Source organism: Pseudomonas pharyngis, assembly GCF_021602345.1.
GTDB classification, from domain to species: domain Bacteria; phylum Pseudomonadota; class Gammaproteobacteria; order Pseudomonadales; family Pseudomonadaceae; genus Aquipseudomonas; species Aquipseudomonas pharyngis.
In genome coordinates this window covers 53,599-111,269 of record NZ_BQID01000016.1, presented here as the reverse complement: position 1 = coordinate 111,269, position 57,671 = coordinate 53,599, and the positions used below count along the sequence as shown (strand labels likewise).

Annotated in this window: 51 protein-coding genes, 1 tRNA gene and 1 pseudogene (1 of these 53 running past the window's edge); 29 read left to right on the top strand and 24 right to left on the bottom strand. The window is 60.8% G+C overall.

What is annotated here, in order from left to right; genetic code table 11:
* From ybgC to nadA, 11 genes are all read left to right on the top strand, one after another.
* Window positions 1-440 carry the 3' portion of a tol-pal system-associated acyl-CoA thioesterase gene (gene ybgC / locus L6D74_RS25630; RefSeq protein ID WP_007951203.1) on the top strand. Its footprint begins 28 nt before the window's first position, so only the last 440 of its 468 coding nucleotides appear in the window; its start codon lies beyond the left edge, outside the window; it ends in the stop codon at window positions 438-440.
* Window positions 430-1,125, top strand: a complete 696-nt coding sequence (gene tolQ / locus L6D74_RS25625; protein WP_039766018.1) for a protein TolQ — start codon at window positions 430-432, stop codon at window positions 1,123-1,125. Before ybgC ends, tolQ begins: the two co-directional genes overlap by 11 nt.
* Window positions 1,126-1,148: 23 nt before the next feature.
* Window positions 1,149-1,601: a protein TolR gene (gene tolR, locus L6D74_RS25620; protein ID WP_162130475.1), complete on the top strand. Its 453-nt coding sequence runs from the start codon at window positions 1,149-1,151 to the stop codon at window positions 1,599-1,601.
* On the top strand, window positions 1,601-2,680 hold the full coding sequence (gene tolA / locus L6D74_RS25615) for a cell envelope integrity protein TolA (RefSeq protein WP_064383749.1): 1,080 nt from the start codon (window positions 1,601-1,603) through the stop codon (window positions 2,678-2,680). The genes tolR and tolA overlap by 1 nt, the downstream gene beginning before the upstream one ends.
* Before the next feature lie 17 nt (window positions 2,681-2,697).
* Window positions 2,698-3,978 (top strand): Tol-Pal system beta propeller repeat protein TolB, encoded by a 1,281-nt coding sequence (gene tolB / locus L6D74_RS25610; RefSeq protein ID WP_166742344.1) that lies wholly within the window; start codon window positions 2,698-2,700, stop codon window positions 3,976-3,978.
* Window positions 3,979-4,030: 52 nt separating this feature from the next.
* Entirely contained in the window at window positions 4,031-4,528 is a 498-nt protein-coding gene (gene pal / locus L6D74_RS25605; RefSeq protein WP_003178634.1) for a peptidoglycan-associated lipoprotein Pal, read from the top strand.
* 6 nt (window positions 4,529-4,534) lie between these two features.
* Window positions 4,535-5,374 (top strand): tol-pal system protein YbgF, encoded by an 840-nt coding sequence (gene ybgF, locus L6D74_RS25600; protein ID WP_064598998.1) that lies wholly within the window; start codon window positions 4,535-4,537, stop codon window positions 5,372-5,374.
* Window positions 5,375-5,538: 164 nt separating this feature from the next.
* Entirely contained in the window at window positions 5,539-6,186 is a 648-nt protein-coding gene (gene queE / locus L6D74_RS25595) for a 7-carboxy-7-deazaguanine synthase QueE (protein ID WP_236190956.1), read from the top strand.
* Window position 6,187: 1 nt separating this feature from the next.
* Window positions 6,188-6,880 carry a 7-cyano-7-deazaguanine synthase QueC gene (gene queC / locus L6D74_RS25590; protein ID WP_007951197.1) on the top strand — a complete coding sequence of 231 codons (693 nt, stop codon included), beginning with the start codon at window positions 6,188-6,190 and terminating at the stop codon, window positions 6,878-6,880.
* Between the two features lie 63 nt (window positions 6,881-6,943).
* Window positions 6,944-7,019 (top strand) — tRNA-Lys (locus tag L6D74_RS25585).
* Between the two features lie 271 nt (window positions 7,020-7,290).
* Window positions 7,291-8,349, top strand: a complete 1,059-nt coding sequence (gene nadA / locus L6D74_RS25580; RefSeq protein ID WP_236190955.1) for a quinolinate synthase NadA — start codon at window positions 7,291-7,293, stop codon at window positions 8,347-8,349.
* Window positions 8,350-8,407: 58 nt separating this feature from the next.
* Here the strand turns inward: nadA and L6D74_RS25575 are convergent, their stop codons facing one another.
* The 12 genes from L6D74_RS25575 to arcD (L6D74_RS25520) all read right to left on the bottom strand — a co-directional run bounded on the left by L6D74_RS25575 (window position 8,408) and on the right by arcD (L6D74_RS25520) (window position 23,194).
* Window positions 8,408-8,896 carry an RDD family protein gene (locus L6D74_RS25575; protein WP_236190953.1) on the bottom strand — a complete coding sequence of 163 codons (489 nt, stop codon included), beginning with the start codon at window positions 8,894-8,896 and terminating at the stop codon, window positions 8,408-8,410.
* 97 nt (window positions 8,897-8,993) lie between these two features.
* The gene (locus tag L6D74_RS25570; protein WP_003237709.1) at window positions 8,994-9,206 is read right to left on the bottom strand and encodes a cold-shock protein; all 213 of its coding nucleotides are present in this window, start codon (window positions 9,204-9,206) and stop codon (window positions 8,994-8,996) included.
* Between the two features lie 404 nt (window positions 9,207-9,610).
* Complete coding sequence (gene gcvT, locus L6D74_RS25565) at window positions 9,611-10,735, bottom strand: glycine cleavage system aminomethyltransferase GcvT (protein ID WP_085647307.1); 1,125 nt, start codon at window positions 10,733-10,735, stop codon at window positions 9,611-9,613.
* Between the two features lie 93 nt (window positions 10,736-10,828).
* Window positions 10,829-12,205 carry an L-serine ammonia-lyase gene (locus L6D74_RS25560; RefSeq protein WP_236190951.1) on the bottom strand — a complete coding sequence of 459 codons (1,377 nt, stop codon included), beginning with the start codon at window positions 12,203-12,205 and terminating at the stop codon, window positions 10,829-10,831.
* A gap of 206 nt (window positions 12,206-12,411) precedes the next feature.
* The gene (gene gcvP / locus L6D74_RS25555; RefSeq protein ID WP_236190949.1) at window positions 12,412-15,264 is read right to left on the bottom strand and encodes an aminomethyl-transferring glycine dehydrogenase; all 2,853 of its coding nucleotides are present in this window, start codon (window positions 15,262-15,264) and stop codon (window positions 12,412-12,414) included.
* A gap of 10 nt (window positions 15,265-15,274) precedes the next feature.
* Complete coding sequence (gene gcvH / locus L6D74_RS25550) at window positions 15,275-15,658, bottom strand: glycine cleavage system protein GcvH (protein ID WP_074688335.1); 384 nt, start codon at window positions 15,656-15,658, stop codon at window positions 15,275-15,277.
* Between the two features lie 428 nt (window positions 15,659-16,086).
* On the bottom strand, window positions 16,087-17,595 hold the full coding sequence (locus tag L6D74_RS25545) for a sigma-54-dependent transcriptional regulator (protein ID WP_085647310.1): 1,509 nt from the start codon (window positions 17,593-17,595) through the stop codon (window positions 16,087-16,089).
* A 265-nt stretch (window positions 17,596-17,860) separates the two neighbouring features.
* Entirely contained in the window at window positions 17,861-18,223 is a 363-nt protein-coding gene (locus tag L6D74_RS25540; protein ID WP_039766036.1) for a DUF5064 family protein, read from the bottom strand.
* Window positions 18,224-18,285: 62 nt separating this feature from the next.
* Complete coding sequence (gene arcC / locus L6D74_RS25535; protein WP_236190947.1) at window positions 18,286-19,215, bottom strand: carbamate kinase; 930 nt, start codon at window positions 19,213-19,215, stop codon at window positions 18,286-18,288.
* A 180-nt stretch (window positions 19,216-19,395) separates the two neighbouring features.
* Entirely contained in the window at window positions 19,396-20,406 is a 1,011-nt protein-coding gene (locus tag L6D74_RS25530) for an ornithine carbamoyltransferase (protein WP_039766039.1), read from the bottom strand.
* 69 nt (window positions 20,407-20,475) lie between these two features.
* Entirely contained in the window at window positions 20,476-21,732 is a 1,257-nt protein-coding gene (arcA, locus tag L6D74_RS25525) for an arginine deiminase (protein ID WP_064598972.1), read from the bottom strand.
* 34 nt (window positions 21,733-21,766) lie between these two features.
* Window positions 21,767-23,194: an arginine-ornithine antiporter gene (gene arcD, locus L6D74_RS25520; protein ID WP_039766045.1), complete on the bottom strand. Its 1,428-nt coding sequence runs from the start codon at window positions 23,192-23,194 to the stop codon at window positions 21,767-21,769.
* A gap of 448 nt (window positions 23,195-23,642) precedes the next feature.
* Between arcD (L6D74_RS25520) and arcD (L6D74_RS25515) the strand changes: the two genes are divergently transcribed.
* Together arcD (L6D74_RS25515) and L6D74_RS25510 are read left to right on the top strand one after the other, a co-directional pair.
* The gene (gene arcD / locus L6D74_RS25515; RefSeq protein WP_236190946.1) at window positions 23,643-25,070 is read left to right on the top strand and encodes an arginine-ornithine antiporter; all 1,428 of its coding nucleotides are present in this window, start codon (window positions 23,643-23,645) and stop codon (window positions 25,068-25,070) included.
* Window positions 25,067-25,918 carry a DNA-3-methyladenine glycosylase family protein gene (locus L6D74_RS25510; protein WP_236190944.1) on the top strand — a complete coding sequence of 284 codons (852 nt, stop codon included), beginning with the start codon at window positions 25,067-25,069 and terminating at the stop codon, window positions 25,916-25,918. The genes arcD (L6D74_RS25515) and L6D74_RS25510 overlap by 4 nt, the downstream gene beginning before the upstream one ends.
* A 231-nt stretch (window positions 25,919-26,149) precedes the next feature.
* On the opposite strand, the gene L6D74_RS25505 is transcribed toward L6D74_RS25510, so the two are convergent.
* The 9 genes and pseudogenes from L6D74_RS25505 to gap form a co-directional block, all read right to left on the bottom strand.
* Window positions 26,150-27,499 carry a CoA transferase gene (locus L6D74_RS25505; protein WP_236190942.1) on the bottom strand — a complete coding sequence of 450 codons (1,350 nt, stop codon included), beginning with the start codon at window positions 27,497-27,499 and terminating at the stop codon, window positions 26,150-26,152.
* A 197-nt stretch (window positions 27,500-27,696) separates the two neighbouring features.
* Complete coding sequence (locus L6D74_RS30215) at window positions 27,697-28,452, bottom strand: methyl-accepting chemotaxis protein (RefSeq protein WP_371320921.1); 756 nt, start codon at window positions 28,450-28,452, stop codon at window positions 27,697-27,699.
* A gap of 102 nt (window positions 28,453-28,554) precedes the next feature.
* Window positions 28,555-29,562, bottom strand: a pseudogene (locus L6D74_RS30210) (methyl-accepting chemotaxis protein); the annotation flags it as partial.
* Window positions 29,563-30,015: 453 nt separating this feature from the next.
* Window positions 30,016-30,411: a YbaN family protein gene (locus L6D74_RS25495; RefSeq protein WP_236190939.1), complete on the bottom strand. Its 396-nt coding sequence runs from the start codon at window positions 30,409-30,411 to the stop codon at window positions 30,016-30,018.
* 162 nt (window positions 30,412-30,573) lie between these two features.
* Window positions 30,574-31,170: a biliverdin-producing heme oxygenase gene (locus tag L6D74_RS25490; protein WP_236190938.1), complete on the bottom strand. Its 597-nt coding sequence runs from the start codon at window positions 31,168-31,170 to the stop codon at window positions 30,574-30,576.
* 112 nt (window positions 31,171-31,282) lie between these two features.
* Window positions 31,283-33,868 (bottom strand): TonB-dependent receptor, encoded by a 2,586-nt coding sequence (locus L6D74_RS25485; RefSeq protein WP_236190935.1) that lies wholly within the window; start codon window positions 33,866-33,868, stop codon window positions 31,283-31,285.
* Between the two features lie 122 nt (window positions 33,869-33,990).
* Window positions 33,991-34,956, bottom strand: a complete 966-nt coding sequence (locus tag L6D74_RS25480; RefSeq protein ID WP_236190933.1) for a FecR family protein — start codon at window positions 34,954-34,956, stop codon at window positions 33,991-33,993.
* Between the two features lie 124 nt (window positions 34,957-35,080).
* Window positions 35,081-35,599 (bottom strand): RNA polymerase sigma factor, encoded by a 519-nt coding sequence (locus L6D74_RS25475; protein ID WP_064598955.1) that lies wholly within the window; start codon window positions 35,597-35,599, stop codon window positions 35,081-35,083.
* Between the two features lie 101 nt (window positions 35,600-35,700).
* The gene (gene gap, locus L6D74_RS25470) at window positions 35,701-36,702 is read right to left on the bottom strand and encodes a type I glyceraldehyde-3-phosphate dehydrogenase (protein WP_064598953.1); all 1,002 of its coding nucleotides are present in this window, start codon (window positions 36,700-36,702) and stop codon (window positions 35,701-35,703) included.
* A 220-nt stretch (window positions 36,703-36,922) separates the two neighbouring features.
* On the opposite strand from gap, the gene edd reads away from it, so the two are divergent.
* From edd to L6D74_RS25415, 11 genes are all read left to right on the top strand, one after another.
* Window positions 36,923-38,749, top strand: a complete 1,827-nt coding sequence (gene edd / locus L6D74_RS25465) for a phosphogluconate dehydratase (RefSeq protein WP_085610793.1) — start codon at window positions 36,923-36,925, stop codon at window positions 38,747-38,749.
* Window positions 38,746-39,702, top strand: a complete 957-nt coding sequence (locus L6D74_RS25460) for a glucokinase (protein WP_236190931.1) — start codon at window positions 38,746-38,748, stop codon at window positions 39,700-39,702. Before edd ends, L6D74_RS25460 begins: the two co-directional genes overlap by 4 nt.
* Window positions 39,703-39,781: 79 nt before the next feature.
* On the top strand, window positions 39,782-40,513 hold the full coding sequence (locus L6D74_RS25455; protein ID WP_064598947.1) for a response regulator: 732 nt from the start codon (window positions 39,782-39,784) through the stop codon (window positions 40,511-40,513).
* Between the two features lie 31 nt (window positions 40,514-40,544).
* Window positions 40,545-41,972, top strand: coding sequence for an ATP-binding protein (locus L6D74_RS25450; RefSeq protein WP_170928295.1), 1,428 nt, complete (start codon window positions 40,545-40,547; stop codon window positions 41,970-41,972).
* Between the two features lie 295 nt (window positions 41,973-42,267).
* Complete coding sequence (locus L6D74_RS25445) at window positions 42,268-43,527, top strand: D-mannose isomerase (protein WP_085647317.1); 1,260 nt, start codon at window positions 42,268-42,270, stop codon at window positions 43,525-43,527.
* A 118-nt stretch (window positions 43,528-43,645) separates the two neighbouring features.
* A complete protein-coding gene (locus L6D74_RS25440; protein ID WP_064598941.1) occupies window positions 43,646-44,947 on the top strand; it encodes an ABC transporter substrate-binding protein in 1,302 nt (433 codons plus the stop codon).
* A gap of 142 nt (window positions 44,948-45,089) precedes the next feature.
* Window positions 45,090-45,998 carry a carbohydrate ABC transporter permease gene (locus L6D74_RS25435; protein ID WP_007951166.1) on the top strand — a complete coding sequence of 303 codons (909 nt, stop codon included), beginning with the start codon at window positions 45,090-45,092 and terminating at the stop codon, window positions 45,996-45,998.
* Entirely contained in the window at window positions 45,991-46,836 is an 846-nt protein-coding gene (locus L6D74_RS25430) for a carbohydrate ABC transporter permease (RefSeq protein ID WP_007951164.1), read from the top strand. The genes L6D74_RS25435 and L6D74_RS25430 overlap by 8 nt, the downstream gene beginning before the upstream one ends.
* A 2-nt stretch (window positions 46,837-46,838) precedes the next feature.
* Complete coding sequence (locus L6D74_RS25425; RefSeq protein WP_236190929.1) at window positions 46,839-47,999, top strand: ABC transporter ATP-binding protein; 1,161 nt, start codon at window positions 46,839-46,841, stop codon at window positions 47,997-47,999.
* Window positions 48,000-48,131: 132 nt separating this feature from the next.
* Window positions 48,132-49,478, top strand: coding sequence for a carbohydrate porin (locus L6D74_RS25420; protein WP_039766091.1), 1,347 nt, complete (start codon window positions 48,132-48,134; stop codon window positions 49,476-49,478).
* Between the two features lie 116 nt (window positions 49,479-49,594).
* The gene (locus L6D74_RS25415; protein ID WP_064598935.1) at window positions 49,595-50,449 is read left to right on the top strand and encodes a D-hexose-6-phosphate mutarotase; all 855 of its coding nucleotides are present in this window, start codon (window positions 49,595-49,597) and stop codon (window positions 50,447-50,449) included.
* A 249-nt stretch (window positions 50,450-50,698) separates the two neighbouring features.
* On the opposite strand, the gene L6D74_RS25410 is transcribed toward L6D74_RS25415, so the two are convergent.
* Window positions 50,699-51,559 (bottom strand): MurR/RpiR family transcriptional regulator, encoded by an 861-nt coding sequence (locus L6D74_RS25410; protein WP_169842436.1) that lies wholly within the window; start codon window positions 51,557-51,559, stop codon window positions 50,699-50,701.
* A 226-nt stretch (window positions 51,560-51,785) separates the two neighbouring features.
* On the opposite strand from L6D74_RS25410, the gene zwf reads away from it, so the two are divergent.
* The 4 genes from zwf to L6D74_RS25390 all read left to right on the top strand — a co-directional run bounded on the left by zwf (window position 51,786) and on the right by L6D74_RS25390 (window position 55,536).
* Window positions 51,786-53,252: a glucose-6-phosphate dehydrogenase gene (zwf, locus tag L6D74_RS25405; RefSeq protein WP_007951158.1), complete on the top strand. Its 1,467-nt coding sequence runs from the start codon at window positions 51,786-51,788 to the stop codon at window positions 53,250-53,252.
* The gene (gene pgl, locus L6D74_RS25400; protein WP_085647318.1) at window positions 53,239-53,952 is read left to right on the top strand and encodes a 6-phosphogluconolactonase; all 714 of its coding nucleotides are present in this window, start codon (window positions 53,239-53,241) and stop codon (window positions 53,950-53,952) included. The genes zwf and pgl overlap by 14 nt, the downstream gene beginning before the upstream one ends.
* Before the next feature lie 17 nt (window positions 53,953-53,969).
* Window positions 53,970-54,635: a bifunctional 4-hydroxy-2-oxoglutarate aldolase/2-dehydro-3-deoxy-phosphogluconate aldolase gene (locus L6D74_RS25395; protein WP_064598929.1), complete on the top strand. Its 666-nt coding sequence runs from the start codon at window positions 53,970-53,972 to the stop codon at window positions 54,633-54,635.
* Window positions 54,636-54,819: 184 nt separating this feature from the next.
* Window positions 54,820-55,536 carry an intradiol ring-cleavage dioxygenase gene (locus L6D74_RS25390; RefSeq protein ID WP_221397979.1) on the top strand — a complete coding sequence of 239 codons (717 nt, stop codon included), beginning with the start codon at window positions 54,820-54,822 and terminating at the stop codon, window positions 55,534-55,536.
* Here L6D74_RS25390 and L6D74_RS25385 read toward each other — a convergent pair.
* Both L6D74_RS25385 and L6D74_RS25380 read right to left on the bottom strand, forming a co-directional pair.
* The gene (locus L6D74_RS25385) at window positions 55,533-56,714 is read right to left on the bottom strand and encodes an aminotransferase class V-fold PLP-dependent enzyme (protein WP_236190927.1); all 1,182 of its coding nucleotides are present in this window, start codon (window positions 56,712-56,714) and stop codon (window positions 55,533-55,535) included. The genes L6D74_RS25390 and L6D74_RS25385 overlap by 4 nt on opposite strands.
* Window positions 56,715-56,744: 30 nt before the next feature.
* On the bottom strand, window positions 56,745-56,981 hold the full coding sequence (locus L6D74_RS25380; RefSeq protein ID WP_003213031.1) for a DUF3820 family protein: 237 nt from the start codon (window positions 56,979-56,981) through the stop codon (window positions 56,745-56,747).
* A gap of 204 nt (window positions 56,982-57,185) precedes the next feature.
* Between L6D74_RS25380 and L6D74_RS25375 the strand changes: the two genes are divergently transcribed.
* A complete protein-coding gene (locus tag L6D74_RS25375) occupies window positions 57,186-57,653 on the top strand; it encodes a ferritin-like domain-containing protein (protein WP_064598919.1) in 468 nt (155 codons plus the stop codon).
* The last annotated feature ends 18 nt before the right edge of the window (window positions 57,654-57,671 follow it).

Below are 57,671 nucleotides of genomic sequence, written 5' to 3'. Positions count from 1 at the left end.
TCGCACATCGTTGTCGCGTTTATTACGAGGACACCGATGCGGGCGGCATCGTGTATTACGTTAATTACCTCAAGTTTATGGAACGGGCTCGAACCGAACGGCTCCGGGAGCTGGGCTTTGCTCAGTCGGCGCTGGCCGGGGAGGACCTGTTGTTCGTCGTGCATTCCAGCGAAGCGCGTTATCACGCGCCGGCGCGACTGGACGACGAGCTTCTGGTAAGCGCTGATGTAATCGAATTGAACCGTGCCAGCCTGCGCTTCCGACAGCAGGTCAGGCGGGCAACGGATAATGTGCTGCTCTGCGAAGGGCAGTTTCTGGTGGCCTGTGTGCGCACTAACAGTTTGAAACCCCGGGCCCTTCCCGAAGACCTGCGTGCGGCCTTTGCCGACGCGGTCGGCACGGGTACACACTCAAAGCAGGAGATAAAGCGTGGAAGCTAACGTCGTCGACCATTCCTCCATGTGGAGCCTGGTCAGCAATGCCAGCATCGTGGTGCAGTTGGTAATGTTGACTCTGGTGGCCGCATCGGTGACCTCATGGATCATGATCTTTCAGCGCAGCAATCTGATACGCGCCGGTCGACGTGCCCTCGAGAGCTTCGAGGAGCGCTTCTGGTCGGGTATCGACCTGTCCAAACTCTACCGTCAGGCCGGCAGCAACCCGGATCCGGATTCGGGTGTCGAGCAGATCTTCCGTGCCGGCTTCAAGGAGTTCTCCCGTCTGCGTCAGCAGCCAGGCGTCGATCCTGAAGCGGTGATGGAAGGCGTGGCCCGTGCCATGCGCGTCGCCATCTCCCGCGAAGAAGAAAAGCTCGAGCAGAGCCTGCCGTTCCTCGCCACCGTCGGTTCGGTCAGCCCGTACATCGGTCTGTTCGGTACCGTGTGGGGGATCATGAACTCCTTCCGTGGTCTGGCCAGCGCCCAGCAGGCCACTCTGGCCACCGTCGCACCCGGCATCGCCGAAGCCCTGATCGCCACCGCGATCGGTCTGTTCGCCGCGATCCCGGCCGTTATCGCTTACAACCGTTTCTCTGCCCGCAGCGAAACCTTGCTGAGCCGCTACTACACCTTCGCCGATGAGTTCCAGGCGATCCTGCACCGCAAAGTGCACACCAGCGAAGAATAAGCAGGTATTTCCCGATGGCTTTAATCACTCGAGCCCGACACAAGCGCAAGCCGGTCGCCGAGATGAACGTAGTGCCTTACATCGACGTGATGCTGGTGCTGCTGGTCATCTTCATGGTGACTGCGCCGATGCTCAATCAGGGCGTGAAAGTGGATCTGCCCAAGGTTTCCAGCGAAGCCTTGCCGCAGGACAACAACACCCAGGTGCTGACCATTTCGATCAAGTCGGACAAGACCTACTACTGGAACCTTGGCAGCGAAGTCGACACCGAGAAGCAGCAGGACCGGGCCATGACCCTGCCACAGATGACCGACGCGGTGACCAAGATCATTCGCGCCGGCACTGAAGGTGGCAAGCGTACCCAAGTCTTCATCCGTGGCGACAAGTCCGTCGATTATGGCTCCGTCATGGGCGCCATGGGCGGGTTGCAGAAAGCCGGGGTCGGTAACGTTGGCTTGATCACCGAGGCGCCCTGATGCAGCAACAGCGAGAGCCGTCCGCCTCGGAAAGCTACTTCTGGCCTAGTGTCTGGGCGATTGGCTTGCACGTGCTGGTGTTCGGCATGCTGTTTGTCAGTTTCGCCCTGACCCCGGAGCTGCCGCCAGCCAAGCCGATTGTCCAGGCGACCCTGTACCAGCTGAAATCGAAAAGTCAGGCAACGACCCAGACCAATCAGAAGATTGCGGGTGAGGCGAAGAAATCCGCCGCGCGCCAGACCGAAGTCGAGCAGATGGAGCAGAAAAAGGTCGAGCAGGAAGCGGTGAAGGCTGCGGAACAAAAGAAAGAAGAAGCGGCTCAAAAGGCCGAGGAAGCCAAGAAGGCCGATGAGGCGAAGAAAGCGGACGAGGCGAAGAAGGCTGATGAAGCCAAGAAAGCCGACGACGCCAAGAAAGCCGCCGAAGCCAAGAAGGCAGAAGAGAAACAATTGGCTGATATAGCCAAGAAGAAAGCCGAAGAAGAAGCCAAAAAGGCTGCTGAAGAAGAGGCCAAGAAAGCGGCCGCTGAAGAAGCCAAGAAGAAGATCGTCGAAGACGCGAAAAAGAAAGCCGCCGAAGACGCCAAGAAGAAAGCTGAAGCTGAAGAGGCGAAGAAGAAAGTCGCCGAAGACGCGAAGAAGAAAGCTGCTGCCGATGCTGCGAAGAAGAAAGCGCAGGAAGCGGCACGTAAATCCGCCGAAGACAAAAAGGCTCAGGCCCTGGCAGATTTGCTTTCCGACACGCCGCAGCGCCAGCAGGCCTTGGCCGATGAGCAGGGCGACGAAGTTGCGGGCAGTTTCGATGACCTGATTCGTGCGCGGGCAGCAGAAGGCTGGGCGCGTCCACCTTCAGCACGCAAAGGCATGACGGTTGTGCTGCAGATCGGCATGTTGCCGGACGGTACGGTGACCTCGGTCAGCGTGGCCAAGTCCAGTGGCGACGGTCCGTTCGATGCGTCAGCAGTGGCAGCGGTCAAGAATATTGGACGTTTGACGGAAATGCAGGGAATGAAGCCGAGCGATTTCGCTCCGTATCGTTCATTCAAGATGACATTCACACCTGAGGATCTAGCCTTGTGAGAAACCTTCTTCGAGGAATGCTGGTCGTGATCTGCTGCATGGCAGGGATCGCGATGGCGGATGAAAAGAACATTCTGGTCACCAGCGGCAGCGATCGGGCGACTCCGATCGCCGTCGTACCGTTCGGTTTCCAGGGCGGTGCCGTCCTGCCGGATGACATGGCTGAAATCATTGGTAACGATTTGCGCAACTCGGGCTATTACTCGCCGATTCCAAAGCAAAACATGATCAGTCAGCCAAGCCAGCCAAGCGAAATCATCTTCCGTGACTGGAAGGCGGTGGGCGCGCAATACATGATGGTCGGCAGCATCGTGCCGGCCGGTGGCCGTCTGCAGGTGCAGTGGGCTTTGTTCAACGTCGCCACCGAACAGAAAGTGGCTGACGGCAGCGTGTCCGGTACCACCGAACAGCTGCGCGACATGGCGCACTACATCTCCGATCAGTCGTTCGAAAAACTGACCGGTATCAAAGGTGCATTCTCGACTCGCCTGCTGTACGTCACGGCCGAGCGTTTCTCCGAGAAGAACACCCGTTACACCCTGCAGCGTTCGGACTATGACGGCGCCCGTGCCGTGACCCTGCTGCAATCGCGTGAGCCGATCCTGTCGCCGCGTTTTGCACCGGACGGCAAGCGTATCGCCTATGTGTCGTTCGAGCAGAAGCGTCCGCGCATCTTCATGCAGAACATCGACACCGGTCGCCGCGAGCAGATCACCAACTTCGAAGGCTTGAACGGCGCGCCAGCCTGGTCGCCGGATGGCAATCGCCTGGCGTTCGTGCTGTCGAAAGACGGTAACCCGGACATCTACGTGATGAACCTCGGTTCGCGTCAGATCACCCGCGTAACCGCAGGTCCTGGCATCAATACCGAACCGTACTGGGGCAAGGATGGTTCGACCATCTACTTCACCTCCGACCGTGGCGGCAAACCGCAGATCTACAAGACCAGTGCTGGCGGTGGCGGTGCCGAGCGTGTGACGTTCGTGGGCAACTACAACGCCAACCCCAAGCTTTCGGCGGATGAAAAGACCCTGGTGATGATCCATCGTCAGGACGGTTTCACCAATTTCAAAGTGGCGGCTCAGGATTTGCAGCGCGGAAGTGTAAAAATCCTCACTGATAGCACTCTGGACGAGTCGCCTACTGTTGCGCCCAACGGCACCATGGTAATCTACGCCACCCGCCAGCAGGGCCGGGGAGTCTTGATGCTCGTGTCCATTAATGGACGCGTGAGGCTCCCGCTTCCTACCGCTCAAGGCGAAGTCAGAGAACCGTCCTGGTCCCCTTACCTGAACTGACGCGGCGCTTTACGTTTTACTTAACACACTGGGGTTCATTAGGAGTTTCACGATGGAAATGCTGAAGTTTGGTAAATTTGCTGCGCTGGCTCTGGCCATGGCTGTAGCTGTAGGTTGCTCGTCCAAAGGCGGCGACAACGCCGGTGAAGGCGCTGTTGATCCAAACGCTGGTTACGGCGCAAACACTGGTGCAGTTGACGGTTCCCTGAGCGAAGAAGCTGCTCTGCGCGCAATCACCACCTTCTACTTCGAATACGACAGCTCGGACCTGAAGCCAGAAGCCATGCGCGCTCTGGACGTTCACGCCAAAGACCTGAAAGCAAACGGCGCTCGCGTTGTTCTGGAAGGCAACACCGACGAACGTGGTACTCGTGAGTACAACATGGCACTGGGCGAGCGTCGTGCGAAAGCCGTTCAGCGCTACCTGGTTCTGCAAGGTGTTTCCCCAGCTCAGCTGGAACTGGTTTCCTACGGCGAAGAGCGTCCAGTTGCTACCGGCAACGACGAGCAGTCCTGGGCTCAAAACCGTCGCGTCGAACTGCGTAAGTAATTCGATATGCGAACGTGCCGTCGTGCTGTAACTGTTCTGGCTCTCAGCCTCGCGCCGCTTGCGGCGTGGGCTGCGGTTCCTGTGGTCGATGACAACTCCGGTTATAACAATAGCGGGAGCAGTTATCCGCCTGCAGGTTACGGTACGAACGGCGCCTATGCCGGGGGAGCGGCTTCGGCCCCTGCCTCGGCAAACGGCATGCTGTTCAACCAACTGCAACAAATGCAGGATCAACTGTCGCGCCAGCAAGGCGTGATCGAAGAACTGCAGAACCAGGTTTCGCGCATGAAACAGGAATCCCTGGAGCGATACCAGGATCTTGATCGGCGCATAGGATCCGGCGTTGCACCAGCCGCGACTCCCGAGAATTCTTCTGCCGGTGGCGATGCAAGTGCTGCTGCCGGTGCTGCTGCTGGAGCCGGCGCCGCTGCTGCCGCCCAGGCACCTGCCGCAGGTAGCGAACCGGCTGATCCGGCCAAGGAAAAGCTGTATTACGACGCCGCTTTCGACCTGATCAAAGCCAAGGATTTCGACAAGGCCAGCCAGGCGTTTGCCGCATTCCTGCGTAAATACCCGAACAGCCAATACGCGGGCAACGCCCAGTACTGGCTGGGTGAAGTGAACCTGGCCAAAGGTGATCTGCAAGGTGCAGGTCAGGCTTTTGCCAAGGTTTCGCAGCTGTATCCCAAGCACGCCAAAGTGCCGGATTCGCTGTACAAGCTGGCTGACGTAGAGCGCCGCCTCGGTCATACCGACAAGGTCAAAGGCATTCTGCAGCAGGTGGTGGCCCAGTATCCGGGCACGTCCGCCGCTCAGTTGGCCCAGCGCGATCTGCAACGCATGTAACAGCGTTGACCCGTTTGGAAGAAACCCGCGCTTGTCGCGGGTTTTTTCGTTAGAATTCACGCCCTTTTATGAAACACGCTCCTGGTGATCTACGCGTTGGCGGGGTTGCCAGAGGTGCCTGACGGAGGCGGACAGCCTGTTTAGCTGTTACGCCCGTGGCGACTATGCAAGACACATTGAGAATTACCGAAGTTTTCTACTCGTTGCAGGGGGAAACGCGGACTGCCGGGTTGCCCACTGTTTTTGTGCGCCTGACCGGTTGCCCATTGCGTTGCCAATACTGCGACAGCGCCTACGCTTTCAGCGGTGGCACGGTCCGTACCCTCGACGACATCCTCGAGCAAGTGGCCGGCTTTCGCCCGCGCTACGTCTGTGTCACTGGCGGTGAGCCGCTGGCACAGCCCAATGCCATCCCTTTGCTCAAGCAATTATGCGATGCCGGCTACGAGGTCTCGCTGGAAACCAGCGGCGCTCTCGACATCTCGGCGGTCGATTCGCGGGTCAGTCGGGTGGTCGACCTGAAGACGCCAGACTCCAAAGAAGCCCATCGTAACCGTTACGAGAACATCGAACTGCTGACGCCCAACGATCAGGTGAAGTTTGTCATCTGCTCGAGGGACGACTATGACTGGGCGGTATCGAAGCTGATCCAGTACGGTCTTGAGCGACGTGCGGGTGAAGTGTTGTTTTCCCCAAGTCACCACGACCTGAACGCTCGGGATCTGGCGGACTGGGTGGTGGCGGATAACCTGCCAGTGCGCCTGCAACTGCAGCTGCATAAATATCTATGGAATGATGAGCCGGGGCGCTGAGATGACTGAACAACTGAACACTAGCCAAAAACGTGCGGTAATCCTGCTGTCGGGTGGCCTGGACTCGGCCACTGTCGTGGCCATGGCCCGCGCTGAAGGCTACGCCTGCTACACGATGAGTTTCGATTACGGTCAGCGTTCCCACGCCGAACTGCATGCCGCCGCTCGCGTTGCCCGCGACCTGGGCGTGGTCGAGCACAAGGTAATCGGCCTTAACCTGAACGGCATGGGCGGTTCGGCCCTGACCGATACCAGCATCGATATCCCGGAAGAGTTGGGCGAAGGCATCCCGGTGACTTACGTGCCGGCGCGCAACACGGTTTTCCTGTCGCTGGCTCTCGGCTGGGCTGAAGTGCTCGGCGCCCGTGACATCTTTATCGGCGTCAACGCGGTGGACTACTCCGGTTACCCGGATTGCCGTCCCGAGTTCATCGAGTCGTTCGAGCGCATGGCCAATCTGGCAACCAAGGCTGGCGTCGAAGGCAATGGCTTCCGCATCCAGGCACCGCTGCAGAATCTGAGCAAGGCGCAGATCGTCCAGGCGGGGGTGAAGCTTGGCGTTGATTATGGGCTGACCGTTTCCTGCTATCAGGCCGACGATGATGGCCGCGCTTGCGGCAAATGCGACAGCTGCCGACTGCGTGCAGAAGGCTTCGCGGCGGCCGGAATCAGCGACCCGACACCTTATTTTTGATTTTTTTCAAATTAGGTGTTGAATATTCCTTAAAAATCAGTATTATACGCGCCACCACACAGCGGGTCGTTAGCTCAGTTGGTAGAGCAGTTGGCTTTTAACCAATTGGTCGTAGGTTCGAATCCCACACGACCCACCATATTTGGCGGTTTAGAAAATCCGGAAGGCCCACGAAAGTGAGGATTTCCGGGTTTTTTTTTGCCTGCGATTCGGGCATTCCTCCCTTCGTTTCTTCCCTCCGTGACACAGGTCAGAATCATCTTTTGTATCAACGGGATATTCTGTAGCCTTGCGCAGCTTCATTGCTGTCCGTGCCTGATAATACTCACTTTCCCGGCGGTACCCTCAAGCGGTCCGGAGCCGGGTGTATACTCGACTTTCGCGCGAATGCGCCTGCAGGTCTTGCGAACATGACGCAGATTTCCGAACGCCTTCTGGTACAAGCCCACCTCGACGCCAAGCAGCCCAAGCCGCTGACAGCCGAGGAAGAAGCTTATTACCGTTCCGCCATCGCCGACGAGCTCAAGGCTCAGGACGCGGTGCTGGTTGCCCACTTTTATTGCGATCCGATCATTCAGGCCCTCGCCGAAGAAACCGGCGGTTGTGTTTCCGACTCCCTGGAAATGGCTCGCTTCGGCAACGCCCATCCGGCCAAGACCGTGGTGGTTGCCGGCGTGAAATTCATGGGCGAGACCGCGAAGATTCTCAACCCTGAAAAACGTGTGTTGATGCCGACCCTGGAAGCCACCTGCTCGCTGGATCTGGGTTGCCCGGTGGACGAGTTCTCGGCGTTCTGCGATCAGCATCCGGAGCGCACCGTGGTGGTGTATGCCAACACCTCGGCCGCCGTCAAAGCCCGGGCCGACTGGGTCGTGACCTCCAGTTGTGCACTGGAAATCGTCGAAAGCCTGATGGACAACGGCGAAACCATTATCTGGGGTCCGGACAAGCACTTGGGCACCTACATCCAGCGTCAGACCGGCGCCGACATGCTGCTCTGGGATGGTGCATGCATCGTCCATGAGGAGTTCAAGTCCAAGCAGCTGGAAGACATGAAAGCGCTGTACCCGGACGCCGCCATTCTGGTGCATCCGGAGTCGCCGACCTCGGTGATCGAGTTGGCGGACGCCGTCGGTTCTACCAGTCAGCTGATTGCCGCCGCTCAATCGCTGCCGAACAAGACCCTGATCGTGGCCACTGATCGCGGCATCTTTTACAAGATGCAGCAGCTGTGCCCGGACAAGGTCTTCATCGAGGCGCCAACCGCCGGTAACGGCGCGGCATGCCGCAGTTGCGCACATTGCCCGTGGATGGCCATGAACACCCTTGAACGCACGCTGAAGTGCCTGAAGGAGGGCTCGAACGAGATCTTCGTCGACCCGGCCCTGATCCCGCAGGCGATTCGTCCGCTGAAACGCATGCTCGATTTCACTCAGGCAGCACGGATGAAGCTGGCCGGCAACGCCTGACCTTGCGACGCAAACAAAAACGCCCCGATTGGATCGGGGCGTTTTTGCATCTGGAGGATTATTTGGCTTTCTTTGGAATTCGCACAAGCTGCGTGTCGGAGTAGATGTCATGCCAAGCGCGCTTCTGCTTATCGAGCAGCGACCAGAAGAACCCCAGGCCCAGGCACAGCCACGACGCAATCGACACCATGAACCGCAGCAACGCCTGCCACAGGCTGATCGCAGTGCCATCGGCGTTCTGCACGCGAATGCCCCAGACCTGCATGCCCAGGGTCTGACCGGCGTGGGTCCAGAATTTGGCAAAGAAGCCAAACAGCACCAACAGCAACACCGTGGAGTACAGCGGATCGCCATCCAGCTGCCCGGCGTCGGTCATGACGCGCAGGCGCTCTTCGCCGATGATTGCCGCCTGGATCAGCTTGTAAACAAAACCGGTCACGATCAGCAGAGCGGTGCACAGCAAAAAGTCATAGAACATCGCTGCCAGACGACGACCCAGGCCGACGGCGGGGAAATCGCCCTGGGGATTGAGCAGGTGTTTCGACATGGCAGCCTCTGGACGGGAAGTGAAGCGCCATTTTACGGATTTGCGCCCACAAAAAAGCCCCTGATATCAATATCAGGGGCTTTTTCGTAACAGAAGATCAGCCTTCGGCTTGTACTTCGTCAGCCTGCATGCCTTTCTGGCCCTGCACAGCAACGAAGGTCACTTTCTGGCCTTCTTTCAGGCTTTTGAAGCCGTTGCCCTGAATGGCGCGGAAATGCACGAACAGATCCGGACCGCTTTCTGGAGTGATAAAACCAAAACCTTTCTCGTCGTTAAACCACTTGACGGTACCGCTCTGACGTGTGGACATTTCTTATTTCCTTTGACGCAAAAATTGATGACAGTCTCCTTCTCATGAAAGAGTACTGGGGCTGGTTGCAGGAGAGTAAGAAGACGTCGAACGGGATGTAGCTAACTTGTAGGCTACTGCCCAGGTCACGATTCCAAGCTGACCCATGCAAACACAGTGGACAAACTCTACGCCAACTACGGGAGAAAAAACAAGCCCCGCGAAGGCCCCGGTTTTCCTGCGCTTGCTGGCACTTAGTCGATTCACTAGTCCGGCTTATACGATTAGCTTGTTCAATTGTTTTCGAACGTTATAAGCCAAGTTCAAATTCGAATCGTATGTAAGTGGAGTGCACTGTTTTATGGCGATTGCGTTACACATTAGTGCACGCATAACGCAATCGCGTTACTTATAGAAACAGTCAATCAACCGCGATAGTAGCGTTGTGGAACAAATGGCATTTTGCTTACAAGCAATGGCACCTTTTTCCCACGAACAATTGCCCAAACGGCCGTATCGAGTGCGACGTAGGCGCTGTCCAGGTAACCCATGGCCAACGGGCCGCCCAGGGTCGGGCCGAACCCGCCGCTGCACACGCTACCGACGATTTCGCCAGCGTCGTTGACGATCTCTGCACCTTCACGGACCGGCGTACGCTCTTGCGGCAGCAGGCCGACGCGTTTGCGCTGAACGCCGTTTTGCTGTTGAGCGAAGACTTGCTCCGCACCCGGGAAACCACCGGCGCGCGCACCATCGGCACGCCGAGGTTTGGAGATTGCCCACAACAGGCTGGCTTCGATCGGTGTGGTCTCGGTGTTCATGTCGTGGCCGTACAGGCACAGGCCGGCTTCCAGGCGCAGCGAGTCACGGGCGCCAAGGCCGATGGCGGCGACTTCCGGTTCGGCCAGCAGGGCGCGGGCGAGTTTTTCCGCATCGGCTGCCGGAACCGAGATTTCGAAACCGTCTTCACCGGTGTAGCCCGAGCGGCTGACAAAGCAGTCAACGCCCAGCAGCTTCACGCGGGTGAATTGCATGAAAGTCATTTTCGCCACTTCCGGCGCCAGGCGTGCCAGCACGGTCACGGCAGCCGGGCCTTGCAGGGCAAGCAGGGCGCGTTCTTCGAACAGCTGTTCAATCTTGCATTGATCGCCGATGTGTTTTTGCAGATGGGCCAGGTCCTGGTCCTTGCATGCGGCGTTGACCACCAGGAACAGCTCGTCATTGCCGAGGTTGGCGACCATCAGGTCATCGAGGATGCCGCCGGTTTCGTTGGTGAACATTGCGTAGCGCTGCATGCCCACCGGCAGGTCGATGATGTCTACCGGCACCAGGGTTTCCAGGGCTTTGGCGGCATTGGCGCCGGTCAGGCGGATCTGGCCCATGTGCGAGACATCGAACAGCCCGGCCTGCTCACGGGTGTGCTGGTGTTCCTTCATCACGCCCAGCGGGTATTGCACCGGCATGTCGTAGCCGGCGAACGGCACCATGCGGGCGCCGAGTTCGAGGTGCAGAGCGTGCAGCGGGGTTTTCGACAGTTGTTCGGTGGACATGCGTGACTCCTTGATTCACACCAACCCTCTCCCGGAGGGAGAGGGGGCCAGTTTTGTGTTCTCTCCCAAAGGGAGAGCGAGTTTATGGCGCGATCAGCACTCGATAATGTTGACCGCCAGACCGCCACGGGCGGTCTCCTTGTATTTGCTTTTCATGTCGGCGCCGGTCTGGCGCATGGTGCGGATGACCTTGTCGAGGGAGACGAAGTGCTGCCCGTCTCCGCGCATGGCCATGCGCACGGCGTTGATCGCCTTGACCGAGCCCATGGCGTTGCGCTCGATGCACGGCACTTGCACCAGCCCGCCGATCGGATCGCAGGTCAGGCCGAGGTTGTGTTCCATGCCGATTTCAGCGGCGTTTTCCACTTGCTGAACGCTGCCGCCGAGGACTTCGCACAACGCACCAGCTGCCATCGAACAGGCCACGCCGACCTCGCCCTGACAGCCGACTTCGGCGCCGGAAATCGAGGCGTTTTCCTTGTACAGGATGCCGATGGCCGCCGCAGTCAGCAGAAAACGCACCACGCCGTCATCGTTCGCGCCGGGAATAAAGCGCATGTAGTAATGCAGCACCGCAGGAATGATCCCCGCTGCGCCATTGGTCGGTGCCGTGACCACGCGCCCGCCGTTGGCGTTTTCTTCGTTGACGGCCAGCGCGTAGAGGTTTACCCAGTCCAGCACCGACAGCGGATCGCGCAGCGACGATTCCGGGTTCTTGCACAGCTGCCGGTGCAACGCTGCCGCCCGCCGCTTGACCTTCAGGCCTCCCGGCAGGATGCCTTCGTTGCGACAGCCGGCGGCCACGCAGTCCTGCATCACTTGCCAGATTCTCAGCAGGCCGGCGCGGGTTTCCGCTTCCGGGCGCCAGGCGCTTTCGTTGGTCAGCATCACCTGGCTGATCGACAGACCGTAGGTGGCGCAGTGACCGAGCAAGTCCTTGGCACTCTTGAACGGGAAGGTCAGCGCGGTGGCGTCTTCGACGATACGGTCGGCGCCAGCCGCATCTTCGTCGACCACGAAACCACCGCCGACCGAGTAGTACTCGCGGCTGCGGATCTGCAATCCCGCCGCATCGAAGGCACGGAAGATCATGCCGTTGGGGTGATAGGCCAACGGCTTGCGGATCATTGCCAGGTGTTCTTTCTCGTTGAACGCAATGCTGTGTTCGCCAAGCAGGTTCAAACGCCCGTTGCCACGAATCTCCGAGAGACGGGTGGCGACGGTTTCAGTATCCACGGTGTCCGGGTGTTCACCTTCCAGGCCCAGCAGCACGGCTTTGTCGCTGCCGTGGCCCTTGCCGGTGGCGCCGAGGGATCCATACAACTCGACCCTGACGCTGGTGGTGGCGGACAACAGGTTTTCCCGACGCAGGCCTTCGACGAAGCGCGCAGCTGCGCGCATCGGGCCGACGGTGTGGGAGCTGGAGGGGCCGATGCCAATCTTGAACAGGTCGAACACGCTTAACGACATGAGTTGTTCTCCGGTTTCTTGTTATAGGAATTGGCGGAATATCAGGCTTGATGCATTTCCTTGTGGGAGCGGGCTTGCTCGCGAATGCGGTGAATCAGTCGCCATCAATGTTGCCTGGCACACCGCATTCGCGAGCAAGCCCGCTCCCACAGGGGGATCTGTGGTGATGCTGAAATCGGGGCAGGTAAACCTGCCCCCCTATTCGTTTAAGCGTAGCTTTCGATCGACGGGCAGGCGCAGACCAGGTTGCGGTCGCCGAACACGTTGTCGACGCGACCGACCGGCGGCCAGTACTTGCCTTCGATCAACGACGCCACCGGGTACACCGCTTGTTCGCGGCTGTACGGGTGAGTCCACTCGCCCACCAGTTCCGCTGCGGTGTGCGGAGCGTTCTTCAGCGGGTTGTCGTCTTTGTCCAGAGTGCCGTTTTCCACTGCGCGGATTTCTTCGCGAATGCGGATCATGGCGTCGCAGAAGCGGTCCAGCTCTTCTTTGGATTCGCTTTCGGTCGGCTCGATCATCAGCGTGCCGGCCACCGGGAACGACATGGTCGGGGCGTGGAAGCCGAAGTCGATCAGACGCTTGGCGACGTCATCGACGCTGATGCCGCTGCTGTCTTTCAGCGGGCGCAGATCCAGGATGCACTCGTGCGCCACCAGACCGTTGCTGCCGGTGTACAGCACTGGGTAGTGCTCTTCCAGGCGACGGGAAATGTAGTTGGCATTGAGGATCGCCAGTTGCGAAGCGCGCTTGAGACCTGCGCCACCCATCATGCGAATGTACATCCAGGTGATCGGCAGAATGCTCGCGCTGCCGAACGGTGCTGCGCAGACCGCGCCTTCCTTGCGCTCCATGTGGCCGTGGCCCGGCAGGAACGGAGTCAGGTGCGATTTCACGCCGATCGGGCCGACGCCCGGGCCGCCACCGCCGTGGGGGATGCAGAAGGTCTTGTGCAGGTTCAGGTGCGAGACGTCGCCGCCGAACTTGCCCGGTGCGCAGAGGCCGACCATCGCGTTCATGTTGGCGCCGTCGATGTACACCTGGCCGCCGTTGTCATGAATGATGCCGCAGATTTCGCGGATGCCTTCTTCGAACACGCCGTGGGTCGACGGGTAAGTGATCATCAGCGCCGCGAGGTGTTCGCGGTGCTCGATGGCCTTGGCGCGCAGGTCTTCGATGTCCACGTTGCCACGGGCGTCGCACGCAGTCACGACCACACGCATGCCGGCCATGTTGGCGGTCGCCGGGTTGGTGCCGTGGGCGGACGACGGGATCAGGCAGATGTCGCGACGGTCTTCGCCACGGCTCTGGTGATAGGCGCGAATCGCCAGCAGACCTGCGTACTCACCCTGGGAACCGGCGTTCGGTTGCAGCGAGATCGAGTCGTAACCGGTGGCGGCGCAGAGCATCGCTTCCAGCTCGTCGGTCAGTTGCTGGTAACCGGCGCTTTGCTCGGCCGGGGCGAACGGGTGCAGGGCGCCGAATTCGGCCCACGTCACCGGGATCATTTCGCTGGCGGCGTTGAGTTTCATGGTGCACGAGCCCAGCGGGATCATGGTGCGATCCAGTGCCAGGTCCTTGTCCGCCAGTTTGCGCAGGTAGCGCATCAGCTCGGTTTCCGAGTGATAACGGTTGAACACCGGGTGACGGAGGATCGGCGACTGACGCACCAGCGCGGCTGGAATGGTGCTTTGCGCGGCAGCGGCGAGAGCAGCGAAATCCGGCAGGGTCTTGCCGTCGGCGAACAGGCCCCACAGGGTTTCAATGTCGGCCTGGGTGGTGGTTTCGTCGACCGACAGGCCCAGACGCTGGGCATCGATCACACGCAGGTTGATCTGTTGAGCGCGAGCCTTGTCATGCAGCGCGGCGGTTTGTGCGCCCGTGGCCAGGGTCAGGGTGTCGAAGAAGCTGGTTTGCTCGACGTTCACGCCCAGTGCGCTCAGGCCCTTGGCCAGAATCGCGGTCAGGTGATGCACACGGTTGGCGATCCGGGTCAGGCCTTTCGGGCCGTGGTACACGGCGTACATGCTGGCGATGTTGGCCAGCAGCACTTGCGCGGTGCAGATGTTCGACGTGGCTTTCTCGCGGCGGATGTGTTGCTCGCGGGTCTGCATCGCCAGACGCAGGGCCGGCTTACCGAAGCGGTCAACCGAGACACCGACCAGGCGGCCCGGCATGTCGCGCTTGAACGCATCTTTGGTGGAGAAGTAAGCCGCGTGCGGGCCACCGAAGCCCAGCGGCACGCCGAAGCGTTGCGCGCTACCGATGGCCACGTCGGCACCGAATTCGCCCGGCGGGGTCAGCAGTGTCAGGGCCAGCAGGTCAGCGGCTACCGCGACCAGTGCGTTGGCGGCGTGGAAGCGTTCGGTCAGTTCGCGGTAGTCGAACACATCACCGTTGCTGGCCGGGTATTGCAGCAGCGCGCCGAAGAACGGCGTCACGTCGGTCAGCTCACGCTCATCGCCCACGACTACGTCGATGCCCAGAGGCTCGGCACGGGTGCGCAGCACGTCGAGGGTTTGCGGATGGCTGTGGATCGAGGCGAAGAACTGGTGGCTGCCCTTGTTCTTGCTCAGGCGTTTGCAGAAGGTCATGGCTTCGGCAGCGGCGGTGGCTTCGTCGAGCAGGGAGGCGTTGGCGATCGGCAGGCCGGTAAGGTCGCTGATCAGGGTCTGGAAGTTCAGCAGCGCTTCGAGACGGCCCTGGGAAATCTCCGGCTGGTACGGGGTGTAGGCGGTGTACCAGGCCGGGTTTTCCAGCAGGTTGCGCAGGATCGGCGATGGCGTGTGGCAGTTGTAGTAACCCTGGCCGATGTAGGTCTTGAACAGTTGGTTCTTGCCGGCGATGCCTTTGATCATTGCCAGGGCATCGGCTTCGCTCAGGCCGTCGTCGAGGCCGAGCACGCTGGTGCCCTTGATGCTTTCCGGGATGACGCTGGCGCTCAGGGCTTCGAGCGAGTCGAAGCCGAGGCTGTTGAGCATGGCTTGCTCGTCACCGGCGCGCGGGCCGATGTGACGGGCGATGAATTCGTTGGCGGTGCCGAGATTTACTTGGGTCATGTCAGGTTCCTCAGGCTTCGGCTTGGGCTTTGATCAGGCGGTCGTAGGCGTCCTGATCCAGCAGCTTGGCGACGGCCGAGGCGTCGGCTGGTTTGAAGCGGAAGAACCAGCCTTCGCCCAGCGGATCTTCGTTGACCAGCTCAGGGCTGTCTTCCAGGGCCGGATTGGTGGCCAGGACTTCACCGTCCAGCGGCATGTAAACGCCGCTGGCGGCTTTTACCGATTCCACGGTGGCGGCTTCGGCGCCTTTGTCGTACGCCTGCAATTCAGGCAGTTGCACGAACACCACGTCGCCCAGGGCGTTCTGCGCGAAAGCGGTGATGCCAACGGTGACAGAACCATCGGCTTCGGCGCGCAGCCATTCGTGATCTTCAGTGAAACGCAACTCGCTCATGGAATCTCCTAGGGGCCAGACTCGTCTGGTGGACGCGGTGGAATACTCGGGCGGCAATGCCCTGATTTTATGAGCGGTTACTTAGCAAGAACGCGGCCAACGTAAAAATATCGTTGTAAATCAATGGCTTGATGGTTTTTCGGGCGAGCGCAAATACGTTGGCTGTAGCGAAATCGCTACAGCGCGGGGCGAAGAAAAAAGCTGAACCGGATCAAAGCCTTGCACAGCGGTGATCGAAGGAGGGTGTAGCGATATCGTTCCGCTGTAGCGCTTTCAGTACAGATGGAGGTCGCTTTTGAACGGATTTCGAATCCGCCACATACCTTGTGGGAGCGAGCCTGCTCGCGAAGAGGCTGTGTCAGTCGCCATCATTGCTTGCTGGACCACCATCGCGAGCAGGCTCGCTCCCACAGGGAATTTGCGGTGGATCAGGGTTTGTTGGGGATGCCGTACTTGCGCAGCCGATGGGCAATTGCGGTGTGCGAGGTCTGCAGGCGGCTGGCCAGTTGGCGAGTCGAGGGGTAGCTGACGTAGAGTTTTTCCAGCAGCGATTTCTCGAAGGCTTCGACCGCTTCTTCCAGGCTGTCAACGTCGGTGTCGGTCTGGCGTGCCACGGAGGTGCCGGCGATGTCGAGGTCGCCGATGTCCACCAGGCTGCTTTCGCAGATCGCGGCGGCGCGGAAGATCACGTTCTGCAATTGCCGCACGTTGCCCGGCCAACGGTTGCCGAGCAGCGCCGGGTAAGTGCCCGGCGCGAGGCGGCAGACCGGGCGCTGGATCTGTGCGCAGGCCTGCTGCATGAAATAGCGCGCCAGCAACAGAATGTCCTGACCGCGTTCACGTAGCGGCGGTACTTCGACGTTGAGCACGTTGAGGCGGTAGAACAGGTCTTCGCGGAACAGGCCTTCGCTGACCATTTTCTCCAGGTCGCGGTGGGTCGCGCTGAGAATCCGCACGTTGACCTTTACCTCACGATCGCCGCCGACCCGACGGAAGCTGCCGTCGTTGAGAAAGCGCAGCAGCTTGGCCTGCAAGTACGGCGACATCTCGCCGATTTCGTCGAGGAACACTGTGCCCTGGTTGGCCAGTTCCATCAGCCCCGGTTTGCCGCCGCGTTGCGCGCCGGTGAAGGCGCCGGGGGCGTAGCCGAACAGTTCGCTTTCGGCGAGGTTCTCCGGCAGGGCCGCGCAGTTCAGTGCGAGGAAGGGCGCGTTGTGCCGGGCGCTGATGGCGTGACAGGCGCGGGCCACCAGTTCCTTGCCGGTGCCGGTTTCACCCTGGATCAACAGCGGCGCATCGAGGGCCGCTACCCGTTGGGCACGGGCCTTGAGGGTGCGGATAGGCGGCGATTCACCGAGCAGCGCATCGAAACCTTCGGCATGGTCGTGATGCAGCGCCGACAGTTGTTCGCCGATGCGGTTGGGTTGATACAGCGTGAGCAGGGCGCCGGCGTCGGTGATCGGCGTGGCGTCGAGCAACAGGGTCTGGCCATTGACGGTGATTTCCCGCAGCGGCAGGCGGAAGCCTTGTTCGAGCAAGGTTTCGAGCAGACCCGGATCGTTGAACAGTTCCGAAACGCTTTCGCCCGCCGGCTCGCGACCGTACAGGGCGATCAGCGCCGGGTTGGCCAGCAGCACCTTGCCGGCGCCGTCCAGCGCCAGTACCGGGTCGGTCATCGCCGCGAGCAACGCGTCGAGCTGCAAGTGCCGACGCTGGCCGGGGAGAATGTCGACCACGGTCACTGCTTCTACACCACGCACGCGAAACAGCGCATCTTTGAGTTCTTCGAGCACTTGCGGGCTCAGGGTCGGGGCGTCGATGTAGACGTTGGGCGGGATCATCTCCACCGCATCCAGATTGAGATTGCGCCCGCCGAGGATAGCCAGGACTTCCTGGGTGATGCCGACGCGGTCGATGAAGCTGACGTGGATACGCATGGGGCGGTTCTGGGTTCTGGAGTGCGGAGGGGGGCAAGTATGCCTTGATGGGGGACTGGGGTGAAATCTTGAGATCGGCGTCGTACTTGAAATCCACCCCTCACCCCAGCCCTCTCCCCAGAGGGGCGAGGGGGAAAGGGAGCAGATTGGGGGCTTTTCAAAACTTGAGTTCGGCTCGCTAATTCAGGTCGGTGTACCTTGAGCGAGCAACTCGGTCAGTCCCCTCTCCCTCCGGGAGAGGGTTAGGGTGAGGGGGCTTTTGGGGTTACTCGAAATGCTCGGGATTGACCGGATCCCCGGACTGCATATTCAGCTGCTTGCGGATGTCCTCAAACATCAGGTCGTAATGCTTGTGCACCGAGCCGATCTGGCTGTGGCTCTTGGGAATGCCGTACTTTTCGGCAATCTGCGTCACATTGCGAGCGAAGTTGTAGGCTTCCTCCTTGGGCAGAAAGAACGGTTCGTTGACCTCTTTGCCCTGCATGCTGCCATGCAGGGTGAACTGTATCCCCTTGCCTTTCTGAGGGTCGGTGAACACTTCATAGTCGAGGTGCACGTTGTAATTGACGTCGTCGTCAGTCAACGCGTGCCGCTCGATATGCAAATGACCGGGTTCGAACTGGGCCATGGGTTTCTCCTTTCAAGGCATGGGAGAAGGGCAGACCTGAGGTCTGCCCCCGGAGTTTCTTTTTATCGGTAGGTGATGCCCGGCGCTGCCGTGCTGACCCGCGTACCGGCGGTGCCCTGGACGATGGCTTCGATGTCCGAGAGCGAACCGATCACCGCGACCTTGCCAGTATGGCGCGCGAATTCACAGGCTGCCTGCACCTTCGGCCCCATGGAGCCGGCGGCGAAGCCCAGGCGTTCGAGTTCGTCCGGGTGGGCCTGGGCGATGGCTTTCTCGGTGGGCTTTTTGAAGTCGACGTACGCCGCGTTGACGTCGGTGGCGATCACCAGCAAGTCCGCCTCCAGCTGTTCGGCCAGCAGTGCCGAGCACAGGTCCTTGTCGATCACCGCTTCAATGCCTTTGAGATTGCGCTTCTCGTCGTACATGGTCGGAATCCCGCCACCGCCGGCGCAGATCACGATGCTGCCCTTGTCCAGCAGCCACTTGATCGGGCGGATTTCGAAGATGCGTTTGGGCCGTGGGCTGGCCACCACGCGGCGGAACTTGTCGCCGTCCGGGGCAATCGCCCAGCCTTTTTCAACGGCAAGTTTTTCTGCTTCGGCTTTCTCGTAGACCGGGCCGATCGGTTTGGTCGGGTTCTTGAAGGCCGGGTCGTTGGCATCGACTTCGACCTGGGTGAGCAGGGTGGCGAACGGGACTTCGAAGTCCAGCAGGTTGCCCAGTTCCTGTTCGATGATGTAGCCGATCATGCCTTCGGTTTCGGCACCGAGCACGTCCAGCGGGTAAGGGGTGACGGAGGTGTAGGCCGCTGCCTGCAACGACAGCAGGCCGACTTGCGGGCCATTGCCGTGGGCGATGACCAGTTGGTTGCCGGGATGGATCTTGGCGATTTGCTCGGTGGCGATGCGGATGTTGGCGCGCTGGTTGTCAGCGGTCATCGGCTCGCCACGGCGGAGCAGGGCGTTACCGCCCAAGGCTACGACGATACGCATGGTGCTTGTCCTTCTTGTACAGAGGAATGGCAAACGACTCGTTTCCATGTTGAAACCAGGATCCCTTGTGGGAGCGGGCTTGCTCGCGAAGGCTTCAGATCAGTAGACATCACTGTTGAATGACACTCCGCTTTCGCGAGCAAGCCCGCTCCCACATGGGGAGGCGGTTCCCTCAGTGGGTTACAGATCAGCCAAAGTCGACACCAGAATCGCCTTGATGGTGTGCATGCGGTTTTCCGCTTGCTCGAAGGCGATGCAGGCTGGCGACTCGAACACGTCGTCGGTCACTTCGATGCCGTTTTTCAGGTGCGGATACTGTTCGGCGATCTGTTTGCCGACCTTGGTATCGCTGTTGTGGAACGCCGGCAGGCAGTGCATGAACTTGGTGCGCGGGTTGCCGGTGGCTTTCATCAGCTCGGCGTTGACCTGGTACGGCAGCAGTTGCTGGATACGCTCGGCCCAGGCTTCCACCGGCTCGCCCATCGATACCCAGACGTCGGTGTGGATGAAGTCCACGCCCTTGACCGCGGCTTTCGGGTCTTCGGTCAGGGTGATGCGCGCGCCGCTTTCCTCTGCGTATTTTTTGCAGCGATCCACCAGGTCGTCGTGGGGCCACAGGGCCTTCGGCGCGCAGATGCGCACGTCCATGCCGAGTTTGGAGCCCACCAGCAGCAGCGAATTGCCCATGTTGTTGCGCGCGTCGCCCAGGTAGGCGTAGCTGATTTCGTGGATCGGCTTGTCGGCGTGCTCACGCATGGTCAGCACGTCGGCGATCATCTGGGTCGGGTGATATTCATCGGTCAGGCCGTTGAACACCGGCACGCCGGCGAACTTGGCCAGCTCTTCGACGATTTCCTGCTTGAAGCCACGGTACTCGATGGCGTCGTACATGCGACCCAGCACGCGGGCGGTGTCCTTCATGCTTTCCTTGTGGCCGATTTGCGAGGAGTTCGGGTCGATGTAGGTGACGTTGGCGCCCTGGTCATAAGCGGCGACTTCGAACGCGCAACGGGTGCGGGTCGAGGTTTTTTCGAAGATCAGGGCGATGTTGTTGCCCTTCAGGTGTTGCTGCTCGGTGCCGGTGTATTTGGCGCGCTTGAGGTCGCGGGACAGGTCGAGCAGGTAGCGCAGCTCACGTGGGGTGTGGTGTTCCAGGCTGAGCAGGTTACGGTTGTGAATGTTGAACGCCATGATGATTCTCCTTGGATTCGGTAATCGGCCCGGCCGCTACGGGATAGGTGCGGCCGGGGAGATGGTCGTTTAGTAATCGATAGGGTCGCGGATGATCGGGCAAGTCATGCAGTGGCCGCCGCCGCGGCCACGACCGAGTTCGCCGGCGCTGATGGTGATGACCTCCACCCCCGCCTTGCGCAGCAGTGTGTTGGTGTAGGTGTTGCGGTCGTAGCCGATGACCACGCCCGGCTCCACGGCCACTACGTTGTTGCCGTCATCCCATTGCTCGCGTTCGGCGGCGAAGCTGTTGCCGCCGGTTTCGACGACGCGCAGTTTCGGCAGGTTGAGGGCTTTGGCCACGACGTCGAGGAAGGTGCCTTCTTCGCGACGGATGTCGATGCCGCCCTGTTTGCTTTCGTCAGGGCGCAGGGTGAAGGCGACGATCTGGTTGACCACTTCCGGGAAGATCGTGACCAGGTCGCGATCGCAGAAGCTGAACACGGTATCCAGGTGCATCGCGGCGCGGGACTTCGGCAGGCCGGCGACGATGACTTTTTCCACGGCCTTGTTCTTGAACAGGTTCAGTGCCAGTTGGCCGATGGCCTGACGGGATGAACGCTCGCCCATACCGATCAGCACCACGCCGTTGCCGATCGGCATCACGTCGCCGCCTTCGAGGGTCGAGCTGCCGTGATCCTTGTCCGGGTCGCCGTACCAGATTTCGAAATCGGCGTTGGTGAATTGCGGATGGAATTTGTAGATGGCGGTGGTCAGCAGGGTTTCCTGACGACGCGCCGGCCAGTACATCGGGTTCAGCGTCACGCCACCGTAAATCCAGCAAGTGGTGTCGCGGGTGAACTGAGTGTTCGGCAGCGGCGGCAGAATGAAGCTGGAGTGGCCGAGGAAGTCGCGGAACATCTGGATGGTCTTGCCACCGAAGCTGTCCGGCAGGTCATCGGCGGACACGCCGCCAATCAGGAATTCGGCGATGTGTCGCGGCTCCAGGCTTTTCAGCCAGGATTTGACTTCGTTGATCAGGCCCAGGCCCACCGAATCGGCAGTGACCTTGCGCTCGAGGATCCAGTCCAGCGCTTCAGGGATGGCGACGATGTCGGTCAGCAGGTTGTGCATTTCCAGCACGTCGATCCCGCGCTCACGCATCTTGGTCACGAAGTCGAAGTGGTCGCGCTTGGCCTGGGCGACCCACAGCACGTCGTCGAACAGCAGTTCATCGCAGTTGTTCGGGGTCAGCCGCTGATGGGCCAGACCTGGGGAGCAAACCATGACTTTGCGCAGTTTGCCGGCTTCGGAATGGACGCCGTACTTAACTTTTTCCGTGGTCATTTCAGTGATCCTCCAGAGAGAAAACGTTGGGCAATTACAGAGTCAGGAAGCCGTCATACAGTCCGTAGGCGGCCACGAGGGCGCCCACGACCACTGCGGCGAAAATCAGCTTCTCGACGTTGGTGAAAACCGGTTGTTTGAGTTCGAGCTTGGCCTTGGCGAACAGGATCGCGCCGGGGGCATAGAGCAGTGCCGACAGCAGCAGGTACTTCACGCCACCGGCGTAGAGCAGCCACACCGCATAGATCAGGGCTATGCCGCCGATGATCAGGTCCTTGCGCCGTTCGGCCGCGAAGCCTTCGTAGCTTTCGCCGCGCACCGCCAGCAGCAGGGCGTAGGCCGCCGACCACAGGTACGGCACCAGAATCATCGATGTGGCGAGGTAGATCAGCGACAGGTAAGTGCTGGCCGAGAACAGGGTGATGATCAGGAACAACTGCACCATCGCGTTGGTCAGCCACAGGGCGTTGACCGGCACGTGGTTGGCGTTCTCCTTGCGCAGGAACTCCGGCATGGTGTGGTCCTTGGCGGCGGCGAACATGATCTCCGCACACAGCAGCACCCACGACAGCAACGCCCCCAGCAGCGAGATAATCAGACCGACGCTGATCAGCACCGCGCCCCAGTGACCGACCACATGCTCCAGCACGGCGGCCATCGACGGGTTCTGCAGTTTGGCCAGTTCCGGCTGGGTCATGATGCCCAGCGACAACACGTTCACCAGCACCAGGAACAGCAGCACGGTGATGAAACCGATCACGGTCGCCTTGCCGACGTCCGAACGTTTTTCCGCCCGGGCCGAGAAGATGCTCGCGCCTTCGATGCCGATGAACACCCACACGGTGACCAGCATCATGTTGCGCACCTGGTTCATCACGCTGCCCAGATCCGGGTTTTTCACGCCCCAGATGTCAGCGGTGAAGATGTCCAGTTTGAAGGCGAAGATCGCGATCAGCACGAACAGCAGCAGCGGCACGACCTTGGCGACGGTGGTCACCAGGTTGATGAACGCCGCCTCCTTGATCCCGCGCAGCACCAGAAAGTGCACGCCCCACAACAGCACAGAGGCGCCGATCACAGCAGCAACGGTGTTGCCTTCCCCAAAAACCGGAAAGAAATACCCGAGGGTGCTGAACAGCAGAACGAAGTAACCGACGTTGCCCAGCCAGGCACTGATCCAGTAACCCCAGGCCGAGGAGAAACCCATGTAATCGCCGAAACCGGCCTTGGCGTAGGCGTAGACACCGCCGTCCAGGTCAGGCTTGCGATTGGCGAGGGTTTGAAAGACGAAAGCGAGGGTGAGCATGCCGACAGCGGTGATGGCCCAGCCAATCAGAACCGCGCCGACGTCGGCACTGGCGGCCATGTTTTGCGGCAAAGAGAATATCCCGCCACCGATCATTGAGCCGACTACCAATGCAACCAGTGCACCTAGTCGTAGTTTTCCGGGAGCTTCAGACATTGCATGACTCCATTGCAGGAGAGAAGAGTTCACAGCGTAGTTCTGTTAGCTATTCAAACAGCTGACTTAGATCAGTGCATGGTCACATTCCATTGTTAATGAATGACTTATGAAACGTCTGATGGCATAAGGCTTCTGCCTGTGAGGCCTGTCCTAGAGGCTTTCGGCATATGTAGTTGGGAACTTTTCCTATTACTTTCGAGTTATCACGCTAGTCCGTTTTCAAGGTTTGGCAAATTTTTCACCTCTGTTTTCAGTACAGAATCGAATTATCAAGATTCGCACACAAAACCGCCTATCCGTGCTAGGCATTAGTGCCATCCGCTATATATAAAAGGCGTTGATTGGCGTTATTCAATAAACGTACTTACGCTCTAACCGTTTGGTTAATACCGGTTACATCACCATGGGCGGCCAATGCCGACCTCGGGAACCTGGAGACGCTGGAATGTCGCAACCGACGCAAAAGCTGCGCCTTGGCGCACTGATCGCCCTGGTGGTGGGTTCGATGATTGGCGGGGGGATTTTTTCCCTGCCGCAGAACATGGCAGCCCGGGCCGATGCCGGCGCCATCCTGATCGGCTGGGGCATCACGGCGATCGGCATGCTCACCCTGGCTTTCGTGTTCCAGACCCTGGCCAATCGCAAACCGGAACTGGACTCCGGCGTGTATGCCTACGCCAAGGCCGGGTTCGGCGACTACATGGGCTTTTCTTCGGCGTGGGGTTACTGGATCAGTGCCTGGCTGGGCAACGTCGGGTATTTCGTGTTGCTGTTCAGCACCCTCGGCTACTTCTTTCCGGTGTTCGGCCAGGGCAACACGCCGATCGCCATCGGTTGCGCCTCGGCGTTGCTGTGGGCCGTGCACTTTCTTGTGATGCGCGGGATCAAGGAGGCGGCGCTGATCAATCAGTTGACCACCGTGGCCAAGATCATTCCTTTGATCATGTTCGTGGTCATTGCCGCCGTAGCGTTCAAGGCCGAGATTTTTACCCGCGACATCTGGGGCCGCAGCAACCCGAATTTCGGCGGCGTGATGGATCAGGTGCGCAACATGATGCTGGTCACCGTGTTCGTGTTCATCGGTATCGAAGGCGCCAGCGTTTACTCGGCGCGGGCGGAGAAACGCACCGATGTGGGCCGGGCCACGGTGATTGGTTTCATCGGTGTGCTGGCGCTGCTGGTGCTGGTCAATGTGTTGTCGCTGGGGATCATGAGCCAGCCGGAACTGGCGACCTTGCAGAACCCGTCACTGGCCGCTGTGCTGGAACACATCGTCGGGCCATGGGGCGCGTTGCTGATCAGCGTGGGCCTGGCCATTTCGTTGCTCGGTGCGTTGCTGTCGTGGGCGCTGTTGTGCGCGGAGATCCTGTTCGCCACCGCCAAGGACAACACGATGCCGGCGTTCCTGAAAAAGGAAAACGCCAACCATGTGCCGGTCAACGCGTTGTGGCTGACCAACGTGATGATCCAGATTTTCCTGCTGATCACGCTGTTTTCCGCCGGCACCTATACCAGTCTGATTTACCTCGCCTCGTCGATGATTCTGGTGCCGTATCTGTGGTCGGCAGCCTATGCGGTGCTGTTGAGCGGGCGGGGAGAAACCTATGAACATGCCTCTGCCGAACGCACCAAGGATCTGCTGATCGGCGGCATCGCGCTGTGTTACGCGGTGTGGCTGTTGTATGCCGGCGGGGTGAAATACCTGCTGTTGTCGGCGCTGTTGTATGCGCCGGGGGTGATCCTGTTCGCCAAGGCCAAGCATGAGCAGGGCGAGCCGTTGTTCACCACGCTCGAGAAGGGGATTTTCACCTGCGTGATCGCCGGGGCCGGGCTTGCGGCGTATGGGTTGTACAGCGGCGTGTTGTCTCTGTGAGATTACGGCTCGACTATCACGGATTTTGCGACTGGCCGGCGATGCTCGGGTTTCTCGCGGCCCGCGCGGTGGCGGGAATGGAGACGGTGGTTGATGGTGTGTATTCGCGCAGCATCGGGTTGAACGGGGTGCAGGGCACGGTTTCGGTCTGGCCCGGCGACGGTGATGCGCTGGAGGTGGAGCTGGATTTCCCGGATCCGTCGGCGGTTCCCGAGATTGTTGTGCGCTTGCGACGGATGTTTGATCTGGATGCGGATCTACCCAGGATGCAGCAGCATCTGGCGGTAGATCCGCTGCTGGCGCGGCTGATCGCCGAGCGGCCGGGCTTACGGGTGCCGGGGGCGTGGGATGGTCTGGAACTGGCGTTTCGCGCGGTGCTGGGGCAGCAGATCACCGTGGTCGCGGCGATTCGGCTGGCGGGGAAACTGGTGGCGCAGTATGGCGAGCCTTTGCGTTCTGCAGTGCCGGGCCTGACTCACGTCTTTCCTCAGGCAAAGGTTTTGGCGAACGCTGATTTGGCGGCGCTGGGCATGCCGAAAAGTCGCGGGCGCACTTTGTCCGGGGTGGCGCAGGCGTCATTGGACGATCCGCTGCTGTTTGCCTCCGGGACGGCGCGGTTGCTGGCGTTGCACGGAATTGGCGACTGGACGGCGCAGTACATTGCCTTGCGCCAGTTGCGGGACATGGACGGGTTTCCGACCGGGGATGTGGGATTGCTGCGGGCGCTGGAGGTACTGGAAGGGAAGCGGATGACGGCGCGGGAGTTGTCTGTTCGGGCAGAGGCCTGGCGGCCATTTCGGGGGTATGCGGCGCAGGTGTTGTGGGCGTCTTTGAGCCGATTCGATTGAGATTGTGGTGTACGGCTTGAGATCGCGGCCCTCACCCCAGCCCTCTCCCGGAGGGAGAGGGAGCCGATTGGGGGATATTTGAGAAGTACATCGACTTGAACGTTCTGCACCGAATCCAAAATCGACTCGATCTCTCAGGTCGATGCATGGCGCCAGACAACTCGGTCGGCTCCCTCTCCCCCCCGGGAGAGGGCTGGGGTGAGGGCAGCGATCTCAAACCATGCACAAATCTCAAAACCACTGCGGACGATGCGACCCCAACTCAGTCGCCGGCAAAGCCCACTGCAACGGCGCTCCAGCAATACGCAGCGGCGCTTGAAGCCGACGTGCCGGCCCCCATGGCGTGTGTTCCATCTGCAAGCTCTGGTCCTTTGCCTCCTCCGGACGCAACGCTTCGTCAGTCCCAGCCCCATGCTCAACCAACAACTTCGCCGTCCGCGCCAGCGACAACCGCGCCGATCCACCTCGACCACTGCGTAACCGTTCAGTCAGCAACCGAATCACACTCGCCGCCATCAGATACCCCGTCGCATGATCCAGCGCCTGTACCGGCAGCGGTGTCGGTTTGTCCGCTTGCTTCCAGCGCTGCCCGGCCTCGGCGATTCCGCTGCTCATCTGCACCAGGCTGTCGAAGCCGCGCCGGTTCTGCCACGGGCCGCTCCCGCCGTAGGCGTTGAGGCAAACGTCGATCAGCCCCGGCGCGAGTTGCCGGCGACGTTCAACGCCGAAGCCGAGATGTTCAAGGGCGTCGGCGCGATAGCCGTGCAATAGAATGTCGGCATCCTTGAGCAAACCTTCAAACACTGCGCGATCTGCCAGCTCATGCAGATCCAGCCGCGCACAACGTTTGCCGAGAGTCACTTCCGGCACCACGCCGGGTTCGTTCCAGGTCGGCGGATCGATGCGCAGCACATTGGCGCCCAGCCCCGCGAGGAAGCGGCTGGCGGTCGGGCCGGCCAGTACGCGGGTCAGATCGAGCACCTTGAGCCCGGCCAATGGCTGTGCCACCGAGCCTTGCCAGGGTCGACGGTTCTCTTCCTTCCCATCACTGAAATGCACCAAGGGTTCGGCATTCACCGCCAACCCTTGCGGGTGTTTCTGCCACTGTTCCCAACTGCGCATTTCGGCGGCGCAGCCCTTGGCCTCGACCACCGCTTGCTCCAGATCGGCACTGGCCCATTGCGCGACTTTTGCTGCCATGGCCGCGCGGTCGGCACAGGCGCCGAGCACGCTTTCAGCGGCGGTGCGGTGATGCGGGGCGTTGGTGTGCAGGCGGATCCAGCCGTCTCGGGTTGCGTAGTCGCCGGCCACCGGATCCCACAGCGGCGGCACTTCCCAGCCGATCGGCCGCAGCGAGGTGGCGAACCAGAAAGAGGCGAGGCGGCGGTCGACTTCAACTTCGGGCAAGTGGCCGGTTTGCTGCTGAAGGAGTTCGGCGACCGCTTGCCCGGCAGCAGCAATGCTTGCGCAGGCCAGGTCGGTGACGGCAAACGCCGAGGGCAGGGCGCCCTCGCCGGTGAACGGAATCGGCATGCGGGACAAGCCGAGCGCGGCTTGAATGGACGTGAGCAGATCGGTCATCGAAGGCCCTCCGGAAGAGGGCCTGATCATAGTGCAAAAGAATATCGAGTTAGATGAAAACCCTAATCTCCCTAGTCAACACAAATCCCTGTGGGAGCTTGCCTGCAAGCGATAGCGGAGTGTCTGCCGATAGATGTATCGACTGATCCACCGCCATCGCTTGCAGGCAAGCTCCCACAAGGGATGACAGTGATGTTCTAGACGCGGAACTGATCCATCAATTTCATCTGCTGGCTGGCCAATGCATTGAGCTGGCTGCTGATCGCCGCCGATTCGGTAGCCTGTTCGGTCAGGGTTTCGGTGACGGTACGGATCGCCGAGACGTTGCGGTTGACCTCTTCGGCCACTGCGCTCTGCTGTTCGGCGGCGCTGGCGATTTGCAGGTTCATGTCGCTGATCACGGTGACCGCGTCGCTGATCTTGCCCAGGGCGTCCACGGCCTGGCGGATCTGCCCGGCGTTGTTGTGGGCCTGGGTCTGGCTCGAGTGCATGGTCGCGACCACGCCACGGGTGCCGGTCTGGATGCGTTCAATGACCACGCGGATTTCTTCCACCGAATCCTGGGTGCGCTTGGCCAGGTTGCGGACCTCATCGGCCACCACCGCAAAACCACGACCGCTTTCACCGGCACGGGCCGCTTCGATCGCGGCGTTCAGCGCCAGCAGGTTGGTCTGCTCGGCAATGCTGCGGATCACCTCCAGCACCGAACCGATCTGCTCGCTGTTGACCGCCAGCTCTTCGACCTCGGTCACCGCTTTGCTGACTTCATCGGCCAGTTGATTGATGTCACGGGTGCTGCGCTCGATGATCGACATGCCGTCCTTGGCCGACTGATCGGCGCCTTTCGCGGCGTTGGCAGCGTTCGAGGCGCTGTTGGCCACGTCGTGAGCGGTGGCGCTCATTTCGTTGGAGGCGGTGGCCACCTGATCGATCTCGCGGAATTGCACCTGCATGCCTTCACTGGTCTGGCGGGCGATTTCCGACGATTGATCGGCGGTGCCGCGAGCCTCGGTGATGCTCTGTTTGATCTGGGCGATGGTCGGTTGCAGCTTGTCGAGGAAGCGGTTGAACCAGTTCACCAGTTCGCCCAGTTCATCCTGCTTGGTGTAGTTCAGGCGCTGGGTCAGGTCGCCTTCGCCGCTGGCGATGTTCTTCAGCATCTCGGCGACGCTGTTGATCGGACGGGTCACACCGGAGGCGGTGAGCCAGATCAGCAGCAGACCGATCAGGCCGGCGATCACTGCAACTGCGAGGGCGGTAATGGTGCCGGTTTGCTGCGCATCGTCGAGCACTGCCTGGAGCTTGACCGAGTCGGCCAGCAGCACTTGTTTCGGCAGGTCGATGACCACACCCCAGGCCTTGGAGTCGGCAATCGGGTTGACCGGATACACGGCGCGGATCAGGTCGCCCCGTTCGAGAATCTTCGGTGTGCCGGCACTCAGCAGTTGCAGCACGTCCTTGCCCTCGACGCCGAGGGTGTCGCCGATGCTTTTGCCGACCTTGCCGGCATCCGCGCTGTAGGCACCGAGCACGCCGCTGCCGGAGACGATCAGCATGTGCCCGGCGCTGTTGAACAGGTCACGCTGAGAGTCCACGGCCGCCGCTTGCAGGGCATCGAGGGCGATGTCGACACCGACCACGCCGATGGCCTTGCCGTCCACCAGCAGGGGCACGGAAATGGTGGTCATGAGCATTTCCTTGCCGCCCACGGTGTCGGCGTAAGGATCAAGCAGGCAGGTGCGTTTGTTGTCGCGAGGGCAGGTGTACCAGCTGTTGTAAGGTGTGCCGCTGACGCTGAGGGTGGTCTTGTTCATGTCGTCTTCGACCATGATCGTGTTCAGCGACGGGCCCGCAGCACGGCTCCAGTAACTGGCGAAGCGTCCCGCCTCGTTGGACTGACGCGCGGCATCGTTGGCGAATTCGCTGTCCTTGCCGTCCAGTCCGTTGGGCTCGAACGCCAGCCAGATGCCAAGCACCTTGCTGTTGCGCTCGAAGGCGGTTTTCAGGCTCAGGTTCAACTCTTCACGCAGGGCGCCGGCGTCCAGCGAACGCTTGGCGGCCATCACTCGCATGTCCTTGATCTGGTCCGCCAGGGCGGTGATCACCAACAGACTTTCGCCGAAGGTTTTCTGCACCCGCACCGCTTGCTCGGCAGCCTTGGCCTGCAGCAGGTCCTGCACGCTGGCGGTGAGCATCTTGCTGCTGGAAGCACTGACCAGTTCGTCGTTCTGGTTGGTCTGGTAAATGTTGATGCCAACGATCAGCGCGACCACACCGAGCAGGCACAGGCCGGAGAGCAGGACGATTTTCAGGCGGATGGACAGGGAGTCGAACATGGGACGTTCTCGCGAATGGATGAGCTGTTGGCTTAGTGGCAGGAAGGTGCCCGGTTCGCCAAATCCATTCAGCGCCATTCAATGCTCATCGGCGCTAGGCGCAGAGGCATGAATTACCAGCCGACGAGTGGTCACGGCTAAACGTTTGCGCGGGTAAATACCCTGAAAACAAGGGAAAAATCAGGAAATCTTCGGCAACGCTTCCGGTCGCGACCAGATCCACAGATTGCCCAGGATCATCCCGGCAATCGCCAGATAAATCGGCCAGCCGTGATCGAGCATCACCAGCATCAGCGTGGCGCACAGCAGCATGCTGACCGTGGCGCTGACCTTGGCCTTGCGGGCGATGATCTTGCCGTTGCGCCAGTTGCTCAGGATCGGCCCGAACAGTCGATGGTTTTCCAGCCAGGCACTCAGGCGCGGCGAACTGCGGGTCGCGGCCCAGGCGGCGAGCAGGATGAACTCGGTGGTCGGCAGGCCGGGCACAACGATGGCGATCAGACCGATGCCGAGGCTGACATAGGCGAGCAGGCCGAACAGCAGGCGGGCGAGTCGGGAGGCGGCGGGTTGGGGCATGGGCTCGAAGTGCGTGAGGCGAAACGGGGATTCTACAGACTTGCTCGGTTCCCATGTGGGAGCGAGCCTGCTCGCGATGGCGGTATATCAGTCGACATCTGAATTGAATGTCAGGCCGCAATCGCTAGCAGGCTAGCTCCCACAATGGGCAGTCGATGTGGCTCAGGCCGGCTCGGCTTCTGTGGCGTAAGCCTGTTCCAGCAGCACGGTGAAGCGGTTGAACGCATCAATCGCGCCTTGCTCCACTTCGGCTTCTTCTTCAGCACTGAATTGCAGCGAATCGATGGTGCGCACGAAGCTCTTCCAGCCTTCGGCGCGACCGCCTTCAGGTTCGCCCAGGTGACGGGCGCCGAAGGTTTCGCTCAGGTCCAGCGCGACAGCGCGTTTGATCAGGAACGCGGCGCCGAGCTTGGAGCCCTCGGAGACGAAGATCCAGCCCAGGGCGCGGGCCTTGCTCGGGTTTTTCACGGCGCCGGCGACTGGCGCAGGCACTTTGGTGTCGAGGTCGGCGAGGTCGGCCCTGGCGGCTTCGGCGCGGCAGCGGGCCGGCAGGTCAGGGACGATGGCGGTCAGTTCGGCATCGTTGTACAGCGCCACCAGCTCCGACTGGAACAGGTACTGCGCGACCACGAAACGGGCGAAATTGGCGCGGGTCTCGAACGGCGCGTGGGCCTTGACCAGCGCATCGAGCTTGCTGTGCGGCTCGTGGGTGATCTGGTTCAGGCGTTGCGAACGCAGGGCTTTTTCCGGGGTGCTCATGAGATGTCCTTGAAAAGAAGAGGCGCTTGATAACGAGACGTACGGGCAAGCGCCGGACAGTAAAAAAAACCTCACGGCGCGGCCATGCACACGCGCCGTAAGGTCATCCGGATCAGATATCCCAGACCAGGTTGATCGCAAAGTTGCGGCCCGGCTGGGTCAGGCGATCGAGGTTGGCCGGTTGTGTCACCGAGGCTTCGCCGACGCTGTCGTAACCGCGCACGTCATCCCACAGCCAGTACTTCTTGTCGGTCAGGTTGTAGATGCCGCCGCTGACGGTGACGTCGTCGGTGACCTTGTAATAACCGGCCAGATCGAGAATGCCGAAGCCCGGGGTCTTGAACTGACTGCTGACGCCATCCGGCGACTTGAAGTTGCTGTCGTCGACGCGGTCCTTTTTCTTGACCACGGTCCAGCTCAGCAGGCCGCCGTAGTTGTCCTGGTCGTAACCGAGGCCGAACACGCCGGTCAGCGGGTTGACGCTGTTGAGCGGCTCGCCGTTGTCGTTGTTGCGTCCGTAGGCGTAGGCAATCGAGCCTTGGGTGTACAGGCCTTGCGGCGCGCCGAAGGAATCGAGATTCAGGCGACCTTTGACTTCGGCACCCTTGATGGTGGCGTGCTTGATGTTGCTCGACTGGAAGGTCAACTCGTCGTAGCCCGGGGTGACAGCGTCTTCGTTGATGAAGTCGCGGTACTTGTTATAGAACACCGCCACGTCGAACGAGCCTTGCTCGAAGTTGCCGCGCAGGCCGGTTTCATAGCTTTTGCTTTTTTCCGGTTCCAGGTCCGGGTTCGGCGCCACGTTGTAGCCGGTGGTGCTGTTCTCGAAGCGGCCGTACAGCGCTTTCGCGGTCGGTGTGCGGAAGCCTTCGGCGTACTGGCCGTACCAGGTGTAGTTGTCGGTCAGGGCGTAGGTCAGGCCGAATTTCGGCGAGACTTTATGCCAGGTCTTGTTCGAATCGCTGACCGTGCCATTGCCGTCGGCGGCCACGGTGTTGAGGAATTCCTGGGTGATGTGCGGCTTGAGCTGGGTGTAGTCGTAGCGCAGGCCTGGCAGGAAGGTCCAGTTGTTCCAGCTGATCTGATCCTGGGCGAACAGGCTGTAGGTGTTGATGGTCGGGTCCGGGAAGTCGCTGGACTTCTTCAGCACATCCGCTGCGCTGGTCGCGCCGATGGCGGTGCAGCCGCGACCGACCGCCAGACACTTGCCGTCGCCGCTGCGCGAGCCAGTGACTTTCTGCTGCTTGATGGTGGTGCCGTAAGTCAGCACATGATCGGTGTCACCGATGGCGAATGCCTTGTCCAGTTGCGCGTCGAAGACCCACTGTTTCTCTTCGTAAATCGTGTCGCGGGTGCGCAGCACTTTGCGGGTGATCGGGTAGTAGAACTCGTCGGTGCTCTGATCGGTCTTGGCGGTCTGGTGGTTGAGGCTCCACTTCACGTTGTCCGCCAGCAGGCTATTCAACTCGAAGCTGTGCTCCAGGCCGAAACGCTCGCGGGTGATGGTGTCGTTGCCGGTGCGCCACTGGTACATGCCGCCGGGCAGCACGCTGTCCGGGATTGTCGGGGCACCGTTGAAGTACGGGCCGCCGTAAGCGCTTTTCTGATCGGTGTCGCGATCATCCTTGTACTTTTCGTAAGTCAGGCCCAGGCGCGACCCTTCGTTGTAGTTCCAGCCGATCTTGGCCAGCACGTTGCTGGCTTTCACGTCTTCCGGGTTGGCGGCGGTGCGCTCCAGGCCTGTGCCGTTGTTGCTGCCGTAGGAATCGGTTTCATGACCGTCGCGCTGGCTGTAGTGCAGCAAGCCGTCGAACTGGTCGGCGCGACCGGCGACGGTGGCGGATTTCAGCCAGCTCTCGTCGGCGGAGCTGTAGCCGGTTTTCAGGCGGGCACCGACATCTTTGCCGGGCTTGATGATGTCGTCCGGGTCGAGGGTGTAGTAGCTCACGGCGCCGCCGATGGCGTTGCTGCCGTACAGCACTGAGGCCGGGCCACGGAGGATTTCGACGCGTTTGACGATTTCCGGGTCAACGTAGTTGCGCTGGGTCTTGGCGTAGGGGCCGTTGAAGAAACCGTCCGGCACTTCGACGCCGTCGACCTGAGTCAGAATCCGGTCGCCGTCGATGCCGCGAATGTTGTAGCCACTGATCCCGCCGCGCTGGCCGGCGCCGCCGACGGAGACGCCCGGCTCGTAGCGCACCAGATCCTTGATGGTGTTGACGTTGTTGCGGTCCAGATCCTCGCGGGTCTGCACGCTGACGGTGGCCGGCACGCTGTTGACCGACTGTTCCTGACGGGTGGCGCTGATGGTCACCTGATCAAGATTGAGTGCGCCGCCGCTGGCGCGTTTTTCCAGCACGACGTTGTTGTTGCTCAGTTTGCGGAAGCTCAGGTTGGTCCCCACCAACAGGCGCTCCAGGGCTTTTTCCGGTGGCAGCGAACCGCGCACGCCCGGCGACGACACGTCCTGACCCAGTTGCGCCGGCAAACCGACCTGCCAGCCCGTGACGGCGGTGAACGCATTGAGCGCCGACACCAGCGGCTGCTGGCCGATGGCGAACGAGTAGTCGCCCATGTTGCGCGCCGGCTGTTCGGTGGCGGCCATCAGCGGCGCGGTGCCGGCCATCAGGATGGCGGCGGTCAGCAGCGACAGCATGCGGGAAGGGGAAGAAGTCTGGCGGGTAAGGCGTGAGGACATCGATAGCGCTCCGTGTCGCACGAATCTTTATAGGTACTGATTGATCTCGCGAGATGCGAATCAATTGCATTGGCTATAACGAGACGAACGAGCTTCGGCTATCGAGTAAAAATAATTCTCATTTAGTTCAGGATCACCAGCGCCGGGAATTCCCGAAGCCTGGCCGAGGTGATATGAGCGAGCGAACGCACCACATCCAGCGGCTGGTCGAGACGGTAGTTGCCAGTGACGGCGACGTCGGCCAACTGCTCGTTGGTGTTGATGATGAAGCCCGGATAGTAACGGCGCAGTTCGGCCAGCACCTGGTTCAGCGGGCAGTTTTCGAAGATCAGCCGACCCTGCACCCACGCCAGATCGGTGGCGGCGTCGACCTTGGCCGGGTGGTCGAAACCGTTGGGACCGATGCGGATGCTTTCCCCGGCGGACAACCGAACCCGTGCGTCGTCGCGGGTCGCCCGCAAATCGACATCGCCGCGCTGCACCCGCACCTGCGCCACGCCGTCCAGATAACGCACGGCAAACGCGGTGTCGCGTACGCTGGCTTTCACGGGCCCGGCGTCGATTTCCAGTGGCTGGCTGCGGCTGGCCGGGATCTCGAAAAACGCTTCGCCCTGATACAGCCGCGCGACTCGCTGCTGATCGTTGATCGTGCTGGAGAAGGCGGAATTGGTGTTGAGCAGGACTTTCGAGCCGTCCTCGAGCTGCAGGCGCTGACGTTCGCCGACCACGGTCAGGTGATCGGCCTGCAATCGCATCGGCAGGTTGCTGAAACTGAACAGCCCGAGCAGCAGAACGGCGGCGGTGGCCAGCGGCTTCCAGTGCGGGCGCAAACGAGTTAGGACGGTGACTTTCTTCGGTTTGGCCGCGAGGTTCTGTGCGCACTGGGCGATCTGCGGGCCGTCCCAGATTGCCTGGGCCTTGGCGAACGCCTCGGCATTCAACGGGTCGGCCGCCAGCCAGGCATGGAATTGCCGGGTCTGCTCCTCGTCCGGACTGCCGAGCACGATGAGCCAGTCCAGAGCCTGGTCCATTGCGCTTGCAGCGTCCTGCGCCGATGAAGGCGAAGGGGAGCGGTGGATGTCCGTCACGGTGTTTCCTCGGCAGTGTCTGTGCACGGCTGTTTTTTTAGTGAAGCGTAAAAGTCGGGCAAGGGTAACAAAGCCCGATGATCAGTGCAGTCGATCCTGAGGTTTACAGAAAAGCCCTACGGCATCAGTCGTTGTTCAAGCGTTCGGCGACACCGATGCAGATGGTCATGATCAGTTTGAGTTCTTTCTGCACCGTGCTGAGAGAGACGCTCAGTTCTTCGGCGATTTCCTGATAGCTGTGCCCGTGCAGGCGGCTGAGGATGAAGATTTGCTGTTGGCGGGGGCTGAGTTCACCGAGGCTCACGTTCAGGCGCTCCAGCAATTGTTCGGCGTGAGCGGCGTCTTCGGCACTGCTGGCGGGGGCGGCGACGCTGTGCACCACGTCTTGCGGCACGTCGTCGACCATGGTGCGCGAATGAATCTTGCGCGCACGCAAATGGTCCAGCGCCAGGTTGCGCGCGGTCTGGAAGACAAAGGGTTCAAGGTGATCGATGGCACGTTCGCTCAGCGCCCGGGTGACGCGCAGGTAGGTTTCCTGCAACAGGTCTTCGGCGGTGCTGTGGTTGTTGACCATCCGTTCCAGAGTCCGCAGCAGCGACGTGCGTTGGGCGAGGAACACGTGATTGAAGTGTGATTGACTCACGGGAAGACCTGATCCATTTCGAGCGAATGATAATGCTTATCATCCGCCCGAGTGGTCAAGTGTTGATTTCAGATTGAAATCAAACCTGTGGGGGCAGGCGTTTATTCCGCGTTGCACAGCGCCAGGCAGTTATCGAGCATCCGGTTGGAGAAGCCCCACTCGTTGTCATACCAGGCCAGCACTTTCAGCAGTTTGCCGGTGGATTTGGTGTGGTTGGCGTCGAAGATCGACGACAAGGGGTTGTGGTTGAAATCGCTCGAAACCAGCGGCAGGGTGTTGTAGCCGAGGATCTTCGAATGCTGGCTCGCGGCTTTCATCAGTGCATTGACTTCATCGGCCGAGGCTTCGCGCTTCAACTGCACGGTCAGGTCAACCAGCGACACATTGATCACCGGCACGCGCACGGCCATGCCGGTCAGTTTGCCGGCCAGTTCCGGCAGCACCAGGCCCACGGCTTCGGCGGCACCGGTCTTGCTCGGAATCATGTTCTGGGTGGCGGAACGGGCGCGGTACGGGTCGGTGTGATAGACGTCGGTCAGGTTCTGGTCGTTGGTGTAGGCGTGAATCGTGGTCATCAGGCCGCTTTCGATGCCCAGTTCGCGGTGCAGCACCTGGGCCACCGGGGCCAGGCAGTTGGTGGTGCACGAGGCGTTGGAAATGATCTGATGCGACTGGCGCAGAATGTCGTGGTTCACGCCATAAACGACGGTGGCATCGGCACCTTTGGCCGGGGCCGAGATAATCACTTTGCGTGCGCCGGCGGTAATATGCGCAGCGGCTTTGGCGCGGTCGGTGAACAGACCGGTGCATTCGAACACCACATCAATCTTTTCCGCGGCCCAGGGCAGGTCGGCCGGGTTGCGGATGGCGCTGACTGAAATGCGGTCGCCGTTGACGGTCAGACTCTCGTTGTCATGAGCCACTTCGGCGTCGAATGTGCCATGAACGGTGTCGTACTTGAGCAGATGCGCATTGATCGCGCTGTCGCCCAGATCGTTGATGGCGACGATCTGCAAATCCTGACGATAGCCTTGGGTATACAGTGCGCGCAGGACATTACGGCCGATGCGGCCAAAACCATTGATTGCGATTCGAAGAGTCATTGAACAGCGCCGCCGTCGTTTTGTTGTTGGAATTACAAGATTATTCGCATAAAAATAGAAAACAAGCCTTTTTAGTGGCAATATTTTGTTTTATCTACAACGAGTGACCTGAATCAACTGGTCCGAATGATCAAGAAAACCGTTCGTCATCCCACGCGAACGGGCTTTTGATCAGCATAGACAATCAGGTCGCCACATCCGTTAGCCTGGAGTTCTACACATGCATCCCCGCGTTCTTGAGGTCACCGAACGGCTTATCGCCCGCAGCCGCGCCACGCGTCAGGCTTACCTTGCACTGATTCGCGGCGCCGCCACCGACGGGCCGATGCGCGGCAAGCTGCAATGCGCCAACTTCGCCCACGGCGTGGCCGGGTGTGGCAGCGAAGACAAGCACAGCCTGCGGATGATGAACTCGGCGAACATCGCGATTGTTTCGTCATATAACGACATGCTCTCGGCGCACCAGCCGTACGAAGTCTTCCCGGAACAGATCAAGAACGCCCTGCGCGAGATCGGCTCGGTCGGCCAGTTCGCTGGCGGCACGCCTGCCATGTGCGACGGCGTGACCCAGGGTGAGCCGGGGATGGAGCTGAGCCTGCCGAGCCGCGAAGTGATCGCGATGTCGACGGCGGTGGCGCTGTCCCACAACATGTTCGACGGCGCGCTGATGCTCGGCATCTGCGACAAGATCGTGCCGGGCCTGATGATGGGCGCCCTGCGTTTCGGTCACCTGCCGACGATTTTCGTACCGGGCGGGCCGATGGTCTCGGGGATTTCCAACAAGGAAAAAGCCGACGTGCGGCAGAAGTACGCCGAAGGCAAGGCGACCCGCGAAGAGCTGCTGGAATCGGAGATGAAGTCGTACCACAGCCCGGGCACCTGCACTTTCTACGGCACCGCCAACACCAACCAGTTGCTGATGGAAGTGATGGGCCTGCACTTGCCGGGCGCGTCCTTCGTCAACCCGAACACCCCGCTGCGTGAGGCCCTGACTCGCGAAGCCGCGCACCAGGTCACCCGCCTGACCAAACAGAACGGTAACTTCCTGCCGATCGGCGAAATCGTCGACGAGAAGGCGCTGGTCAACTCGATCGTCGCGCTGCACGCCACCGGCGGTTCGACCAACCACACCCTGCACATGCCGGCCATCGCCATGGCGGCAGGCATTCAACTGACCTGGCAGGACATGGCCGACCTCTCCGAAGTCGTGCCGACCCTGAGCCACGTCTATCCGAACGGCAAGGCTGACATCAACCACTTCCAGGCGGCGGGCGGCATGTCGTTCCTGATCCGCGAACTGCTCGAAGCCGGTCTGCTGCACGAAGACGTCAACACCGTGCTCGGCCACGGCCTGAGCCAGTACACCAAAGAGCCGTTCCTCGATAACGGCAAGCTGGTGTGGCGCGAAGGCCCGACCGACAGCCTCGACGAAAACATCCTGCGCCCGGTGGCCCGTGCGTTCTCGGCAGAGGGCGGCTTGCGGGTGATGGAAGGCAACCTCGGTCGCGGCGTGATGAAGGTGTCTGCCGTGGCGCTGGAAAACCAGATCGTCGAAGCACCGGCCATGGTGTTCCAGGACCAGCAGGATCTGGCAGACGCTTTCAAGGCCGGTCTACTGGAGAAGGATTTTGTCGCGGTGATGCGCTTCCAGGGTCCGCGTTCCAACGGCATGCCTGAGCTGCACAAGATGACGCCGTTCCTCGGCGTGCTGCAGGATCGAGGCTTCAAGGTGGCGCTGGTGACGGATGGGCGCATGTCCGGCGCATCCGGGAAAATTCCGGCGGCCATTCATGTCAGCCCCGAAGCTTATGTCGGCGGCGCTTTGGCGCGCGTGCAAGAGGGCGATATCATCCGCGTCGATGGCGTCAAAGGCACTTTGGAACTCAAGGTGGACGCCGCCGAATTCGCAGCGCGCGAACCCGCCAAAGGCCTGTTGGGCAACAACATCGGCAGCGGTCGCGAACTGTTTGGCTTCATGCGTTTGGCCTTCAGCTCGGCGGAGCAGGGCGCCAGCGCCTTCACTTCTGCCCTGGAGACGCTTAATTGAAACTGGCTTTGGTCGGTGACATCGGAGGCACCAACGCGCGGTTTGCGTTGTGGAAAGATCAGCAGCTCGAATCGGTTCAGGTGCTGGCCACGGCCGACCATGCCAGCCCGGAAGAGGCGATCGGCCTATACCTGAGCGGGCTCGGTCTGGCGCCGGGCGCTATCGGCTCGGTGTGCCTGTCGGTGGCGGGGCCGGTGAGCGGCGATGAATTCAAATTCACCAACAACCACTGGCGCCTGAGCCGCAAGGCGTTCTGCCAGACCTTGCAGGTCGAGCAGCTGTTGCTGATCAACGACTTCTCGGCGATGGCGCTGGGCATGACCCGTTTGCAGCCCGGCGAATTCCGCGTGGTCTGCGAAGGCACGCCTGAGCCGTTGCGCCCGGCAGTGGTGATCGGCCCGGGCACCGGCCTGGGCGTCGGCACCTTGCTCGATCTCGGCGAAGGGCGGTTTGCCGCGTTGCCGGGAGAGGGCGGTCACGTCGATCTGCCGCTGAGCAGTCCGCGTGAAACCCAGCTCTGGCAGCACATCCACAACGAGATCGGCCACGTCAGCGCGGAAACCGCGTTGAGCGGCGGTGGCTTGCCGCGGGTCTACCGGGCGATCTGCGCGGTGGATGGTCATGAACCGAAGCTCGACACACCAGAGGCAATCACTGCGGCAGGTCTTGCAGGCGACCCGATTGCCCTGGAAGTGCTGGAGCAGTTCTGCTGCTGGCTCGGTCGCGTGGCCGGCAATAACGTGCTGACCACCGGCGGCCGTGGTGGGGTGTACATCGTGGGTGGCGTGATTCCGCGCTTTGCCGATTTCTTCCTCGAAAGCGGTTTCGCCCGCAGCTTCGCCGACAAGGGCTGCATGAGCGATTACTTCAAGGGAATTCCGGTGTGGCTGGTGACAGCGCCGTACTCGGGGCTCGTCGGTGCAGGAGTGGCGCTCGAACAATCCGGTAAATGATCATTCCCACGCCGAGCGTGGGAACAATCAACACATCAGGCATAATCCGCCCAATTCCAACAACAAGGATGCCTTCGAAGTGAGCTCAGTCAACAAGTCGATTTTGTTGGTCGATGACGACCAGGAGATACGCGAGTTGCTGGAAACCTACCTGACCCGCGCGGGTTTTCAGGTACGGGCCACGGCGGATGGCGCCGGTTTCCGTCAGGCGCTGAACGACGCGCCGAGCGATCTGGTGATCCTCGATGTGATGCTGCCCGATGAAGACGGCTTCAGCCTGTGCCGCTGGGTGCGCCAGCATCCGCGTCAGGCCCAGGTGCCGATCATCATGCTCACCGCCAGTTCCGACGAAGCCGACCGGGTCATCGGCCTGGAGCTCGGCGCCGACGATTACCTCGGCAAGCCTTTCAGCCCCCGCGAACTGCAAGCCCGAATCAAGGCCCTGCTGCGTCGCGCCCAATTCGGCCAGGAACGTGGCGGCAGTGAAGTGCTGGCGTTCGATGAATGGCGGCTGGACATGGTCAGCCATCGGCTGTTTCACGCCGACGGCGAGGAGGTGATTCTGTCCGGCGCCGACTTCGCCCTGTTGAAACTGTTTCTTGATCATCCCCAGGAAATCCTCGACCGCGACACCATCGGCAACGCCACCCGTGGCCGCGACCTGATGCCCCTCGACCGCATCGTCGACATGGCCGTCAGCCGTCTGCGCCAGCGTCTGCGCGACACCGAAAAACCGCCGCGCCTGATCCGTACCGTGCGCGGCAGCGGCTACCAACTGGCAGCCAATGTGGTTGCCGGCAATGGTCATTGAGTTCCTGCGCACCACCGCGCGCAAAGTGCCGATGCCGCGTTCGCTGCTTGGGCGAATGCTACTGCTGACGCTGCTCGCGGTGTTGTTCGCCCAGACCCTGTCCAGCGTGATCTGGGTGTCCCAATTGCGTGCGACCCAGCTCGAAGGGCTGGTCACCAGCGCCCGCAGCCTCGCCCATTCGATGACCGCCAGCGTCAGTTATTTCCGCTCGTTGCCGGTGGCCTATCGGCCTCTGGTGCTCGACCAATTGCGCAGCATGGGCGGCACGCGTTTTGTGGTGACGCTCAATGACAAACCGCTGGGCATGGAAGTGCTGCCGGTGACGCCGCGCAAGGCCGCGGTGTTGAAAGCGGTGGATGAAGTGCTGCGTCAGTCGCTGGGCCAGGACACCGACATTCTGGTGACCTTCGTCAGCCCCGATGACCTACGGATCTTCAACGCCGGGTTGAAGCTCGATGAGTTGCCGCGTTCCTGGGCGCATTACGCGCTTACGCTTGAGCCGGTGAATCCGCCGGTGCTGGTGACTCAGATTCAGTTGGCGCCGGGTGAGTGGCTGTACATCGCCTCGCTGTTGCCCGAGCCCTACACCAGTCTCGAAGAGCAAGGCCTGCCGACCCAGCAGGTGTGGTTCATCGTCTTCACAAGCGGTTTTCTGTTGCTGTTCATCGGCCTGCTGGTGCACTGGCAGAGCCGGCCGCTCAAGCGTCTGGCACGGGCCGCGCGGGATTTGTCGCTGGGCGCCGATGTCGAGCCGGTGGCCGAGGGCGGCGGCAGCGAAGTGGTCGAAGTGGGCCGCGCCTTCAACACCATGCGCGAGCGGATCAGCCGTTACCTGACCGAGCGCAGCCAGTTGTTCAGCGCGATTTCCCATGACCTGCGTACACCGATTACGCGACTGCGCCTGCGGGTCGAACTGCTGGAAGACGAGAAGCTGCAAACCAAGTTCGGCCGCGATCTGGACGAACTGGAGCTGCTGGTCAAAGGCGCGCTGCAATGCGTGAAGGACACCGACATCCACGAAAACATCGAGCCGGTTGATCTGAACCATGTGCTCGACTGCCTGGTGGAACCCTATCTGGCGCCGGCCGGCAATGGTCGCGTGACGCAGCAGGGGCGGGCGTTGGCGGCGTATCCGGGCAAGCCGCTGGCGCTCAAGCGTTGCATCGGCAACCTGATCGACAACGCGTTGAAGTACGGGCAGAACGCCCACCTGCACATCGATGACGATGATCGTGCGTTTGTGCTGCATGTCGACGATGAAGGGCCGGGCGTGCCGGAGCAGCGGCTGGAGCAGGTGTTCGAGCCGCACTTCCGCTTGGCGGGACAGCAGCAGGGTTACGGTCTCGGTTTGGGGATCGCCCGCAACATTGCCCATAGCCATGGCGGTGAAGTGACGCTGCAGAACCTGCGCGAAGGCGGATTGCGCGTGACCCTGCAATTACCGCGTTCGGCGGATTAAGTCAAAAGCTTGCCCTCACCCTAACCCTCTCCCGGAGGGAGAGGGGACCGACCGAGGTGTCTGGCGTCATACATCGACCTGAAAGACCTTATCGATTATGGATTCAAAGCGAATCGTTCAGGTCGGCGTACCTCTGCAATATCCCTCGGTCGGCCCCCTCTCCCTCCGGGAGAGGGCTGGGGTGAGGGCTGGCTCTTTGTCACGACTCGGTGACAAAACCCGCCCCCTTCGTTACAAGCCCCTCCCGGCCCGTTGTTTAGACTGCCCGCAGTCATAACAACAAAAAAGGCCACCCATGGATCATTTCAATCCGGGCTTCAGCAGTTGGCTGAACGCCCCTGCCCACCAGCAATGGCTCGCCGATGAAGGCCTGCGCCTGCTGGCATTTGCCAAGGCTTCACGGCTGCCCGAAGGGTTTGGCAATCTCGATGAGCGCGGCCAGCTCCAGGCCGGCGCGCAAGCCGAAACCATGAACACCGCACGCATGACCCACAGCTTCGCCATGGCCCACATTCAGGGCCTGCCGGGGTTCGCCGAGCTGGTCGATCACGGCATTACAGCCCTGCGCGGTCCGTTGCGCGATGCGCTGCACGGCGGCTGGTTCGCCGTCGCCGAACACCGTGACGGCAACACCGGCAAGAACGCTTATCTGCATGCTTTCGTCGCTCTGGCGGCGAGTTCCGCAGTGGTCGCACAACGTCCGGGCGCGCAGGCGTTGCTGGATGACGCCATCGACATCATCGACACGTATTTCTGGAGCGAGGAAGAGGGCGCCATGCGCGAGTTCTTCAACCGCGACTGGCGCGAAGAAGAGGCCTATCGCGGCGCCAACAGCAACATGCACGCCACCGAAGCCTTCCTTGCCTTGGCCGATGTCACCGAAGACCCGCGCTGGCTGGTGCGTGCGCAACGCATCGTCGAGCGGGTGATTCACGGGCACGCCGCCGCCAACGATTACCTGGTGATCGAGCATTTCGACCGCAACTGGCAGCCGCTGCGCGACTACAACCATGACAATCCCGCCGACGGTTTCCGTCCCTACGGGACCACGCCGGGCCATGGTTTCGAGTGGGCGCGGCTGTTGCTGCACCTCGAAGCCGCGCGGGTTCAGGCCGGCATGCTCACGCCCGGCTGGCTGGCCACCGATGCGCAAAAGCTGTTCGAACAAAACTGCCGCCATGGCTGGGATGTCGATGGTGCGCCGGGCATCGTCTATACCCTCGACTGGAACAACAAAGCGGTGGTGCGTCATCGCCTGCACTGGACCCACGCCGAGGCCAGCGCTGCCGCCAGTGCCTTGCTCAAACGCACCGGCGATGCGCAGTACGAAACCTGGTATCGCCTGTTCTGGGAATTTTGCGAAACGTATTTCATCGACCGCTGCGACGGCAGCTGGCATCACGAACTCGACCCGCAAAACCGTCCAAGTGCCGATATCTGGGCGGGCAAACCGGATCTGTACCACGCCTGGCAGGCCGTTCTGATTCCACGTCTGCCGCTGGCACCGAGCATGGCCAGTGCTCTGGCACACCTGTCTCGAAGCGTTCCTGTGTAACCATGTGGTGACATTCGCGCGTCCCTTCGTTACCTGCGGGGGGAAACGCTCTGTTTAAACTCGTGTGCAGCGCAAGCACCAGACTTGCATGCATAACAACAAGAAAGGTACATCTCAGATGAATGCGATTTCTCGCCTCGCTACTGTCATTTCTGTCGCCTCCCTGTTCCCGCTCGCTGTGCTGCCCCTGAGTGTTTCCGCTGCCGAATCCAAAGGTTCGGTGGAAGTCGTGCATTGGTGGACGTCCGGTGGCGAAAAAGCTGCCGTCGATGTGCTCAAGGCTCAAGTCGAGAAAGACGGTTTCACCTGGAAAGACGGCGCTGTCGCCGGCGGTGGCGGTGCGACTGCCATGACCGTGCTGAAAAGCCGCGCAGTAGCCGGCAACCCGCCAGGCGTTGCCCAGATCAAGGGCCCGGACATCCAGGAATGGGCGTCGACCGGTCTGCTCGACACTGACGTGCTGAAGGACGTTTCCAAGTCCGAGAAGTGGGACAGCCTGCTCGACAAGAAAGTCTCCGACACCGTGAAGTTCGAAGGTGATTACGTGGCCGTGCCGGTGAACATTCACCGCGTGAACTGGCTGTGGATCAACCCGGAAGTCTTCAAGAAAGCCGGTATCGAAAAAGCCCCGACCACCCTCGAAGAATTCTACGCCGCCGGCGACAAGCTGAAAGCGGCGGGCTTCATCCCGCTGGCCCACGGCGGTCAGCCTTGGCAGGACAGCACCGTGTTCGAAGCGGTCGTGCTGTCGGTGATGGGTGTTGATGGTTACAAGAAAGCCTTGGTCGACCTGGACAACGCTGCCCTGACCGGTCCGGAAATGGTCAAGGCCCTGACCGAGCTGAAGAAAGTCGCGACCTACATGGACCAGGACGGCAAAGGCCAGGACTGGAACCTGGAAGCGGCCAAGGTCATCAACGGCAAGGCCGGCATGCAGATCATGGGTGACTGGGCCAAGTCCGAGTGGACCGCCGCCAAGAAAGTCGCCGGCAAGGACTACGAGTGCGTAGCCTTCCCGGGCACCGACAAGGCGTTCACCTACAACATCGACTCGCTGGCCGTGTTCAAGCAGAAGGACGCGGGCACCGCGGCCGGTCAGCAGGACATCGCCAAAGTCGTGCTGGGTGAAAACTTCCAGAAAGTCTTCAGCATCAACAAGGGCTCGATTCCGGTGCGCAACGACATGCTCGCCGACATGGGCAAGTACGGTTTCGACTCCTGCGCCCAGACCGCTGCCAAGGACTTCCTGGCAGACGCCAAGAGCGGCGGCCTGCAACCGAGCATGGCGCACAACATGGCGACCACGCTGGCCGTGCAGGGTGCGTTCTTTGATGTTGTGACCAACTACATCAACGACCCGAAAGCCGACCCGGCCGACGCTGCCAAGAAACTCGGCACTGCCATCAAGGCTGCCAAGTAATGCTTGGCCTGTAGGAGCGAGCCTGCTCGCGATAGCGGATCGTCAGCCACCGAAAGTGTGAACTGACACAACGCAATCGCCAGCAGGCTGGCTCCCACAGGGATCGCATCCGTAATTCTTAATCCTTCTACTGGATCTTCCCATGAGTTCTGTTGCTGTGTTCAGCAAGGCCTCGCCGTTCGACGCATTGCAGCGCTGGCTACCGAAACTGGTGCTGGCGCCGAGCATGTTCATCGTTCTGGTGGGCTTCTATGGCTATATCCTCTGGACGTTTGTCCTGTCGTTCACCACGTCGACCTTCCTGCCTAACTACAAGTGGGCAGGGCTGGCGCAATACGAGCGCCTGTTCGACAACGACCGCTGGTGGGTGGCGAGCAAGAACCTGGCCGTGTTCGGCGGCATGTTCATCGGCATCACCCTGGTAATCGGCGTGACACTGGCGATTTTCCTCGACCAGAAAATCCGTCGCGAAGGCTTTATCCGCACCATTTACCTGTACCCGATGGCGCTCTCGATGATCGTGACCGGTACTGCGTGGAAATGGCTGCTCAACCCGGGCATGGGCCTGGACAAATTGCTGCGGGACTGGGGCTGGGAAGGCTTCCGTCTCGACTGGCTGATCGACCCGGATCGCGTGGTGTACTGCCTGGTGATCGCGGCGGTCTGGCAAGCCTCGGGCTTCATCATGGCGATGTTCCTCGCCGGTCTGCGTGGCGTCGATCAATCGATCATCCGTGCTGCCCAGATCGACGGCGCAAGCATGCCGCGCATCTACTGGAAAGTGGTGCTGCCAAGCCTGCGTCCGGTGTTTTTCAGTGCGGTGATGATCCTGGCGCACATCGCGATCAAGAGCTTCGACCTGGTGGCGGCCATGACGGCCGGCGGCCCGGGTTATTCCTCCGATTTGCCGGCGATGTTCATGTACTCGTTCACGTTCAGCCGTGGACAGATGGGCATGGGCTCGGCCAGTGCAATCCTGATGCTCGGTGCGATCCTCGCGATCATCGTGCCTTACCTGTACTCCGAGCTGAGGACCAAGCGTCATGACTAGTCTCGCTTCGAAACCTGCCATCAGTCTGAGTCGCATCGCGATCTACGCGGTGCTGATCCTCGCGGTCCTGCTGTACCTGGTACCGCTGGTGGTCATGCTGTTGACCAGCTTCAAGACCCCGGAAGACATCTCCACCGGCAACCTGCTGAGCTGGCCGACCGTGGTCAGCGGCATCGGCTGGGTGAAAGCCTGGGCCACCGTTGACGGCTACTTCTGGAACTCGATCAAGATCACCGTGCCGGCCGTGATCATCTCCACCGCCATCGGTGCGTTGAACGGCTACGTGCTGTCGTTCTGGCGCTTTCGCGGTTCGCAGCTGTTCTTCGGCCTGTTGCTGTTCGGCTGCTTCCTGCCGTTCCAGACCGTGCTGCTGCCGGCCTCGTTCACCCTCGGCAAAATGGGCCTGGCGAGCACCACCACCGGCCTGGTGTTCATCCATGTGGTTTACGGTCTGGCGTTCACCACGCTGTTCTTCCGTAACTACTACGTGAGCATTCCGGATGCGCTGATCAAGGCGGCGCGTCTCGATGGCGCGGGCTTCTTCACGATCTTCCGCCAGATCATCCTGCCGATGTCGACGCCGATCATCATGGTCTGCCTGATCTGGCAGTTCACTCAGATCTGGAACGACTTCCTGTTCGGCGTGGTGTTCTCCAGTGGTGATTCGCAACCGATCACGGTGGCGCTGAACAACCTGGTCAACACCAGCACCGGGGCCAAGGAATACAACGTGGACATGGCGGCGGCGATGATCGCCGGGCTGCCGACCCTGCTGGTCTATGTGGTCGCAGGCAAGTATTTCGTGCGCGGGCTGACGGCCGGCGCAGTCAAGGGGTAATCATGGCTACGCTCGAACTTCGCAATGTAAACAAGACCTACGGTGCCGGCCTGCCGGACACCCTGAAGAACATCGAACTGTCGATCAAGGACGGTGAGTTCCTGATCCTCGTCGGGCCTTCGGGCTGCGGCAAGTCGACGCTGATGAACTGCATCGCCGGCCTGGAAACCATCACCGGCGGCGCAATCATGATCGGCGACCAGGACGTCAGCGGCATGAGCCCGAAAGATCGCGACATCGCCATGGTGTTCCAGTCCTACGCGCTGTACCCGACCATGAGCGTGCGCGAGAACATCGAGTTCGGTCTGAAGATCCGCAAGATGAGCCAGTCGGCGATCGACGAAGAAGTCGCCCGCGTGGCCAAGCTGTTGCAGATCGAGCACCTGCTCAATCGCAAGCCGGGCCAGCTCTCCGGCGGCCAGCAACAGCGCGTGGCGATGGGCCGTGCCTTGGCGCGTCGACCGAAGATCTACCTGTTCGACGAACCGCTGTCCAACCTCGACGCCAAGCTGCGCGTCGAGATGCGTACTGAAATGAAACTGATGCACCAGCGCCTGAAAACCACCACGGTCTACGTGACCCACGACCAGATCGAAGCGATGACCCTGGGCGACAAAGTGGCGGTGATGAAGGACGGGATCATCCAGCAGTTCGGTACGCCGAAAGAGATCTACAACGACCCGGCCAACCTGTTCGTGGCGAGCTTCATCGGTTCGCCGCCGATGAACTTCATTCCACTGCGCCTGCAACGCAAGGACGGCCGTCTGGTGGCGCTGCTCGACAGCGGCCAGGCCCGTTGCGAATTGCCGATGGCGATGCAGGACGCCGGTCTCGAAGACCGCGAAGTGATCCTCGGCCTGCGCCCGGAGCAGATCGCGCTGGCGAACGGCGAGGGCAATGGCCTGCCGAGCATCAAGGCTGAAGTGCAGGTCACCGAGCCGACCGGCCCGGACACCCTGGTGTTCGTCAACCTCAACGACACCAAGGTCTGCTGCCGTCTGGCGCCGGATGTGGCACCGCAGGTGGGCGAAACCCTGACCCTGCAGTTCGATCCGTCGAAAGTGCTGCTGTTCGACGCCCAGTCCGGCGAACGCCTGGGGGTTGCGGGCCTGCCGAAAGCCGAACCGCACAGCGCAAACGTGGCCCAGTTCAAGGGTCGCTGATGAACACAGGCGGGAGCGGGCAGGCCCGTTCCCGCAGGGAGCACGCGGTGCGTGGCCTGTCGCGCGCCGCATCCGATGTAAACCGCGTTAAATAAGAAGAACAGTTAATAACAATAAAACGAGGATGTAGGGATGAAGAAGAACAACAACGCTCAGCGAATCGGCCAGTTGTCAGCAGTTGCGGCAATGATGCTGGCCGGCAGCGTCCACGCGGCTGACGCTTTCAGCTCCGATTCGGAGTGGATGACCGGGGACTGGGGTGGCGAGCGGACCAAGCTGATCGAGCAGGGCATCGACATCAAGATGGACTACGTCGGTGAGGTGGGCGGCAACCTTCACGGCGGCTACAACAACGACAAGACGGCGCGTTACTCCGACCAGTTCGGTCTGGGCGTGGCGCTGGACCTGCAAAAACTGTGGGGCTGGGACAACACCCAGGCCAAGATCCAGCTGACCAACCGTAATGGCGAAAACATTTCCAACGACCGTGTTGGCGATCCGCGTGCCGGGACACTCAGCTCCTCGCAGGAAGTCTACGGTCGTGGTCACATGGTGCGGCTGACCCAGTTGTGGATCAAACACCAGTTCTTCGACAACAAACTCGACGTCAAGGCCGGTTACTTCGGCGAAGGCGAAGACTTCAACACCTTCCCGTGCGAGTTCCAGAACCTGGCGTTCTGCGGCTCGCAAGTGGGTAACTGGGCGACCAACATCTGGTACAACTGGCCGGTCAGCCAGGCGGCCATTCGCGTCAAATACAACATCAACGACGAACTCTACGCGCAGATCGGTGCGTACAACCAGAACCCGTCGCAGCTGGAACATGGCAACGGCTTCAAGTTGAGCGGCAGTGGCACCAAAGGCACCGTATTGCCAGTGGAACTGGTCTGGTTGCCTAACCCGAACAGCCTGCCGGGCGAATACCGTGTCGGTTACTACAAGAGCACGGCCGATGCCGACGACGTTCGCGAGGACGTCAACGGTTTCGACGCGGCGACCACCGGTGATGCCTACCGCACTCACAGCAGCAAGCACGGTTACTGGTTCGTTGCGCAACAGCAACTCACCAGCCACAACGGTGACAAGAGCCGTGGTCTGAGCATCGCTGCCAACGCCACGTTCCACGACAAGGACACCAACTTCATCGACAACTATCAGTCCGTGATGTTTGTGTACAAAGGTCTGTTCGATGCGCGTCCGAAGGATGACTTCGGTATCGGTGCTGCGCGTATTCACGTCAACGATGACGTGAAGAAAAACGCCGAACTGCTTAACGTCTCCAACGGTGTTTCGGATTACGACAATCCGGTGTTCTCGCCGATTCGTGAAACCGAATACAACTACGAGATCAACTACGGCTTCCACGTGACCAACTGGCTGACCGTGCGCCCGAACCTGCAATACATCACTCATCCGGGCGGTGTGGATGAAGTGGATAACGCTTTGGTCGCTGGCCTGAAAATTCAGTCTACGTTCTGACGCGTCTGCGATAAGCTCCTCTCTATGTGCGCATATTTGCGGACAGCCAAGGCTGTCCGCTTTTTTTTGGAAAGGGGTGTCGCAGCCCATGAAAGTTGAATCTGGAACCGTGGCCCATGCATGAGCATCCGCTGCAACGCTTCTTCAAATCCCTGCGTGAACGACCGGTGTTCGCCTGGGAGCGCTATCAGATGCGCGATGTGCTGGTGATCGATCATCCGCTGTGTCAGGCGGTGTTCAGTCGTCAGGGTGCGCAATTGCTGCACTTTCAGCCGCGCGGGCAGAAACCTTGGCTGTGGTGCGCGGCGAAGTGGCCGCATGTCGGCGCGATTCGCGGTGGCGTGCCGGTGTGCTGGCCGTGGTATGGCCGTCACCCGAGCGAAAACGCGTGGCCGTCCCATGGCTGGGCGCGATTGCTGGACTGGAAACTGCTCGACAGCAGCAGCGCCGAGGACGGCGTGCGCCTGCATTGGCAATTGCAGCTGTGCGACTGGCAGGTGGACCTGCACGCGCACCTGGGCGAACGCATGGAATTGCGCCTGAGCACCGAGCATCAGGACGACATGCCGTGCCAGTTGAGCCAGGCTTTGCACGCTTACTGGCGTATTGGTGACGTGAGTGAGATAGCGCTGTCTGGGCTCGAAGGGGCGCAGGGTTACGACCAGTTGAACCGTGAGGTTTGCCAGCAGGAAGGCGAGTTGCGGGTCGATGGTGGCTGTCAGCGAGTGTTCCAGCACGACGGCGAATTACAGCTCAAGGATCACGCTTGGCAGCGCGAACTCTGCATCGATACCGGTGACAGCGCGGACACCGTGGTGTGGCATCCGGGGGCGCGGCCATTGCTGGGCGTGACCTGGGATGAGATCTCGGAGTTTGTGTGTGTTGAAGCGGCGGCGGGTGGCACCGACAGCCTGCATCTGGCGCCGGGGGAGAAGGCGCATTTGAGTTTGCAGGCGTGGGCGGGGGCTTGAGTGTGTCAGCTCGACCGCTGCCCTCACCCTAACCCTCTCCCGGGGGGAGAGGGGACTGACCGAGTTGGATTGGCTATTTACACCGACTTGCGACTACAGCGGTGATCTTGGCTTGGCCAAGCCAGAGGAAACGTTGATCGTTCAGGTCGATGTAACTTTTGAGGGCAACACCGTCGGCCCCCTCTCCCTCCGGGAGAGGGCTGGGCGGGCGGCGTTCCGATGAGGGTTGGCTTTTAAGCTTTTAACGCCTTAGTTGAACTCATCTCCAACCGGATACCGGCTCGCATTCAAGCTCTCTTTGATCTTGCGCAGATGCGGCTGGAAATCCACCCCGCGACGCAAGGTCATCCCCGTCGCCAGTACATCCAGCACGGTCAACTGAATGATCCGCGAAGTCATCGGCATATAGATGTCGGTGTCTTCCGGCAGCGGAATGTTCAGGCTCAGCGTACTGGCCTTGGCCAGCGGCGAGTTCTCCGCCGTCAGGCCCAGCACCGAAGCGCCGTTCTCCCGGGCGATGCGCGCCACTTCCACCAGTTCGCGGGTGCGGCCGGTGTAGGAAATGATCACGAACAGCTCGCCGGTGTGCGCCACCGAGGCAATCATCCGTTGCATCAGCACATCGGCGTGGGCGGTCACCGCCAGATTGAAGCGGAAGAACTTGTGCTGTGCATCCAAAGCCACTGGAGCCGAAGCACCCAGGCCGAAGAAGTGAATCTGCCGGGCCTGGATCAACAGGTCGACGGCGCGGCTGATCAGGTTCGGGTCCAGTGCCTGGCACGCGCTGTCCAGCGAGGCGATCGCACTGCCGAAAATCTTCTGCGTATAGGCCTCGGGATTGTCGTCAGCTTCCACTGCGCGGCTGACATAGGCCGCGCCGCTGGCCAGGCTCTGCGCCAGTTGCAACTTGAGTTCGGGGTAGCCGCTGACGCCGAACGAACGGCAGAAACGGTTGACCGTCGGTTCACTGACCGACGCCGCTTGGGCGAGGGCGGCGATGCTGAAGCGGGTGGCCTGCTGTGGGTTGAGCAGGATCACTTCAGCGACTTTGCGTTCGGCCTTGTTCAGCTCTTCAAGGCGACTCTGGATCTGTTCCAGTAAATTTCGCACGCGGTCCATAAGAATTCCTAGATTCACCGGCGCCGATAAGCGCGCGGCTATGCAAATTGGGCCTTTGATGTGGCCCGTGACGGTGGCCTATCCTACTGATGGCTCCGACCGACCACCACTCGGAATCTGTATTTTGCGAAAATGTTGTGGTTATTACTACATTTTCCCTTGAGTGATGCCTTGAAAAAAGGTATTTGTAGCTTAACTTGATAAAAGAACAAACATCATGCCTTCGATTACGGTTGAACCGTGCACCTTCGCCTTGTTCGGCGCCTTGGGCGATCTGGCCCTGCGCAAGCTGTTTCCTGCCCTTTATCACCTTGATGGCGCCGGCCTGCTGCACGAGGACACGCGCATTATTGCACTGGCCCGTGAGGCGGGCACCGAGCAGCAGCACCTGGCGTTCATCGCCGCCGAGCTGCGCCGTTACGTGGGCAAGGAGCTGGACGAGGCCGTGGCCGAGCGCTTTCTGGCACGCCTGACTTATCTGCACGTCGACTTCCTCAAGGCTGAAGATTATGTGGCGCTGGCCGAACTGGCCGGCAGCACGCAGCGCATGATTGCCTACTTCGCCACTCCGGCGGCGGTGTACGGCGCGATCTGCGAGAACCTGGCGAAAGTCGGTCTGGCGGAAAACACCCGCGTGGTGCTGGAAAAACCGATCGGCTCCGACCTGGAATCCTCGCGCAAGGTCAACGACGCCGTGGCGCAGTTCTTCCCGGAGAACCGCACCTACCGCATCGACCACTACCTGGGCAAAGAAACCGTTCAGAACCTGATCGCCCTGCGTTTCGCCAACAGCCTGTTCGAAACCCAGTGGAACCAGAACTACATCTCCCACGTGGAAATCACCGTGGCCGAAAAGGTCGGCATCGAAGGCCGTTGGGGTTACTTCGACAAGGCCGGCCAACTGCGGGACATGATCCAGAACCACCTGCTGCAACTGCTCTGCCTGATCGCCATGGATCCGCCGGCCGACCTGTCCGCCGATAGCATCCGCGACGAGAAGGTCAAGGTGCTCAAGGCCCTGGCGCCGATCAGTCCGGAAGGCCTGACCACGCAGGTGGTGCGCGGCCAGTACATCGCCGGGCACAGTGAAGGCAAGTCCGTGCCGGGCTACCTCGAAGAGCCGAATTCCAACGCCCAGAGCGACACCGAAACCTTCGTCGCGCTGCGTGCCGACATCCGCAACTGGCGCTGGGCCGGCGTGCCGTTCTACCTGCGCACCGGCAAGCGCATGCCGCAGAAACTGTCGCAGATCGTCATCCACTTCAAGGAACCGTCGCACTACATCTTCGCCCCCGAACAGCGCCTGCAGATCAGCAACAAACTGATCATCCGCCTGCAACCGGACGAAGGCATTTCCTTGCGCGTGATGACCAAGGAGCAAGGCCTGGACAAGGGCATGCAACTGCGCAGCGGTCCGCTGCAACTGAATTTTTCCGACACCTGGCGCAGCGCTCGGATCCCCGATGCCTACGAGCGTTTGTTGCTGGAAGTGATGAACGGCAATCAGAACCTGTTTGTCCGTAAAGATGAAATCGAAGCCGCGTGGAAATGGTGTGACCAGCTGATCGCCGGGTGGAAAAAATCCGGTGACGCGCCCAAGCCGTATGCGGCCGGGTCGTGGGGGCCGATGAGCTCCATTGCATTGATCACGCGGGACGGGAGGTCGTGGTATGGCGATATCTGATGTGAAACTGCCCGAGGGCGTGAATGCCCGCGAATTCAAGAGCCCGGTGCTGCTCGCCGAAGGCCTGGCGCTGAATGTCGCCAAGCAGTTGAGCGAAGCGCTGGCGGCACGTGGCAACGCCGTGCTGGTGGTGTCCGGCGGTCGTAGCCCGGTGGCGTTTTTCCAGCACCTGGCCAAGCAGGAACTGGACTGGTCGAAGGTCGTCGTGACCCTGGCCGACGAACGCTGGGTACCGGTCGAACATGCCGACAGCAACGCCGGTCTGCTCAAGCAATATCTGCTCAAGGGCCCGGCGGCCAAGGCGCAGTTCCTCAGCCTCTACAGCGCGGCGGCCAACGTCGAGCAGGCTGCGGAGCAGGCTGATCGTTTGCTCGCCGAATTGCCGCCCATTGACGTGCTGGTGCTGGGCATGGGTGATGACGGTCACACCGCGTCGCTGTTCCCGGACAGCCCGAACCTGGCCGAAGCCCTGCAAGCCGACGGCACCCGTCGTTGCTGGCCGATGCTCGCACCAAGCGTGCCACGCCAGCGCCTGACCATGAGCCGGGCGCTGCTGGCCTCGGCGCGGTACAAGATTTTGTCGATTTCCGGTCAGTCGAAACTGACCACCCTGAATGCCGCACTGGCATCCAACGACGTCGCCGCCATGCCGGTTCGCGCGTTTCTGCAACCTACGTTAGAGATTTACTGGTGCCCATGAGCCAAGGAACAGCCGCTATGACAATTCCATCCCCGACCGTTTCCATGGCGGACAAAGTTGCCCTGATCGACAGCCTCTGCGCCAAGGCGCGGATCCTGCCGGTGATCACCATCGCCCGTGAACAGGACGTGCTGCCGTTGGCCGACGCTCTGGCTGCCGGCGGTCTGACCGCGCTGGAAGTGACTCTGCGTTCGCAGTTCGGCCTCAAGGCGATCCAGATCCTGCGCGAACAGCGCCCGGAACTGGTGACCGGTGCCGGCACCGTGCTCGACCGCAACATGCTGGCCGCGGCCGAAGCCGCCGGTTCGCAATTCATCGTCACCCCGGGCATCACCCGTGACCTGCTGGAAGCCAGTGTCGAAAGCCCGATCCCGCTGCTGCCGGGCATCAGCAATGCCTCCGGCATCATGGAAGGTTATGGCCTGGGTTATCGCCGCTTCAAGCTGTTCCCGGCTGAAGTCAGCGGTGGCGTAGCGGCAATCAAGGCCCTCGGCGGCCCGTTTGGCGAAGTGAAATTCTGCCCGACCGGCGGCGTCGGCCCGGCCAACATCAAGAGCTACATGGCGCTGAAAAACGTCATGTGCGTGGGCGGTAGCTGGATGCTCGATCCGGAGTGGATCAAGAACGGCGACTGGGCCCGCATTCAGGAATGCACTGCCGAGGCGTTGGCGCTGCTGGACTGATACTTTTCAATTAGTTGCAACCCTACACTTCGTTGTGTGTTCTACGGCTTTAACGGTGCGCTTGGTCGGTGCGCCGTTTTTTTTTGCCCGAAAAAACCTTCGTTATCTCGAGATACATAGTTACCGCACCCGGCCTCGCGTGTGGCGCTAACCTGCGTTCATCTTATGGAAGAGAGAATGCGTCATGGACAACCAGTCTTCAGCTCCATCGGTTTATCAACTGGCCCCCGAGCAAGTCGCGGGGCCTTATTTTCGCAATCCCAAACTGCTGCGCCGCAACATCAGCGAAGGCGCCGAGGGCCTGCCGTTGCTGCTGCGCCTGACCATCGTCGATGCCATGACCGCCGAGCCGGTCAGTGGTGCGCTGGTGGATATCTGGCACTGCAACGCACGCGGCGCGTATTCCGGCTGGAGTCGGGTCAACCCGGATCTGGAAGTCGACGTCGAGGATATCGGCTCGATCCCGCGAACCGACGATGACACCTACCTGCGCGGCGGTCAGTTCAGCGACCACAAGGGCAGGGTGCGCTTCACCACGATCTATCCGGGTTTCTACGCCGGGCGAGCCCTGCACATTCACGTGGCGGTGCGCATCGTTGCCGGCAATGAATATCTGGAGGAGCGCAATGTAGCCTGGGTCGGCCAACTGTATTTCCCGGAGGTGGTCTCCCGCGGCGTGCTCAACAACAAGGCCTATCGCGGGCGAGGCTCGGCGCCGGTGTGTAACGCCGACGATGCCTACTACACCACTATGGGCGGAGAAGCATCGACCCTGACCGTCTGGCCGATCGGCCGCGACTCGCACGAGGACGGCTACTTTGGCCACCTCACGATCGGCATCGACACCTTTGCGGTGTCGTCGCAGATCAAGCCCGAGGACTTCGACAAGTACACGGTTTAACGCAGTTCGTTCAGCGCCTGAACCAGCAGCTGGATTTCCGTCGCCGTGGTGGTCAGCGACGGCGTGATACGGATGCATGGCCCACAGGCCGCGCCGTTGCGCACCACGGTGAACAGGTTGTAGTCGTTGAGCAGGCGTTCGACCATCGCCTGCTGGTCGGCATGACGGGTAAAGCGTAGCGAGGTGATGCCGCAATACAGACGCGGATCGTCCGGGGTCGTGACTTCGATGCCCGGCAGATTGCGCACGGCGCTCACCCACAGGTTGCGCAAGTAATTCATCCGCGCGCCTTTGGCGGCCGCGCCACCCAGTGCGCGGTGTTCCTCGAACACCAGTGGCAAGGTCATCAACGCCGGAATGTTCGGCGTGCTGTAAGGCGTGCGCGAACGGATGTCGTCAGCCGAAAAATGCATCTCGCCCATGTCCGGGTCGATGTCGGCCAGGCGCTGCGGTGCAATGTAGATAAAGCCGAGGGTCAGCGGCGAGCCGATCCACTTGTGCAGGTTGTACCCGGCGAAGGCGATGCCCAACGCTTCGAGGTCGAACTCGATCTGCCCGAGAGCATGGGCGCCATCAAGGATGATATCGACGCCATGCTCCTTGGCCAGCGAGGCAATGGCCTGCACCGGCATTACCAGCCCGGTGCGGTGGGTGACGTGAGTCAAAGCCATCAGCCTGAGCTTGGGATAGCGGGTAAAGGCTTCGCGGTAAGTCGCCAGCAGGCTGTCGAAGCTGGCCGGGTGGGCGTGCTCGATCTCGATCACCTCGACCCCGCGATGCTGCGCCAGCCAGCGCATGGCGCCCTTGACCGTGTCGTACTCCAGATCGCAGATCAGCACCTGGTCGCCTGGCTGCAGGCGGTTGTAGTTGCGGATCAGCGATTGCAGGCCGGCAGTGGCGTTGTGGGTAAACGCCACGCTTTGCGCGCGGACGCCGATCAGCTCGGCCAGTTGCGCGCGGATGTCGAGGAGGTCGTGCTGTTCGAAACGTTGGCGCACGTAGATCGAGTTGCTGTTGTTGATCAGCTCGACGTTGCGCTGATACTCCTCGATCACGGTGCGCGACATCCGTCCGAAGTAGCCGTTCTCCAGGTTCACGGGGCCGGGGTGGCGATCGTAACGGTCGGCGAAGGTTTGCCAGAAGGCTTCGTCTCGGGCGCGGCGGGTGTTATCGGGCATGGTCGACTCGACTCGGATCAGGATGACGCCTCAGTGGCGCGGGGCAGGCTTGCCATGTTTGGCGCGCAGCGGTTCGAGCAGTTCCGACAGGCCGTTGTGATCGATTTCCTGCATCAATGCCAGCAGCCCGCCCAGTTCTCCATGGGGAAAACCTTCCCGGGCGAACCAGTTCAGGTACGGGCCCGGCAGGTCGGCAATGATCCGGCCCTTGTACTTGCCGAAGGGCATTTCGCGGGTGATCAGCAGTTCGAGCTTTTCAGGGTTCATCGTTGAAATCGTCTGGGTTTGAAAACACGTTGGAAAATACAGGCATTCTGCATGCAGGCCAAATGACAGATCATGCAAATAACAGGCATACAGAATTTTGTTTTATTTTTAAGTCATTGAAAATTAACGATTAATTTCTTTTCGAAAAGCTGGCACGACCACTGCAACACTCCTTGCATCTTTCACCACGCAAGGAATTGAAAAATGACTGACATGAATAAAGAAGCCATCTCCGTCCTCAACGACCTGATCGAAACCAGCAAGGACGGTCAGGAAGGCTTCAAGACCTGCGCTGAAGACATCAAGCACCCAGAACTGAAAGCCCTGTTCACCCAGCGCTCTGCCGATTGCGCCACGGCGGCGGCCGAGTTGCAGGCGGCCGTGCGTTCGATGGGCGGCGATCCGGAAACCTCGACCAGCGTCAGCGGTGATCTGCACCGTCGCTGGGTCGACGTCAAAGCGATGTTCACCGGCAAGGACGAAGAGGCTGTGCTCAACGAAGCCGAGCGCGGTGAAGACCACGCCCTGAAGGCTTACCGTGAAGCGATCGAGAAGATCAACAAGCACAACCTGGTCGGCATTCGTGACCTGGTGGAGCGTCAGTACCACGGTGTGCAACGCAATCACGATCAGGTGAAGGCGCTGCGTAACCAGGCTCGCGCACGCTCGTAAGCGTTCGAAGCCCACAAA

Bases quoted from the DNA above. Each gene is read 5' to 3' on its own strand.
- tolA (WP_064383749.1), top strand. From the start codon at position 1,601: ATGCAGCAACAGCGAGAGCCGTCCGCCTCGGAAAGCTACTTCTGGCCT.
- tolB (WP_166742344.1), top strand. From the start codon at position 2,698: ATGCTGGTCGTGATCTGCTGCATGGCAGGGATCGCGATGGCGGATGAA.
- pal (WP_003178634.1), top strand. From the start codon at position 4,031: ATGGAAATGCTGAAGTTTGGTAAATTTGCTGCGCTGGCTCTGGCCATG.
- ybgF (WP_064598998.1), top strand. From the start codon at position 4,535: ATGCGAACGTGCCGTCGTGCTGTAACTGTTCTGGCTCTCAGCCTCGCG.
- queE (WP_236190956.1), top strand. From the start codon at position 5,539: ATGCAAGACACATTGAGAATTACCGAAGTTTTCTACTCGTTGCAGGGG.
- queC (WP_007951197.1), top strand. From the start codon at position 6,188: ATGACTGAACAACTGAACACTAGCCAAAAACGTGCGGTAATCCTGCTG.
- nadA (WP_236190955.1), top strand. From the start codon at position 7,291: ATGACGCAGATTTCCGAACGCCTTCTGGTACAAGCCCACCTCGACGCC.
- L6D74_RS25575 (WP_236190953.1), bottom strand. From the start codon at position 8,896: ATGTCGAAACACCTGCTCAATCCCCAGGGCGATTTCCCCGCCGTCGGC.
- L6D74_RS25570 (WP_003237709.1), bottom strand. From the start codon at position 9,206: ATGTCCACACGTCAGAGCGGTACCGTCAAGTGGTTTAACGACGAGAAA.
- gcvT (WP_085647307.1), bottom strand. From the start codon at position 10,735: ATGTCCACCGAACAACTGTCGAAAACCCCGCTGCACGCTCTGCACCTC.
- L6D74_RS25560 (WP_236190951.1), bottom strand. From the start codon at position 12,205: ATGTCGTTAAGCGTGTTCGACCTGTTCAAGATTGGCATCGGCCCCTCC.
- gcvP (WP_236190949.1), bottom strand. From the start codon at position 15,264: ATGACCCAAGTAAATCTCGGCACCGCCAACGAATTCATCGCCCGTCAC.
- gcvH (WP_074688335.1), bottom strand. From the start codon at position 15,658: ATGAGCGAGTTGCGTTTCACTGAAGATCACGAATGGCTGCGCGCCGAA.
- L6D74_RS25545 (WP_085647310.1), bottom strand. From the start codon at position 17,595: ATGCGTATCCACGTCAGCTTCATCGACCGCGTCGGCATCACCCAGGAA.
- L6D74_RS25540 (WP_039766036.1), bottom strand. From the start codon at position 18,223: ATGGCCCAGTTCGAACCCGGTCATTTGCATATCGAGCGGCACGCGTTG.
- arcC (WP_236190947.1), bottom strand. From the start codon at position 19,215: ATGCGTATCGTCGTAGCCTTGGGCGGTAACGCCCTGCTCCGCCGTGGC.
- L6D74_RS25530 (WP_039766039.1), bottom strand. From the start codon at position 20,406: ATGGCGTTCAACATTCACAACCGTAACCTGCTCAGCCTGGAACACCAC.
- arcA (WP_064598972.1), bottom strand. From the start codon at position 21,732: ATGACCACGGAAAAAGTTAAGTACGGCGTCCATTCCGAAGCCGGCAAA.
- arcD (WP_039766045.1), bottom strand. From the start codon at position 23,194: ATGTCTGAAGCTCCCGGAAAACTACGACTAGGTGCACTGGTTGCATTG.
- arcD (WP_236190946.1), top strand. From the start codon at position 23,643: ATGTCGCAACCGACGCAAAAGCTGCGCCTTGGCGCACTGATCGCCCTG.
- L6D74_RS25505 (WP_236190942.1), bottom strand. From the start codon at position 27,499: ATGACCGATCTGCTCACGTCCATTCAAGCCGCGCTCGGCTTGTCCCGC.
- L6D74_RS30215 (WP_371320921.1), bottom strand. From the start codon at position 28,452: ATGCAGGTGCAATTCCGCGAGATCGATCAGGTGGCCACCGCCTCCAAC.
- L6D74_RS25495 (WP_236190939.1), bottom strand. From the start codon at position 30,411: ATGCCCCAACCCGCCGCCTCCCGACTCGCCCGCCTGCTGTTCGGCCTG.
- L6D74_RS25490 (WP_236190938.1), bottom strand. From the start codon at position 31,170: ATGAGCACCCCGGAAAAAGCCCTGCGTTCGCAACGCCTGAACCAGATC.
- L6D74_RS25485 (WP_236190935.1), bottom strand. From the start codon at position 33,868: ATGTCCTCACGCCTTACCCGCCAGACTTCTTCCCCTTCCCGCATGCTG.
- gap (WP_064598953.1), bottom strand. From the start codon at position 36,702: ATGACTCTTCGAATCGCAATCAATGGTTTTGGCCGCATCGGCCGTAAT.
- edd (WP_085610793.1), top strand. From the start codon at position 36,923: ATGCATCCCCGCGTTCTTGAGGTCACCGAACGGCTTATCGCCCGCAGC.
- L6D74_RS25450 (WP_170928295.1), top strand. From the start codon at position 40,545: ATGCCGCGTTCGCTGCTTGGGCGAATGCTACTGCTGACGCTGCTCGCG.
- L6D74_RS25445 (WP_085647317.1), top strand. From the start codon at position 42,268: ATGGATCATTTCAATCCGGGCTTCAGCAGTTGGCTGAACGCCCCTGCC.
- L6D74_RS25440 (WP_064598941.1), top strand. From the start codon at position 43,646: ATGAATGCGATTTCTCGCCTCGCTACTGTCATTTCTGTCGCCTCCCTG.
- L6D74_RS25435 (WP_007951166.1), top strand. From the start codon at position 45,090: ATGAGTTCTGTTGCTGTGTTCAGCAAGGCCTCGCCGTTCGACGCATTG.
- L6D74_RS25430 (WP_007951164.1), top strand. From the start codon at position 45,991: ATGACTAGTCTCGCTTCGAAACCTGCCATCAGTCTGAGTCGCATCGCG.
- L6D74_RS25425 (WP_236190929.1), top strand. From the start codon at position 46,839: ATGGCTACGCTCGAACTTCGCAATGTAAACAAGACCTACGGTGCCGGC.
- L6D74_RS25420 (WP_039766091.1), top strand. From the start codon at position 48,132: ATGAAGAAGAACAACAACGCTCAGCGAATCGGCCAGTTGTCAGCAGTT.
- L6D74_RS25415 (WP_064598935.1), top strand. From the start codon at position 49,595: ATGCATGAGCATCCGCTGCAACGCTTCTTCAAATCCCTGCGTGAACGA.
- zwf (WP_007951158.1), top strand. From the start codon at position 51,786: ATGCCTTCGATTACGGTTGAACCGTGCACCTTCGCCTTGTTCGGCGCC.
- pgl (WP_085647318.1), top strand. From the start codon at position 53,239: ATGGCGATATCTGATGTGAAACTGCCCGAGGGCGTGAATGCCCGCGAA.
- L6D74_RS25395 (WP_064598929.1), top strand. From the start codon at position 53,970: ATGACAATTCCATCCCCGACCGTTTCCATGGCGGACAAAGTTGCCCTG.
- L6D74_RS25390 (WP_221397979.1), top strand. From the start codon at position 54,820: ATGGACAACCAGTCTTCAGCTCCATCGGTTTATCAACTGGCCCCCGAG.
- L6D74_RS25385 (WP_236190927.1), bottom strand. From the start codon at position 56,714: ATGCCCGATAACACCCGCCGCGCCCGAGACGAAGCCTTCTGGCAAACC.
- L6D74_RS25380 (WP_003213031.1), bottom strand. From the start codon at position 56,981: ATGAACCCTGAAAAGCTCGAACTGCTGATCACCCGCGAAATGCCCTTC.
- L6D74_RS25375 (WP_064598919.1), top strand. From the start codon at position 57,186: ATGACTGACATGAATAAAGAAGCCATCTCCGTCCTCAACGACCTGATC.